General features: G+C 71.5%; 52 protein-coding genes and 1 pseudogene (2 of these 53 cut by a window edge). 32 read left to right on the top strand and 21 right to left on the bottom strand.

Translation table 11 applies throughout. The features are described from left to right. The 4 genes from AB0C73_RS04330 to AB0C73_RS04315 form a co-directional block, all read left to right on the top strand. Positions 1-780, top strand: partial view of a family 2 encapsulin nanocompartment cargo protein polyprenyl transferase gene (locus AB0C73_RS04330; RefSeq protein ID WP_362524723.1) — the 3' portion only. Its footprint begins 273 nt before the window's first position; 780 of the gene's 1,053 nt are visible here — the last part of the coding sequence; its start codon lies beyond the left edge, outside the window; the stop codon is at positions 778-780. A 125-nt stretch (positions 781-905) separates the two neighbouring features. After that, positions 906-1,490, top strand: a complete 585-nt coding sequence (locus AB0C73_RS04325; RefSeq protein ID WP_362524383.1) for a dihydrofolate reductase family protein — start codon at positions 906-908, stop codon at positions 1,488-1,490. A gap of 41 nt (positions 1,491-1,531) precedes the next feature. Continuing rightward, entirely contained in the window at positions 1,532-1,861 is a 330-nt protein-coding gene (locus tag AB0C73_RS04320) for a hypothetical protein (protein ID WP_362524380.1), read from the top strand. A 43-nt stretch (positions 1,862-1,904) separates the two neighbouring features. Then, on the top strand, positions 1,905-2,324 hold the full coding sequence (locus AB0C73_RS04315) for a DUF6304 family protein (protein ID WP_362524377.1): 420 nt from the start codon (positions 1,905-1,907) through the stop codon (positions 2,322-2,324). A 129-nt stretch (positions 2,325-2,453) separates the two neighbouring features. Here AB0C73_RS04315 and snpA read toward each other — a convergent pair whose 3' ends face one another. Further along, positions 2,454-3,095, bottom strand: coding sequence for a snapalysin (snpA, locus tag AB0C73_RS04310; RefSeq protein ID WP_362524374.1), 642 nt, complete (start codon positions 3,093-3,095; stop codon positions 2,454-2,456). A 178-nt stretch (positions 3,096-3,273) separates the two neighbouring features. Here snpA and AB0C73_RS04305 point away from each other — a divergent pair, with 178 nt between their 5' ends. Next, positions 3,274-4,233, top strand: coding sequence for a LysR family transcriptional regulator (locus tag AB0C73_RS04305; protein WP_362524372.1), 960 nt, complete (start codon positions 3,274-3,276; stop codon positions 4,231-4,233). 358 nt (positions 4,234-4,591) lie between these two features. Here the strand turns inward: AB0C73_RS04305 and AB0C73_RS04300 are convergent, their stop codons facing one another. Next, the gene (locus AB0C73_RS04300; RefSeq protein WP_362524369.1) at positions 4,592-4,975 is read right to left on the bottom strand and encodes a Scr1 family TA system antitoxin-like transcriptional regulator; all 384 of its coding nucleotides are present in this window, start codon (positions 4,973-4,975) and stop codon (positions 4,592-4,594) included. Between the two features lie 161 nt (positions 4,976-5,136). Between AB0C73_RS04300 and AB0C73_RS04295 the strand changes: the two genes are divergently transcribed. After that, positions 5,137-5,466, top strand: coding sequence for a hypothetical protein (locus tag AB0C73_RS04295; protein WP_362524720.1), 330 nt, complete (start codon positions 5,137-5,139; stop codon positions 5,464-5,466). 513 nt (positions 5,467-5,979) lie between these two features. Here the strand turns inward: AB0C73_RS04295 and sodN are convergent. After that, the gene (gene sodN / locus AB0C73_RS04290; RefSeq protein WP_265866548.1) at positions 5,980-6,375 is read right to left on the bottom strand and encodes a superoxide dismutase, Ni; all 396 of its coding nucleotides are present in this window, start codon (positions 6,373-6,375) and stop codon (positions 5,980-5,982) included. 142 nt (positions 6,376-6,517) lie between these two features. Between sodN and sodX the strand changes: the two genes are divergently transcribed. Beyond that, on the top strand, positions 6,518-6,955 hold the full coding sequence (gene sodX / locus AB0C73_RS04285; protein ID WP_362524366.1) for a nickel-type superoxide dismutase maturation protease: 438 nt from the start codon (positions 6,518-6,520) through the stop codon (positions 6,953-6,955). Here the strand turns inward: sodX and AB0C73_RS04280 are convergent. Beyond that, on the bottom strand, positions 6,856-7,506 hold the full coding sequence (locus AB0C73_RS04280; protein ID WP_362524363.1) for a CGNR zinc finger domain-containing protein: 651 nt from the start codon (positions 7,504-7,506) through the stop codon (positions 6,856-6,858). The two genes, sodX and AB0C73_RS04280, sit on opposite strands and share 100 nt — an antisense overlap. A gap of 245 nt (positions 7,507-7,751) precedes the next feature. Between AB0C73_RS04280 and AB0C73_RS04275 the strand changes: the two genes are divergently transcribed. The 3 genes from AB0C73_RS04275 to AB0C73_RS04265 all read left to right on the top strand — a co-directional run bounded on the left by AB0C73_RS04275 (position 7,752) and on the right by AB0C73_RS04265 (position 10,610). Then, positions 7,752-8,132 (top strand): class I SAM-dependent methyltransferase, encoded by a 381-nt coding sequence (locus AB0C73_RS04275; RefSeq protein WP_362524718.1) that lies wholly within the window; start codon positions 7,752-7,754, stop codon positions 8,130-8,132. Continuing rightward, entirely contained in the window at positions 8,101-9,681 is a 1,581-nt protein-coding gene (locus AB0C73_RS04270) for a recombinase family protein (RefSeq protein ID WP_362524361.1), read from the top strand. The genes AB0C73_RS04275 and AB0C73_RS04270 overlap by 32 nt, the downstream gene beginning before the upstream one ends. Positions 9,682-10,040: 359 nt before the next feature. Next, positions 10,041-10,610, top strand: coding sequence for an HNH endonuclease signature motif containing protein (locus AB0C73_RS04265; RefSeq protein WP_362524360.1), 570 nt, complete (start codon positions 10,041-10,043; stop codon positions 10,608-10,610). A gap of 231 nt (positions 10,611-10,841) precedes the next feature. Here AB0C73_RS04265 and AB0C73_RS04260 read toward each other — a convergent pair whose 3' ends face one another. Further along, positions 10,842-11,426, bottom strand: coding sequence for a hypothetical protein (locus AB0C73_RS04260; protein WP_362524358.1), 585 nt, complete (start codon positions 11,424-11,426; stop codon positions 10,842-10,844). Positions 11,427-11,585: 159 nt separating this feature from the next. Next, complete coding sequence (locus tag AB0C73_RS04255) at positions 11,586-11,726, bottom strand: hypothetical protein (RefSeq protein ID WP_362524356.1); 141 nt, start codon at positions 11,724-11,726, stop codon at positions 11,586-11,588. A gap of 689 nt (positions 11,727-12,415) precedes the next feature. Between AB0C73_RS04255 and AB0C73_RS04250 the strand changes: the two genes are divergently transcribed. The 8 genes and pseudogenes from AB0C73_RS04250 to AB0C73_RS04215 all read left to right on the top strand — a co-directional run. Continuing rightward, entirely contained in the window at positions 12,416-12,913 is a 498-nt protein-coding gene (locus AB0C73_RS04250) for a phage terminase small subunit P27 family (protein WP_362524353.1), read from the top strand. Between the two features lie 41 nt (positions 12,914-12,954). Continuing rightward, entirely contained in the window at positions 12,955-13,890 is a 936-nt protein-coding gene (locus AB0C73_RS04245) for a major capsid protein (RefSeq protein ID WP_362524351.1), read from the top strand. A gap of 191 nt (positions 13,891-14,081) precedes the next feature. Then, a complete protein-coding gene (locus tag AB0C73_RS04240; protein WP_362524350.1) occupies positions 14,082-14,348 on the top strand; it encodes a hypothetical protein in 267 nt (88 codons plus the stop codon). Beyond that, on the top strand, positions 14,329-14,847 hold the full coding sequence (locus tag AB0C73_RS04235) for a DUF6879 family protein (protein WP_362524347.1): 519 nt from the start codon (positions 14,329-14,331) through the stop codon (positions 14,845-14,847). Before AB0C73_RS04240 ends, AB0C73_RS04235 begins: the two co-directional genes overlap by 20 nt. A gap of 10 nt (positions 14,848-14,857) precedes the next feature. After that, complete coding sequence (locus tag AB0C73_RS04230) at positions 14,858-15,706, top strand: helix-turn-helix transcriptional regulator (RefSeq protein ID WP_362524345.1); 849 nt, start codon at positions 14,858-14,860, stop codon at positions 15,704-15,706. 94 nt (positions 15,707-15,800) lie between these two features. Beyond that, positions 15,801-15,998, top strand: coding sequence for a hypothetical protein (locus tag AB0C73_RS04225; protein WP_362524342.1), 198 nt, complete (start codon positions 15,801-15,803; stop codon positions 15,996-15,998). A 479-nt stretch (positions 15,999-16,477) separates the two neighbouring features. Beyond that, positions 16,478-16,687 (top strand): DUF397 domain-containing protein, encoded by a 210-nt coding sequence (locus AB0C73_RS04220; RefSeq protein WP_362524339.1) that lies wholly within the window; start codon positions 16,478-16,480, stop codon positions 16,685-16,687. A gap of 295 nt (positions 16,688-16,982) precedes the next feature. After that, positions 16,983-17,387: pseudogene (locus AB0C73_RS04215) on the top strand (SAM-dependent methyltransferase); the annotation flags it as partial. Positions 17,388-17,468: 81 nt separating this feature from the next. On the opposite strand, the gene AB0C73_RS04210 reads toward AB0C73_RS04215, so the two are convergent. Genes AB0C73_RS04210 through AB0C73_RS04200 form a run of 3 tightly spaced genes read right to left on the bottom strand, consistent with a single transcriptional unit; the run spans position 17,469 to position 20,187 of the window. Further along, positions 17,469-18,236, bottom strand: a complete 768-nt coding sequence (locus AB0C73_RS04210) for an amino acid ABC transporter ATP-binding protein (protein WP_362524337.1) — start codon at positions 18,234-18,236, stop codon at positions 17,469-17,471. Next, on the bottom strand, positions 18,233-19,186 hold the full coding sequence (locus AB0C73_RS04205) for an amino acid ABC transporter permease (protein ID WP_362524334.1): 954 nt from the start codon (positions 19,184-19,186) through the stop codon (positions 18,233-18,235). Before AB0C73_RS04205 ends, AB0C73_RS04210 begins: the two co-directional genes overlap by 4 nt. Before the next feature lie 29 nt (positions 19,187-19,215). Then, positions 19,216-20,187 (bottom strand): ABC transporter substrate-binding protein, encoded by a 972-nt coding sequence (locus AB0C73_RS04200; RefSeq protein ID WP_362524331.1) that lies wholly within the window; start codon positions 20,185-20,187, stop codon positions 19,216-19,218. Between the two features lie 548 nt (positions 20,188-20,735). Between AB0C73_RS04200 and AB0C73_RS04195 the strand changes: the two genes are divergently transcribed. From AB0C73_RS04195 to AB0C73_RS04185, 3 genes are all read left to right on the top strand, one after another. Continuing rightward, complete coding sequence (locus AB0C73_RS04195) at positions 20,736-21,947, top strand: NADP-dependent malic enzyme (protein ID WP_362524329.1); 1,212 nt, start codon at positions 20,736-20,738, stop codon at positions 21,945-21,947. A 271-nt stretch (positions 21,948-22,218) separates the two neighbouring features. Beyond that, positions 22,219-23,184 carry a zinc-binding dehydrogenase gene (locus AB0C73_RS04190; protein WP_362524327.1) on the top strand — a complete coding sequence of 322 codons (966 nt, stop codon included), beginning with the start codon at positions 22,219-22,221 and terminating at the stop codon, positions 23,182-23,184. 123 nt (positions 23,185-23,307) lie between these two features. Then, complete coding sequence (locus AB0C73_RS04185; RefSeq protein WP_362524325.1) at positions 23,308-24,696, top strand: cellulase family glycosylhydrolase; 1,389 nt, start codon at positions 23,308-23,310, stop codon at positions 24,694-24,696. Between the two features lie 208 nt (positions 24,697-24,904). Here AB0C73_RS04185 and AB0C73_RS04180 read toward each other — a convergent pair whose 3' ends face one another. Both AB0C73_RS04180 and AB0C73_RS04175 read right to left on the bottom strand, forming a co-directional pair. Then, complete coding sequence (locus tag AB0C73_RS04180) at positions 24,905-25,795, bottom strand: helix-turn-helix transcriptional regulator (RefSeq protein WP_362524322.1); 891 nt, start codon at positions 25,793-25,795, stop codon at positions 24,905-24,907. Between the two features lies 1 nt (position 25,796). Then, positions 25,797-26,681 (bottom strand): DUF4097 family beta strand repeat-containing protein, encoded by an 885-nt coding sequence (locus AB0C73_RS04175; RefSeq protein WP_362524320.1) that lies wholly within the window; start codon positions 26,679-26,681, stop codon positions 25,797-25,799. 214 nt (positions 26,682-26,895) lie between these two features. On the opposite strand from AB0C73_RS04175, the gene AB0C73_RS04170 reads away from it, so the two are divergent. Further along, positions 26,896-27,729, top strand: a complete 834-nt coding sequence (locus tag AB0C73_RS04170) for a hypothetical protein (RefSeq protein ID WP_362524317.1) — start codon at positions 26,896-26,898, stop codon at positions 27,727-27,729. Between the two features lie 98 nt (positions 27,730-27,827). Here the strand turns inward: AB0C73_RS04170 and AB0C73_RS04165 are convergent, their stop codons facing one another. Continuing rightward, positions 27,828-28,010 (bottom strand): DUF6104 family protein, encoded by a 183-nt coding sequence (locus AB0C73_RS04165; protein ID WP_362524315.1) that lies wholly within the window; start codon positions 28,008-28,010, stop codon positions 27,828-27,830. Positions 28,011-28,115: 105 nt separating this feature from the next. Here AB0C73_RS04165 and AB0C73_RS04160 point away from each other — a divergent pair, with 105 nt between their 5' ends. From AB0C73_RS04160 to fxsT, 7 genes are all read left to right on the top strand, one after another. Beyond that, a complete protein-coding gene (locus AB0C73_RS04160) occupies positions 28,116-28,721 on the top strand; it encodes a CU044_2847 family protein (RefSeq protein WP_362524313.1) in 606 nt (201 codons plus the stop codon). Further along, on the top strand, positions 28,718-30,904 hold the full coding sequence (locus tag AB0C73_RS04155; RefSeq protein ID WP_362524311.1) for a trypsin-like peptidase domain-containing protein: 2,187 nt from the start codon (positions 28,718-28,720) through the stop codon (positions 30,902-30,904). The genes AB0C73_RS04160 and AB0C73_RS04155 overlap by 4 nt, the downstream gene beginning before the upstream one ends. Positions 30,905-31,748: 844 nt before the next feature. After that, entirely contained in the window at positions 31,749-32,774 is a 1,026-nt protein-coding gene (locus AB0C73_RS04150) for a MoxR family ATPase (RefSeq protein WP_362524309.1), read from the top strand. A gap of 7 nt (positions 32,775-32,781) precedes the next feature. Beyond that, positions 32,782-36,045, top strand: coding sequence for an SAV_2336 N-terminal domain-related protein (locus AB0C73_RS04145; protein ID WP_362524307.1), 3,264 nt, complete (start codon positions 32,782-32,784; stop codon positions 36,043-36,045). Between the two features lie 471 nt (positions 36,046-36,516). Then, positions 36,517-36,711, top strand: a complete 195-nt coding sequence (locus AB0C73_RS04140) for a hypothetical protein (RefSeq protein ID WP_362524305.1) — start codon at positions 36,517-36,519, stop codon at positions 36,709-36,711. 69 nt (positions 36,712-36,780) lie between these two features. Further along, the gene (locus AB0C73_RS04135; RefSeq protein ID WP_362524303.1) at positions 36,781-38,064 is read left to right on the top strand and encodes an HEXXH motif-containing putative peptide modification protein; all 1,284 of its coding nucleotides are present in this window, start codon (positions 36,781-36,783) and stop codon (positions 38,062-38,064) included. Between the two features lie 77 nt (positions 38,065-38,141). After that, a complete protein-coding gene (fxsT, locus tag AB0C73_RS04130; protein WP_362524300.1) occupies positions 38,142-41,141 on the top strand; it encodes an FxSxx-COOH system tetratricopeptide repeat protein in 3,000 nt (999 codons plus the stop codon). A gap of 101 nt (positions 41,142-41,242) precedes the next feature. On the opposite strand, the gene AB0C73_RS04125 is transcribed toward fxsT, so the two are convergent. The 5 genes from AB0C73_RS04125 to AB0C73_RS04105 form a co-directional block, all read right to left on the bottom strand. Continuing rightward, entirely contained in the window at positions 41,243-45,046 is a 3,804-nt protein-coding gene (locus AB0C73_RS04125) for a multifunctional oxoglutarate decarboxylase/oxoglutarate dehydrogenase thiamine pyrophosphate-binding subunit/dihydrolipoyllysine-residue succinyltransferase subunit (protein WP_362524298.1), read from the bottom strand. A 346-nt stretch (positions 45,047-45,392) separates the two neighbouring features. Further along, positions 45,393-46,445, bottom strand: a complete 1,053-nt coding sequence (locus AB0C73_RS04120) for an ATP-binding protein (protein WP_362524716.1) — start codon at positions 46,443-46,445, stop codon at positions 45,393-45,395. A gap of 179 nt (positions 46,446-46,624) precedes the next feature. Continuing rightward, a complete protein-coding gene (locus tag AB0C73_RS04115) occupies positions 46,625-47,359 on the bottom strand; it encodes a response regulator transcription factor (RefSeq protein WP_362524296.1) in 735 nt (244 codons plus the stop codon). Positions 47,360-47,431: 72 nt separating this feature from the next. Then, a complete protein-coding gene (locus tag AB0C73_RS04110; RefSeq protein WP_362524294.1) occupies positions 47,432-48,124 on the bottom strand; it encodes a spermidine synthase in 693 nt (230 codons plus the stop codon). A gap of 75 nt (positions 48,125-48,199) precedes the next feature. Next, positions 48,200-48,691 (bottom strand): hypothetical protein, encoded by a 492-nt coding sequence (locus AB0C73_RS04105; protein ID WP_362524291.1) that lies wholly within the window; start codon positions 48,689-48,691, stop codon positions 48,200-48,202. A 140-nt stretch (positions 48,692-48,831) separates the two neighbouring features. Here AB0C73_RS04105 and lon point away from each other — a divergent pair, with 140 nt between their 5' ends. Continuing rightward, on the top strand, positions 48,832-51,249 hold the full coding sequence (gene lon, locus AB0C73_RS04100; protein WP_362524289.1) for an endopeptidase La: 2,418 nt from the start codon (positions 48,832-48,834) through the stop codon (positions 51,247-51,249). A gap of 51 nt (positions 51,250-51,300) precedes the next feature. On the opposite strand, the gene AB0C73_RS04095 is transcribed toward lon, so the two are convergent. Together AB0C73_RS04095 and AB0C73_RS04090 are read right to left on the bottom strand one after the other, a co-directional pair. After that, the gene (locus tag AB0C73_RS04095) at positions 51,301-52,452 is read right to left on the bottom strand and encodes a glutamate--cysteine ligase (protein WP_362524287.1); all 1,152 of its coding nucleotides are present in this window, start codon (positions 52,450-52,452) and stop codon (positions 51,301-51,303) included. Between the two features lie 120 nt (positions 52,453-52,572). Beyond that, positions 52,573-53,814 carry an MFS transporter gene (locus tag AB0C73_RS04090; protein WP_362524285.1) on the bottom strand — a complete coding sequence of 414 codons (1,242 nt, stop codon included), beginning with the start codon at positions 53,812-53,814 and terminating at the stop codon, positions 52,573-52,575. Positions 53,815-53,950: 136 nt separating this feature from the next. On the opposite strand from AB0C73_RS04090, the gene AB0C73_RS04085 reads away from it, so the two are divergent. Beyond that, positions 53,951-54,784: a helix-turn-helix transcriptional regulator gene (locus AB0C73_RS04085; protein WP_362524282.1), complete on the top strand. Its 834-nt coding sequence runs from the start codon at positions 53,951-53,953 to the stop codon at positions 54,782-54,784. After that, a complete protein-coding gene (locus tag AB0C73_RS04080; RefSeq protein ID WP_362524280.1) occupies positions 54,766-55,035 on the top strand; it encodes a DUF397 domain-containing protein in 270 nt (89 codons plus the stop codon). The genes AB0C73_RS04085 and AB0C73_RS04080 overlap by 19 nt, the downstream gene beginning before the upstream one ends. A 3-nt stretch (positions 55,036-55,038) precedes the next feature. Here the strand turns inward: AB0C73_RS04080 and AB0C73_RS04075 are convergent, their stop codons facing one another. Both AB0C73_RS04075 and AB0C73_RS04070 read right to left on the bottom strand, forming a co-directional pair. Next, positions 55,039-55,905: a lytic polysaccharide monooxygenase gene (locus tag AB0C73_RS04075; RefSeq protein ID WP_362524279.1), complete on the bottom strand. Its 867-nt coding sequence runs from the start codon at positions 55,903-55,905 to the stop codon at positions 55,039-55,041. Positions 55,906-56,105: 200 nt separating this feature from the next. Further along, positions 56,106-56,433: the end of a lysozyme gene (locus tag AB0C73_RS04070; RefSeq protein ID WP_362524277.1), read on the bottom strand. Its footprint extends 530 nt past the window's final position; only the last 328 of its 858 coding nucleotides appear in the window; its start codon lies off the right edge, out of view; the stop codon is at positions 56,106-56,108.

Below are 56,433 nucleotides of genomic sequence, written 5' to 3'. Positions count from 1 at the left end.
GCGGCGGTGGAGCTGGCGCACAACTTCACCCTGCTCCACGACGACATCGTCGACGAGGACCCGACCCGCCGTCACCGGCCCACCGCCTGGAAGGTGTTCGGCATCCCGGACGCGCTGCTCGCCGGCGACGCCATGAACGCGCTCGCGCTGCGGCTGCTCGCCGAGGACCCGCACCCCGCCGCCGGGGCGGCCGCGGCCCGGCTCGCCGCCTGTGTCATCGAGCTGTGCGCGGGCCAGCAGGCGGACTGCGCCTTCGAGCAGCGCGGCCCCCGCGAAGTGTCGCTCGACGAGGTGGTGGCGATGGCCACCGCCAAGACCGGGGCGCTGCTCGGCTGCGCCTGCGCGCTGGGCGCGCTGTACGCGGGGGCGGACGAGGGGGCGGTCGCGGCCCTGGACGCGTTCGGGCGGGAGGCGGGCCTCGCCTTCCAGCTGATCGACGACCTGATCGGGATCTGGGGCGACCCGGGGCGTACGGGCAAGCCGGCCGGCGCCGATCTCGTCGCCCGCAAGAAGTCGCTGCCCGTGGTGGCCGCGCTCGCCTCCGGGACCCCGGCGGGCGAGGAGTTGGCCGAGCTCTACGCCCGCCCCGTCCTCGACGCCGAGGCGGCGCGCGCCGCGGCGGACGCCGTCGAGCGGGCCGGCGGCCGGGACTGGGCGCAGAGTCAGGCGGCCGAGCGGATGGCCGGCGCGGTCGAGCAACTCTCGCGGGCGGTCCCGGACTTGTCGGCGGCGGGGGATCTGCTGGCACTCGCGGAGTTCGTGACGCGCCGCAGTCGCTGACTCCTCGACTCCTCGACTCCTCCGGAAGCGCCGCCGATAAGGGCTTGCGTAACCACTACGCACGGAGCACTATGGGCGCAGTGGTTACGGCCACCGGTCATGCCTCCTACGGAAAGAGACCCGGCTTGCGCAAGCTCACGTACTACGTCGCCTGCTCCCTCGACGGCTTCATCGGCGACCCGCACGGCGACGCCTCGTCCATGTTCCGGTTCATGGACGAGGAGTACGCCTCCTGGATGAACAGCGAGTTCCCGGAGACCGTGCCCACCGCCTTCCGGGAGGCCTCCGGCCTCACCGGCGTGCCCAACAAGCGGTTCGACACGGTGATCCAGGGCATGGGCTCGTACCGCCTCGGCCTGGAGGCCGGGATGCCCAGCCCGTACGCACACCTCCGGGAGATCGTCGCGACCCGCTCCCTCACCGAGTCGCCCGACCCCAACGTCGAACTCTTCGCCGGCGACCTCGCCGCCCGGGTCCGCGAACTCAAGGCCGAGGACAGCCCGCTGGGCATCTGGCTCTGCGGCGGCGGACAGGTCGCCGGACAGCTCGTGGACGAGGTCGACGAGCTGGTCGTCAAGTCCTACCCGCAGATCTACGGCTCCGGAATGCCGATGTTCGGCTCGGACTTCGCCGCCCACGACTACGTGCTCCAGGACGTACGGAGCTTCACCAACGGCGTCGTCGTGCGCACCTACACCAGGAAGCGGTGACCCGGCGGGCGCCGCCGCCCCGCCCGGCCTAGGCTGGAGCCATGGTGGGCGAGACGCCGCACACCACACGGGACCCCGTCGCCGAGCACCCGTGCCCGGCCTGCGGGAGACCCCGCGAGGTGCTGGCCGAACGGCACAAGGTCCTCGGGGCCTGGGTGCCGGAATGGGCCGTGCAGCCGTGCCGTAACCCGGAGTGCGAGCTGTACGAGCCGGAGGGCGGCGGCGCGGCGGCGGGACCCTCCTCCGCGCAACGCCCGGCCCCCGACCCGGACCCGGCCCCCGGCTCCGCCCCGGACCCCGGTGCGGAAGCCACTACCACGCACGTGACCGGCAAGAACGGCGAGACCGGGAGAAGTCCGGCCCCTGGGTGACCGGCCGCGCGCCGGAGCCGGTCATACCGCTACAGTCCGCCGCATGTCATCGGAGTCGACGGAAGTCTGGACCGGCTGGTACCGGGACCGCCGTGGTGCGGAAGCGATCGTCATCACGGCCGCCGGGAGCCATGTGGCCACCCGGATCAGGGGAATCGAGTACACGGGCGCGAGCTTCGCCGCGCTCAGCGCCGCGGACGAGGGCGGGCAGGCCCTCACCGGGTGCGTCCTGGAGTGGGATCTGCCACTCCCCGTCGTCACGGACGGCACCACCCAGCAGGCCACGCTCAGCTGCCTGCTGACCCTCGGCGAGCGGGCCGACCTCAGCCTGACGCTGCACTACGGCGGCGCGGCGTTCGAGTCGGGCATCGCGGGCGGGGACTTCGAGGAGGCACTGGCCCGGCTGCGCCGCCAGCTGCCACCGGGCACGGAGTTCGGCCGGGGACTGCTGCAGGCGGCCTGACCGAGGCGGTACGCAGAGGGCTGGGGCTCGTACGCGGAGGGCGGAGGGCCGCCCGAGGAGGGCGGGGGCAACGAGGGCGCCCCCGCCCTTCAGGCAGTTTCCCGCCCTTCAGGTCGTTCGTTCCGGCCCTCAGCCCAGCTTGAACGCCGAGGCGAGCCCGTAGCGCCACAGTTGGTCGACGCGGGAGCGCTCCTGGGAGTTCGGGGTGGCGTTCTGACAGGACGTGCCGGGCCCGCCGCCGGACATCAGCTCGCTGCACGGGCCGCTGTAGTGGTCGGGGAGCCCGAGCACGTGCCCGGTCTCGTGGGCGGTGACGCGGGTGGAGTTGTACTGCTGGTTCTGCCGGTAGTCGAGGAATATGTAGCCGTTGCCGTGTCCGTCGGTGCTCGCGTACGAGCCGCGGGAGTCGTTCCCCTCGTAGTACGCGAAGTCGGGGTTGGAGCCCTCGACCAGGCGTACGTTGACGACGGAGCTGTTCCAGATCTGCGCGGAACGGGAGATCTGGCTGCGGAAACTGGGTGCGTTGGCGGTGCTGTAGACCACGGTGACGGCGGTGGCACCAGGCGCGGCGGCCCGCTTCTTCGCGACCGACTTCACGACGGCGTCGAAGAACGCCTGGTTGGCCCGGGCCTCCTGGGCCGAACCGGAGTAACCCGCGTGTGCGGCCCGGTCGGTGGGTGCGGCGGAGGCCGGGGCGGCGCCGAGGGAGAGGGTGAGACCGGCACCGAGGGCGGCGGTGAGTAAGGACGTGAGGATCTTCGGGTGTCGCATGGGGGCTCCTCCTGTGGGGTTGGAGGAGAGTGTGGGGGACCGGGGTGCGGGCGGGGAATGATGTCATCCGCCGATAACTCGGTGATATCGCCGGGGAGTTGACACACTCGTACCGGGGTGTACAGGGGTGCTCGGCGCGGCCTGGTGCGCGCCCCGGAGCCGCCCTAACCTCGGACCCATGGAGCTGGAGGTGAGGCACCTGCGGGCGCTCTGCGCCATCGCGGACACCGGCAGCCTGCACAAGGCCGCCCGCCGGCTCGGCGTCAGTCAGCCCTCGCTGACCACCCAGCTGCGGCGCATCGAGAACGCGCTCGGCGCCGAACTCTTCACCCGCGGCCGCACCGGCTGCCTGCCCACGCCGCTCGGCCGTTCCGTGATCGGCCGGGCGCGACCGCTGGTCGACGGCATGACCGCGCTCGTCAGCGAGACCCGCGCGGCGGCCGCGGCGGGGGCCGCCGACGGCCCGGTGCTGCGCGTCGGTTCGACCGCGAGCCGCGCCCTGCCGGGCTGGCTGCGCCGCCTCCGGCAGGCCCTGCCCGGCACCGACATCGCCCTACGGGTGGACGTCTCTGCGCACACGCTGCTGCGCACGGTCGCGGACGGACACCTCGACCTGGCCTTCGTCCACGAGGTCGAGGGCTGCCCGTTACGGGTGCCGGACGGGCTGCGGGGCCGCGTCCTGGTGGAGCGCGAGCCGCAGTTCGTCTCCATGGCCGGCGACCACCCGGCGGCCGCGCACGAGGTCGTCGACCTCACCGATCTCGCCCACGACCGCTGGACGGTGGACCCGGCCGTCGACGGCGAATGGGACGGCCTGCGCCGCGTCCTCCGCGCGGCCGGCCTCGACCCGCCACTGCTGCACGCCGACTACCACACCGCCGCCTCGCTCATCGTCCTCGGCGAGGCCGTCGCCCCCTGCCAGCCCACCTCGGGCCCCCGCGAGGACATGGCCATCCGCCCCCTCCGCGGCGACCCCCTCGCCGTCCGCCTCCTCCTCTTCGCCGCCCCCGGCGTCCCCCTCGACCCCCCGTACGCCGCCCTCACCGCCGCCTACCGCGAAGCCGCCCTCCGCGCCGCCCCGTACCGCCGCTGGCTCCGCGCGGGAGGAACGGCGGGGCCGTGCCTGATGTCGGCCTGAGCGCACCCGCGGAAGGCCCCGCCACCGAATGATCCCGACCGGTTCCCCGACCCGCGCTCTCGCCATCCACAACCCGGCATATAACGGTTGTCATCGCCGTAGGCGGGCTGGATGAGCTCTTGGCGTGCCGCGGAGAGCAGCGACGCGGCGGGTCACCACCCGGCAGTGAAGTGCCGGCGAGAACGACACGACGCCTCAGTCAGCGACGGCCAGGAGCTGTACCAGGTCAACCCAGTTCCCCTCATCGGCCTGGGTGTGGACGGCGCGGACCCTCCATCGGCCGGGGGACAGCGAAACCTCTGCCTGTGCAGGCGACACCCCCAGAGGCCGGTGCTTCGCCGCGGATGCGGTGGTGCGCCTACTCCTGAGGCGGAGTCTTGGTCCAGAAGGCGTGGGCCTTCCTCAAGAGCTCCCCGGCGGCGTCGCCGTACGATGCCGCAGCGCTCAGCGCAGCGAAGGCTTTGTCGTAGAGGTCGAGTTCGCTCTGTTCCGTGATGTCCACGGAGGAGGAGACGAGTTCGACATGGGCCCGGTCGCCCTCGCCGTAGATATTGAATGCGTGGACGGGGAACAGATCCACCGGTGCGGTGGAGGGAAGGATCCCGAGGGTGAGAGAGGCCAGGCCGAGCTCTCGCAGGAGGCGCTCGATCTGTTCCCGTATGACGTCGGGTCCACCGATGTTCGTGTAGAGAGCCTGCTCCCCGAGGACGACGTCGTATTGGTGCTCGCCGTCGTACAGCACTTCCCTGCCGCTGCATGCGCAACGCGGAGGCGGGCGCCTTGTTGCCCGATCCGGTGGTGGTCCGCCTGGGGCGAGTGCGATCGCGTCCCATGGGCTGTCTCAGCTGATCTCCCCCGGCGGAGTCCAGGCGTTAGGCTCCGCTCGAACGGAATTCGGGGGTGATGATGATGGAACCGTGGCCTGAGGGGACCGCCGCTGACCCGGAGGCTGCCCGGGAGCGTTATGGCTCCGATATGCGGGCGGAGCGCCAGGCTCTGCGAGACGTGATCAGGGCCGACCTGCCTGGCGCGCACCTCGGCTTCGGAATCGTCATCGTGGCGAGTGCAGTTGTGGGCCTGTTCGCGGGGCCCGTCACTGGAGTCCTCGTGGCTGGATCGTTTGCCGCTCTGTTCCTCGGCGCTCTGGCTGTCATGCTCCTTCGCGGCATCCGGGGGCTGGACGCAGGTCGCCGCGCCTATCTCTTCACCTTCGGCTGGGCGAACTGGGTCTAGGAAAGACACAAGTCCACCGGCATCGGTTTGGACGGCCCGGGGAATCGTCTCGGGCCACCTGCAGTGTCTGCCCGCCGGCGTGGTGGCGCCTACACGAGGGCGGCGGCAGCGGCCCTTGTAGTCGGCGGTCTGGGTCGGGGCGAGGTAGTGGCTGACGCGGATCTTCCAGGCCCGCGCCGATCGATCGCTCTGCCGAGTCCGACGCTGCCGGGCACCGCGCCGGCGACGTCGCCGACCTTGATGCGGGGCGTGGAGGGCACCTGCTCGCACACCTCCGGGAAGATGGAACTTGCCATCGCCCAGGGGCTCCAGAAGCTGTGGGGGGCAGGGCGCCGAGGAGACGGTGGGGGAGAACTGGGCACATCGCCGCTCTGGGGGATCGGCTCCCATCTCGTCTCCCATTCGTCTCCCATTGGATCTTGAAAAGTCGAACGGCCCGCTCCGGAGTTACCGGGCGGGCCGTTCTGTCTGCCCTCTGACCTGCGATGCAGGATCGAGCGGAGAGAGGCCGGATCAGGCCTTCTTCGTCTCCCAGAAGATGCGGTCGATCTCGGCGATGAGCTCCAGCGCCTTCTCGCCCGTCTTCGGGTCCGTCGAGGCCTTCGCCGCCGACAGGGCCTTCAGGGTGTCGTTCACGAGCTGGTTGAGCTCGGGGTACTTCTCGAAGTGCGGGGCCTTGAAGTAGTCGCTCCACAGGACCGAGACGTGGTGCTTGGCCAGCTCCGCGCGCTGCTCCTTGATGACGACGGCGCGGGCGCGGAAGTGGGGGTCCTCGTTCGCCTGGTACTTCTCCTGGACGGCCTTGACGGACTCGGCCTCGATGCGGGCCTGGGCCGGGTCGTACACGCCGCAGGGGAGGTCGCAGTGGGCGCTGACCTTGACCTTGGGGGCAAACAGGCGGGAGAGCATGCTGCTGTCCTTCCTCGTGATCGTCTTCTCAGGTGGGACATTACTCGGTGAGAAGCGCGTTTTCGCGAGCGCCCCCTGGTGCTTAGGACAAAAGTCCAGGGTCACCATGGGACTCGTGGACGATGGGACCAGGAGGTGCCGGATGGTGGAATCGGGGCATGCGCCGGGGCGGGAGCCCGGGGCCCCGTTCGGGATCGCCGAGGTGACGGGGGTGTCGATGGTGCCCACGCTGCTCCACGGCGATCAGCTGTTCGTGCACTACGGGGCGCGGCTGCGGCCCGGGAACGTGGCCGTTCTGCGGCACCCGCTCCAGCAGGACCTGCTCATCGTGAAGCGGCTTGCCGAGCGGCGCGACGGCGGCTGGTGGGTGCTCGGGGACAACCCGGAGGCCGAGGGCGACAGCCGGGTGTTCGGAGTCGTACCGCCGCATCTGGTGCTCGGGCGGGTGCGGGTGCGCTACCGGCCCGTCACCCCCGGGCGTCAGCGGTCGGCCGGCGTGGTGCTCTCCTGGCTCTTCTCCGCCGTCAGGCCCGTGCGCTCGGCCTCCAGGGCCTCCCGGGCCTCCAGAGCCGCCTCCTGACGCTTGCGGGCGCGGTAGGCCGCCACGTTGGCGCGGGTCGCGCAGCGGTCCGAGCAGTAGCGGCGGGAGCGGTTGGTCGAGGTGTCCAGGTACGCGTTGCGGCACGGTGCCGCCTGGCACAGGCCGAGGCGGTCCGCGCCGAACTCGGTCAGATGGAAGGCCAGGCCCATCGCGGCGATCGCCGCGTATCCCGCGGTCGCGTTCGACGGGTGATCGGCCAGGTGCATGTGCCACCGCGGCCGGCCCTCCTCGTCGAGGTAGTCGTGGCCGGAGATCTGCGGGCTGACCGGGAACTCCAGGAGGAGGGAGTTGAGGAGGTCCACGGCTCCGGTGTGGTCGCCCTCGTCGGCCGCGGTGAAGACCGCGCGCAGCCGGGCCCGTACCGAACGGAAGCGGGTCACGTCGGCGTCCGTCACCCGCCGGGCCATCTGGGAGGCCGCGCCGAAGAGGTCCCGGACCGCCTCGACCGAGGTGAGGGAGTCCTTGTTGCGGGCCGGCTCCTCGGTGTTGACCAGACGTACGGCGTAGTCCGAGTAATAGGCCAGTTCCACTTGTAGTCCTTACTCCGGCGGGCTAGGGTCGGGGCGGGGAAGGGTAAGCGACGCCTTCCCTCCGAGGGTATTACGAGTCATGCGAAGAGGGTGGAGGCAGACCCATGACGGACGCCACGAACGCCACGAACGCCACGAACGCTTCGGACACCACAGGCGCTTCGGACGCCACGGGTGCGAACACCACGACCGGGACCGACTGGGCGGCCTGGCAGCGCAGCTGGGACCGTCAGCAGGAGTGGTACATGCCCGACCGCGAGGAACGCTTCCGCGTGATGCTCGACATGGTCGAGGCGCTCGTGGGACCGGAGCCCCGTGTGCTCGACCTCGCCTGCGGTACGGGGAGTATCACGAGCCGGCTGCTCCAGCGGTTCCCCGGGGCGACCAGCACCGGCGTCGACCTCGACCCGGCCCTCCTCGCCATCGCCGAGGGCACCTTCGCCGGCGACGCCCGCGTCACCTTCGTGACCGCCGACCTCAAGGACCCCGCCTGGACCGAGGCGCTGCCGTACGACTCGTACGACGCCGTCCTCACCGGGAACGCCCGCAAAACGCACATGCGTGCGGAAGCGGAGTTCGCGCAAGATGGATCGCATGATCACGACGGAGTACGACGGGTGCGGTAAGTGCCTGGTGGGGGTTCGTCGCCTCTCCCGCAAGACCGATTCGACCAACAGCCCGGAAAGGCAGCTCGGCCAGGTGCTCAGCGCCGTGGAAGCGGTCGGCGGGCACGTCATCGCGTGGGCGGACGACTGGGAGGTGTCGGGTGCGACCGATCCCGTGACGCGTCCGAAGCTCGGCCCCTGGCTCCGGGACGAGATGGGTCCGTACGACGGCATCGCCGGCTCGGCGGTCGACCGGATCGGGCGTAACCAGCGGGACGTATTGAACACGGCGTACATGGTCCACGAGTCGGGCCGCTTGTTGATCACCTACGGCCACGATGGGCCGTGGAACCTGGACGACCCTGCCGACGAGATGCGGCTCTCCATGGAGTCCTTCGGCGCGCAGATGGAGCTGCGCGCCATCCAGAAGCGCAACCGGGACGAGACGAAGCGGGCGCGGAGCGCCGGACAGCCGAAGCAGAAGAACCGGTACGGGTACCAGTTCGTGCGGATCATCCCCACGGGCAAGGTCGATCACGTCGAGTTGGACCCCGTGGCCTCGCTCATCCTGCGAGACGTGGCGGAGCGCATCCTTGCCGACGAGACAGGCACGGTGACCGTGCACACCGAGGCCGCGCGCCTGAACCGCGCGGGTGTGCTGTCACCCGCCGACCACCGATCGGTGATGTACGGGCGCAAGCCCAAGGGGACCTTGTGGAACGCGAAGGCTCTCAAGCGGATGCTCACCAGCGAAGCGTCATTGGGCTACCTCATGCACGACGAGCGTCCCGTGATCGGCCCGGACGGGCATGCCGTGCGAATTGCTGACCCGCTGTGGGACCACGCCACCCGTGACGCGCTGATCCAGAAGACCGCCGCGAAGAGGACTGGGACCCGCGCGCCGAAGGGGGTGCGTCTGCTCTCGGGAATCGCGTTCTGTGGCGGGTGCGGCCAACGGCTCTATGCGATGGGGCGCACGGGACAGAACCCGGCGTACGTCTGCACAGCGCGCTTGCGCGGCATCCCGTCATCCGCCGGGTGCAAGCCCGCCCCCACCATGTCCGTCCCCATGCTGGACGAGCATGTGGGGACGTGGTTCCTGGCTGAGTACGGGGACCACCAGGTGATGCGCAAGGAGTTCGATCCCGGCACCGGCTACGCCGCGCGCATTGCCGAGATCGAAGCGGACCGTACGCGGCTCCGTGGAGACCGTCAGGCGGGTCTGTACGAGTCGGAGAGCGACACCGAGTGGTACCGCACCGAGTACGCCCGCATGACTCGGGAGATCGAAGAGTTGCAGGGACTCCCCGAGCGCCCGGCAGGAATGCGGTGGATGCCGCTTGGTCGGACGATCGCGGACGACTGGAAGACCGCCCCGGACGACGCTGCCCGCAGGGAGATCCTGAACGAATACGACGTGCGGGTGACGCTGCACCCGCGAGGAGCCAAGCACCGTGTACGTGTGACCGGGCTCGACCCGGAACAGCGGGCGGACGCGCAGAGGGCGGCGCGAGACGACGCGGAGACGGCCGCGTTGGCCGCGCTGGAAGATGCCCACGCTGACGACTGATACGCAGTCCTGACACAGACTGGCCCCGGTAGTCCCTCGTGGACCGCCGGGGCTTTGCTGTGCCCGCAGCGGGGCCGACCAGCGGGCGGAGCATGACGGTATGACGGTTAGAGGGTGTTTTTCGTATGCACAAGAAAAAAATATAGAGAAAACCGAACCGTGCATCCGAACGTCATCCCGTCATGCTCGATCGGCGCAGGAATCTACTGGCCTCCACAACACAGTGAGGGGCGGGAGGGCCCGACTCGCAACCGGGCAGGTGGCGCAGGAATCTGTTGCTCCCCATAGGTACTGAGCGGCTGAACGGTACGCCATCCGGTCGTGCCCAGAATCGGGAATGCCATGGTCCCTACAGGGCTATGAGGGATGAGACAGGTCGCGCAAGCACATCGACACAGACGCGGGCGACCTTCCGTCCCCACTACTTTCGGACCGGGAAGAGAGGCGTCAGAGGGGCGCGGGAATCCGTCCGTCCCTACTACTTCCGGAAGGAGGATCTAGGCGGACGAGCGCCTGGCTCTCATACCAGCTCTCCCACCTGGTCTCACCGAGCATGGGAATTCGCTGTCCCTTACTACACAGGGGGCGCCATGCGCTGTATCGACTGCACGGAGCCGGCGACGCACCGCCGACGCTGCAAGACCCATCACGGGGCGTACGAGCGGCGCCCGACCGTCCGGACCCGGCGAGCCCGGGGCCGACGACGAGCGGCCCGGAACGATGCTGCGGCACGGCTCCGCCGGGTCATCGAGCGGAAGGGGACCGCGTGGTGTGACTGGTGCCTGAACGACTTCCCCACGGCAGACGTGGACGTGGACCATGTGCGGCCCCTCTCGATGGGAGGGACCGACACGGACGGCAACGTTCAAGTGCTGTGCCGGGGGTGTCACCAGCTCAAGACGAGCACGGAGTTTGGGACCGGCGCTTAGCGATTTTGGCGGTCACGTTCGGTGCGTGCTTGCCGCCGCGTGGCGCGGTCGCGCTGCCACCTTTCGATAACGGCTCGACGGTCCCGGCTGTTCTGGGGCCACACATGACGTACGAGCCGGATACTGGCGAGGAGTATGGCGAGGGGCAGCAAGGCCCACCAAGGGGCGCTCTCCAACAGGTTCAACATGATCTTTTGAGCCTTCCGACCTGAGCTTAGGTCGGCGGGCTGTCTAGGCAGCGAGTACGGCGCTCCCCTGCGCGCTGCTGTGACGCCCGCCCCGGTAAGTAGCCACGGGGAAGACGGTGTTCGGTCCTCGGGGTGTGATCTTTGGTGCTGCGTCGATGGGGTCCGGCTTCCACGCGGGAACGTCGTCGGCTGCTACGCGGCCGAGCAAGCGCGATAGAAGCAGGATCAAGACCCGTACGAGGAACCGCAGCAGGCAGACGAAGAAGGCTGCCAGCGCGGAGAGGAAGTTCCGTGCAGCGGTGCGCCGTTCTTCCGCCGTGGACGCTGACCGCAGTTCTTCGGCGGCAGCCCTGACGCGCGTGCGCGCATCGGCTGGTTCAGCTTGACCGGTCTCGGAAAGGTCGAGGACTGCGGCGGCCGTACGCAGATCACGCAAGGTGAGGTCAGCACTGGCGGTCCAGTCCCACCGTTGAAGACGGCCCGCTCGCTGCAACACATGGCCCAAGCGTTGCCCAAGGTCGAGACTCTGCGAGTACGAGCTAATCGGCATCACCAGGAGTGGCGGTGCATCCAAGCGAACGGTAGCGGCCCAATCGAAACGCTCCGCATCGGGCTCATGCCCCTTCATTGCACCTCCCTTTGAGCGAGTAGTGCGTTCGCTGCGAGTCTAGCTGGCACGACTGACAAGCCAGGTTCGAGCAAAGTTGGCCGATGTCCCAACCACCCCGCCCACGCGCTCGGTATCGGGCTTCACCCGAGCGGAGCACGAGCAGGCCCCTCACGACCGCTACCGCTGTGCCCACCACGTTCCTGCTGCCCCGCCGGCGGTGGTGACCAGGGCGACGAGCCATCCGGGGATGCGCTGCACGGTCAGGTGGAAGCCGCCCCAACGAACCTCTACCTGTGGGGGCTTTGCGTTCTCTGTCACTTGGGTCATGCCCCTGGTGTGCCCCGCCGGTACCCACTCGAAAAATTGGCATAAGCGTGACCTAACCCACGGTGCAGGCGCACCAGGGGCGCACGTCACCCCGCCCGTGGCCCCCGGCGGGCTACCCCTCGGACAGTTGTCATCGGCAGCGAACAAACCCCACCCAACGGGAGGTGATCCGTCATACCTCGAAGACCCCGCCCCCCGTGCTCGGTACCCGGGTGCCCCGAACTGACTGGCCGTGATGGCCGCTGTGCCGCTCACGAGCGTGAGGCGACCGCACTACGGGAGACACCAGGGACGAGCGCGTACGGGCGACGGTGGCCGAACATCCGGCGCCGCTACCTCTACGCACATCCGTGGTGCGTGCTGTGCACGAAGCCGGCGACGGTGGCCGACCACTTCCCGGAGTCGCGCCGTGCGTTGCTCGCACGTGGCGTGTCCGATCCGGATGCGTGGTCGCGGCTGCGTCCGCTGTGCACGTCGTGCCACAACCGCGAGACCGCACGCCACCAGCCGGGCGGATGGGCTGCCGAGCGTGTCCGTCCTCGCTTGCCCGAGCCCCCGACCAGGGGGTGACCCCCTCCCCGAGCCCTGGAAGCACGGCAGGGAGGCAAAAAACTCGCGCCGGGGCAGGGGCCGTTTTTGGGAGGCCCGGAATTTGGTCACCGCAACAGAATCGAGGACTCATGGCCGATAGATATCGACCCAAGCCTGCCATGCAGCGGGCGCGTGAGGGAAACCCGTCAAAGTCCAGGATCAAAGAGGGTGTTGTAGTACCCCGTGCGATCCTCGTAGAGCCGAACTGGGTCGAGGTTTTCAAGTCCTCGCCCGATCCTGTCGTCAATGAAGCAAACATCCGTTGCCGGGAAGTGGCAGCGGCAGAATGGCGGCGAGTGGTCCCCGTCTTGGGAGTCGCCGCAGGAATCGGCGAAGTAGACCACGCCACGGTGAAGGATCTCTGTGTCTGCGTGGCCCGTATCGACCAGGCCGAGCGTGACCTGTCGGAACGCGGGCTCATGGTCACGGCAGAGCGCGGCACCGTGAAGAACGGAGCGGCCACGATCGCCGCCCAGTACCGCACACAACTGGCCCGGTACATCCGGGAACTCGGACTCTCCCCAAGTTCCCGCACCGCTATCACGGCGCCAGAAACTTCGGACGAAGACTCCGATATTTGGGACTGAGCTGTCCCGCCGAATAGATCTACAACCTAGAAGGAATCAAAATGGCACTTACCCTTGCTGAATCCGCGAAGTTCGCGACCGACAACCTCCAGCGCGGAGTGGTGGAGACTTTCATCCAGGAGTCTCCGATTCTCGACCGACTCCCTCTCATCCAGTTCGAGGGAACGGGATACCGCTACAACGAAGAGGCCACCCTGCCGGGGGTTTCCTTCCGCGCGATCAACGAGGCGTACCCGGAGAGTGTCGGGGCCGTAAACTCCTGCTTTGAAAGCCTCGCCATCCTCGGAGGTGACTCCGATGTGGACAAGTTCATCGTGAAGACGCGTAGCAGCATGAACGAGCAGCGGGCCATCCAGGAGACGCTTAAGATCAAGGCCGCGTCTATTCATTTCTCGGATCAGTTCTTCAATGGCGACACCGCTATAAACCCTCTGGGGTTCGACGGTCTGCGCAAGCGACTCATTGGGCGACAGGTTCTTGACGCGAAGGGTGTGGGCCCGGTCGCCAACGGCTACGACTTCTTTGATGCACTTGACGCGCTTACCGCTGAGGTCCGAGGCATCAACGGCCAGAACGGCGCGCTGTACATGAATGGCGCGATCCTCGCGAAGATCCGTTCCGGATTCCGCCGGCTCGGTGGTGCAGAGCTGCTGACCACCGAAATCCACGGCAAGGAAGCGACGATGTGGAACGGCATTCCGATGCTCGACCCGGGCCAGAAGCTGGACGGTACCGACGTGCTCCCGCTCGCGACTGGTGCGGACGGCAAGGAGACCGGTGACATCTACGCCGTCCGCTTTGGTTCCTCCGAGGCGGACGCCGGCGTGACCGGTCTGACCAACGGCGGAATCCAGGCGACTGATCTCGGGGAGGCGCACGACAAGCCGGTGTACCGGACCCGTATCGAGTTCTACTGCGGAATCGCGCTGTTCGGCGGCAAGGCTGCCGCGCGTCTGATCGGAGTCAAGAACGGCTGACGCACACACAACATGAGCCCCGCACTCGCCATCCCTCTCGGGGTAGCGGGTGCGGGGCTTCCGTGCGTCCCGGGCTCGGACCGCGACCTGAGGTCCGCGTCCGACCTGTCTCGATGCGCCCTTGACGATGGTCACGCGTCAGGGTGAGGCTCGTGCACGCCTGTGCAACCGACTCGCTAGGAGAGTGCCCAATGGCCCTAAAGTTCCTGGGGATTTGGCCCAACACCCCCGATGATGGCTCGCCCACGATCTGGCTGGACGACACGACCGGTGACCTCATCATCCAGTCGTGGAAGGCGGACGACGAGACGATCCGGCAGGCGCAGGAAGTCGGCTCGGTGCCGGGTCACTCGACGGATGTTCCGGAGCACGAGACCGTGATCCGGCTCCCTGCGAACATGCTTCAGTTCATCCCCCGTCCGGACAGTGAGGGCAACGGTGGCAACAGCGGTACGTGAATGCCTTGCTAAGGCGCAGCGCTCGGCGATGCACCTTGAGATGCGGGACAGTTACATGCGGGATGACCCGGAGTTCATCCGCTGGCAGGAAGGGCACCGGTACGACCCTGCTGACCGCGAGTCGTGGTGGCGCTCGTGGCTGGACGTGGTAGCCGAGACGACGAGCCGCGGTGTCGTCATGCGCCGTCTGCGGGTGGTTTCCGAGCCGCTGAGCGACTACGTCCGGTACGAGTACGACGGCACCTTTACGAACGTGGCAGCCGGCGAGGACGTCCGTTGGCTGCCTCGCTCGCGAGCGCGGGATCTGCTGCTCCCCGCGTTGGACGGCTGGGTCATGGACGAGGAAACCGTGATTCTCCACCACTTCAGCGGCGAGGGTCAGTGGACCGGTCCGCGCATGGAAGTCGTGCACGACCCGGCATTGGCCGCGCAGTACGCCAGCGCGTATGAGGCAGCATGGGAGCGCGCGATTCCTCACGCGGAGTACCGGCCCGTCTGATCACGCACCCATGGCTGTCTCTGCATCTTCCAGTGCCCAGCAGGCCCGGCAGGCTCTCGCGAAACGTCTTGCGGATCTCTGCCGGGATGCCGGGCTTACCGGTCTCGACCTAGCCGAACGCTGCGGATGGAGCCGGTCTAAGTCGTCCCGGATCATGAACGCCAAGACGCCCCCGTCTGCGGACGACATTCGGGCCTGGTGTCAGGCCTGCGGCGCCGAGGATCAGGCCGAGGACCTGATTGCCTCGCTGCGCACGGCCGAGGGCATGTGGGTCAACTGGCGCCGCATGGAGCGGATCGGACTCAAGCAGGCACAGGAAGCACGCCTGCCGCTGTACCAGCGAACCCGCCGCTTCCGGTCCTACTCGTCATGGCTCGTGCCCGGAATGATCCAAACGCAGCCGTACACCACGGCAGCGCTCCAAGCGATCCAGCGGCGGCGCGGCCTGGTGGACGACGTGGCCGACGCCGTGGCAGCCCGCATGGAACGTCAGCGGGTGCTGTACGAGGGTGAGCGACGGTTCGCATTCCTCGTGGAAGAGTCCGTTCTGCGGGCCGGGATCGGCGGTACCGAGGTCATGTCCGGTCAACTCGGCCACCTGATCTCGATTGCCTCACTTCCCAACGTCAGCTTGGGAGTTGTACCCATGCGGCCGGACCGGGAGCGCTGGCCGGCTGAGGGGTTCTGGATCTACGACACGGCACAGGTCAACGTCGAATTGATCTCGGGCTACCTCACGATCACGCAGCCCAGCGAAGTAGCCATGTACGCGGAGACGTTCGCCGAACTGGCAGCACTGGCCGTCTACGGGGCCACCGCTCGTACGCTGATCACATCGGCGCTGGATGCCCTCGGATAACTCGCGTGCAACCCCGTGCAATCGCCTGTGAGTTGGGGTTCCGCTCTCCCTAGCTTGGTCGTCACACGGACGACTGCGAAGGGGTGGGCAGGGCATGACCGAGCCGACGAGATACCACACCGAACCCGTTGTGCTTCCGGACCGCTCCGCCGAGACGGAGCCGACCCCTGCAACCGGGTGCGCGGGGTGCCGCGAGCTGGACAACGTCCGAACGCGTGCCCGCGCTGGTGGCGACTGGACGACGGTCTCTGACTGCAATGTCCTGATGCGGAAGCACCCCGAGGGGCACTAGGTGACGACGGCCCCGGAGAAGCCGCAGAGGGCCCGTAGGCGGCCCCGGCGGAAGCGGACGGCCGAACCCTCGGAACCTCCCGTGTCGGCCCGCCCAGCGTCCTACTGCGGCCTCTGTGCCGGGTGGCGTGCAATCTGGTGCGACGGCTGCTGTGGATTCGCCGGCTGCGAACTGTGCCGCTGGACGTACAGGCGGCCGTGCCCGGTCTGTGTCGGTGGCGACGCCGAGCGCATCCCATGGTGAGCCGGTACGCCTGGCGGTTTGCCGCGCTCTCGCTGTGGGGGTTCCTGGGGTACGTCCTCGCAGCGGCTCGCTAGGTTTCCCGCCCCTCCCGTGACCGCGTCGGCGCGGCGTGGTGGGAGCGGGAGAGCAGACGCCGTTCCGGTCGCTCAGCTACAGGAAGGGCGGGCGGCCGGGACGGTCAGCAAGACGGTGCGGGGACCGATTCCCCGAGACGCGAGGGAAGGGAAGTCAGCACCATGAGCGCAGTTCCCGAGTTCGAGTTCCGCACGTCCAGCGCGTGCCAGTACAACAACAACGACCCGCGCTGTGTCGAGGTCGCCACGAACGTGCCCGGCATGGTGGCTGTCCGCAGCTCCGTCACGGGCCACGCGGTCGAGTTCACGGCCGAGGAATGGACCGACTTCCTGGCCGGTGCGAAGGTGGGAGAGTTCGACTTGTCGGCCTAGGGAGACGCCGTGCATGAGTGCCCCCGCTGCGGCAGCGATGCGGTACCCGACCCGGAGCATGAACGGGTGATCCGCTGCCTGTCGTGCTGGCACGTGTGGGTGCTGCCGGCTGAGCGTCCCTGCCCCGGCTACCGGCCGGTGCTCATGCCCTCACTCCGTGCGCTGCACGAGTCCCGGCACCTACGCCGCTGAACCATGATCGGCCCCGTCCGTGCGCTACCCCCGTGGTGCATGGGCGGGGTTTCCGTGTTCCCGCACTCGCTCTCTGGGTAGAGTGTGTGTTTAGAGGGTGTTCCTGACCGCCACCGCCCTCCACTGGCTGCACAGCGAACCCCTCGCCGCGCTGTACGGGCAGCTCGCCGGCCTCGTCCGTGACGGCGGCGTCCTCATGAACGCCGACCACATGATCGACCCGACCACGCCCCGTATCAACGCCGCCGAGCGCGCCCAGCGGCACGCGCGCATGGATGCCGAAAAGGCCGCCGGCGTCCTCGACTGGGCCGACTGGTGGGCGCTCGCCGCCAAGGACCCGGTGCTCGCCGGGCCCACCGCCCGCCGCTTCGAGATCTACGGTGAGCACGCCGACGGCGACATGCCCGCGCCCCTCTGGCACGCCGACACCCTCCGCGCCGCCGGCTTCGCCGAGGCCCGCGCCGTCTGGGCCTCGCCCTCCGACACCCTCCTCCTCGCCGTGAAGTAGGGCGAGGAGGGCAAAGGGGCGGTACGGGTCTCCCGTACCGCCCCTTCCCGTCGCCTGCTACGGCCTTACGGCCTTACGGCCCTACAGCACCTTCGACAGGAACGCCTTCGTCCGGTCGTGCTGCGGGTTCGTCAGGACCTCCCGCGGGTGGCCCGACTCCACCACCACACCGCCGTCCATGAAGACCAGCGAGTCGCCGACCTCCCGCGCGAAGCCCATCTCGTGCGTGACGACGATCATCGTCATGCCCGACTCGGCCAGGTCCCGCATGACGTCGAGGACGTCACCCACGAGCTCCGGGTCGAGCGCCGAGGTCGGCTCGTCGAAGAGCATCAGCTTCGGCTCCATCGCCAGCGCACGGGCGATGGCGACACGCTGCTGCTGGCCGCCGGAGAGCTGCGACGGGTAGTTGCCCATCTTGTCCCGCAGGCCGACCCGGTCGAGCAGCCGCTCGGCGCGCTCGCGCGCCACGGCCTTGGCCTCGCCCTTCACCTGCACCGGCGCCTCCATGACATTGGCCAGGGCCGTCATGTGCGGGAACAGGTTGAAGCGCTGGAACACCATGCCGATGTCACGGCGCTGGACCGCGACCTCGCTGTCCTTCAGCTCGTAGAGCTTGTCGCCCTTCTGGCGGTAGCCCACCAGCTCGCCGTCGACCGAGAGCCGGCCGCCGTCGATGCGCTCCAGGTGGTTGATGCAGCGCAGGAAGGTGGACTTGCCGGAGCCGGAGGGGCCGACGAGGCAGAAGACCTCGCCGTTCTGGACCTCCAGGTCGATGCCGCGGAGGATGTGCGCCGCGCCGTAGGACTTGTGGACGCCTTCGGCCTTGACCATGGGCTGACCGGTCATGCCGTTGCCTCCGGGGAACGCTTGAAGGTGAGGATGTTCTTCTTGACCCGCTGCCACGGGGTGGGCGGCAGGCTGCGCAGCGAGCCGCGGGCGAAGCGGCGCTCCAGGTAGTACTGGCCGACGCTGAACACGCTGGTCAGCGCGAGGTACCAGATCGAGGCCACGAACAGCATCTCCATCACGGCGCCGGCCGTGGTGCCGATGTTGGAGGAGGCCCGCAGGAGCTCGGTGTACTGCACGGCCGAGACCAGCGACGAGGTCTTCAACATGTTGATGAACTCGTTGCCCGTCGGCGGCACGATGACCCGCATGGCCTGCGGCAGTACGACCCGCCACATGGTCTTCGTCTGCGACATGCCGAGCGCGTGCGACGCCTCGGTCTGGCCCTCGTCGACCGACTGGATGCCGGCCCGGACGATCTCCGCCATGTAGGCGCCCTCGTTGAGGCCGAGGCCGAGCAGCGCCACCATGAACGGCGTCATGACGTCCACGGTCTCGTTCTTGTAGATCGGCCCGAGGTTGATGTACTGGAAGATCAGCGACAGGTTGAACCACACCAGCAGCTGCACGTACACCGGGGTGCCGCGGAAGAACCAGATGTACAGCCACGCGACCGCGCCGGTGACCGGGTTCTTCGACAGGCGCATCACCGCGAAGAGGATGCCGAGCACGAGGCCCAGCGCCATCGAGGCGACGCTGATGATCACGGTGTTGCCGAGACCGTCGATCACCGACGGGTCGAACAGCTTGTCCCACACCGTGTCCCAGATGATGTTGCCCTGGGAGAACGCGTAGATCAGCCACCCGAGGAGCGCGACCACCACGACGGCGCTGACCCAGCGCCCGTAGTGGCGCACCGGGATGGCCTTGATCGCCTCGTACGGGACACCCGAGGGGCCGGAGCCGGCCGGACGCGCGTCCTCCGGCTCCTTGGAGATCTTGTCAGTCATGACGACTGCCCTTCAGTGGAACGAGGAGGTCACTTGCCGGCGTTGATGGTGGCCGACTGGACGGCGCTGCCCTCGACGTTCCACTTCTTCAGGACTTCAGCGTACGAGCCGTCCTTGATGATCGCGTCCAGCGCGTCCTTGACGGCGTCACGCAGCTGCGTCTTCTCCTTGGCGACGCCGATGCCGAAGAGGCCGACGTCGCTCTGGCTGCCCACGACCTCGAAGTCGTTGCCGCCGCCCGAGGTCTTCGCGATGTACGCGGCGACCGGGTAGTCGTTCAGGTCGGCCACGGCGCCGCCGGCCTTGACGCGGGTCTGCGCCTCGGCGTCGGTGTCGAAGGCCTGGATCGTCAGCTTGTTGCTGCCGCACTTGGTGGCCTGCGCCTTGAAGGTGTCCTCGTAGATCGTGCCGCGCTGCACGGCCACGGTCTTGCCGCAGAGGTCGTCGAGGGAGTTGATGCCCTGCGGGTTGCCCTTCTTGACCAGCAGGGAGACGCCGGAGCTGAAGTAGTCGACGAAGTCGATGCCCTTGCCGATCTTCTTGCCGTTGTCGTCCAGGCCCTCCTGGCGCTTCTTGTTGTCCGTCATCGCGGACATGATCAGGTCCTGGCGGCCGGTGTAGATCGAGGTGATGAGGCCGTCGAAGGTGCCCGAGGTGAACTCGAACTTCACGCCGAGCTGCTTGCTCAGCGCCTGGGCGATGTCGGGGTCGATGCCGACGATCTTGCCGCCCTCGGTGTACTCCATCGGAGCGTACGAGGCGTCCGTGCCGACCTTGATGACGCCGGACTTCTGGATGTCGGCCGGGAGCTTGGCGAAGAGGGGGGCCTTCGAGGCCGCGGGGGCGGAGGAGCCGCCCGTCTGGGTGCCGCCGCCGCTGTTGGTCTGGTCGCCACAGGCGGTCAGCAGCATCGAGCCGGCGACCGCGATGGCGGCGACCGCGGCAAGACGGGACGTGCGGGTCTTGGCAGCGGTCGTACGGCGCGTGGAGCGTGCGGTCATGGTCGGGTTCCTCCGGCAGGTGAGGGAGTTGCCTTAGGCCGCGCACGCAGCTTCGAGTGCCGCGACCTCGTGTGATTACGGCATCTTGCCATTCGGACCGCCGCAATCCGACGGCCAAGGATGTCAAAATCGGATAACGGGTCGTGGCCGGATCGCGATGACCAGTCCCCCCAAGGCGAAACCTTCTGCGGGGAGGTGCCCATGGGACCGCAAATTCTTCTGTTCATCTCGCCATTCGGACGACATGAAGGCGGCTATTCGGGTGCTTGAAGCATCTTTCCGGACATCGAGTGACGAGTCATTCTCTATCCGTGCTCCGTCGGGGGCCGGTAGCACTCGGTATGAGTCACGTCACCGAGGGGCAATCGACTCGTCTCCGGACCCGTCCGTCCGGTAAGAAGGATCCTTACACCCCTCATCCGGGGCTCAGGGCGCGTTGTGCGGCGCGCCCGCGCGGCTGCCAGACAAGGCGGCCGCGGGACCCACGCCACCCCTCCTCAACCGGGAGTGGCCACCCTCAAATGAAGAAGACTTAAGGGGTCAACCCAATGGCAGCGGAGATCGTCAATCCTCGCAGCGAGACCGGTACGGAAGGGGCCACCGAGGAGCCCTTCGACCCGGCGTTCGCGCTGCACCGCGGCGGCAAGATGGCCATTTCGGCCACGGTGCCGCTGCGTGACAAGGACGACCTGTCCCTCGCGTACACGCCCGGCGTCGCCAAGGTGTGCACGGCAATCGCGGAGCAGCCCGAGCTGGTCAACGACTACACCTGGAAGTCCCAGGTCGTCGCGGTCGTGACCGACGGCACGGCGGTGCTCGGCCTCGGCGACATCGGCCCGGAGGCCTCCCTCCCGGTCATGGAGGGGAAGGCCATCCTCTTCAAGCAGTTCGGCGGCGTGGACGCGGTCCCGATCGCGCTCGCCACCACCGACGCCGACGAGATCGTCGAGACCGTCGTCCGGCTCGCCCCGTCCTTCGGCGGCGTGAACCTGGAGGACATCTCGGCGCCCCGGTGCTTCGAGATCGAGCGCAAGCTCCAGGAGCGCCTGGACATCCCGGTCTTCCACGACGACCAGCACGGTACGGCGATCGTGTCGCTGGCCGCTCTGCGCAACGCGGCCAAGCTGACCGGCCGGACCCTGGGCGACCTGCGCGCGGTCATCTCCGGCGCCGGTGCGGCCGGTGTGGCCATCGCGAAGTTCCTGCTGTCGGCGGGCATCGGCGACGTCGCCGTGGCCGACCGCAAGGGCATCGTGAGCAGCGACCGGACCGACCTCACGGACGTCAAGCGCGAGATCGCCGGGCTCACCAACAAGGCGGGCCTCTCCGGCTCCCTGGCCCACGCCCTGGCCGGTGCGGACGTCTTCATCGGCGTCTCCGGCGGCACGGTCCCCGAGGAGGCCGTCGCGGCCATGGCGCCGAACTCCTTCGTGTTCGCCATGGCCAACCCGAACCCCGAGGTGCACCCGGACGTCGCGCGGAAGTACGCGGCGGTCGTGGCCACCGGCCGTTCGGACTACCCCAACCAGATCAACAACGTCCTCGCGTTCCCCGGCATCTTCGCCGGCGCGCTCCAGGTCCGGGCCACCCGGATCACCGAGGGCATGAAGATCGCCGCGGCCGACGCCATCGCCGGCGTGGTCGGTGACGACCTGTCCGCTGACTGCGTGATCCCGTCGCCGTTCGACGAGCGGGTCGCCCCGGCCGTCGCGTCCGCGGTCGCCGCCGCGGCCCGCGCGGAGGGCGTCGCCCGCCGCTGACGCGACGCGAGACGACGGAGAGCCCCGCCCGGGGCCGGTGAGAACCGGACCCGGGCGGGGCTCTGTGCGGTACGGGCGGGGGAGCGGCGGTACGGGCAGGGGTACGGCGCTGAGGGGTGCGGGCCCGGCGGGCGGAGCGGGGCCAGGCATGCGCGGGCCCGGCGGATGCAGGGCGGGGCGGGTGCCCGGGGTTGCCCGGGGCCGGTGAGGGACGCGCGTCACAGCGGTGCGTGGTTACGCGATCACCGGGTCCGCGCCTAGGGTCGGGGCCATGTTCGCTGCCTATGCCGCCCGAATCGACCGCGACCAGCCGCTGAACGGCCTCGAACTGGGCGAACGCCCCGAGCCCGAGGTGCGGCCCGGATGGACCACCGTCACCGTCAAGGCCGCCTCCCTCAACCATCACGACCTGTGGTCGCTGCGCGGGGTCGGACTGCCCGAGGAGCGGCTGCCGATGATCCTCGGCTGCGACGCCGCGGGCATCGACGAGCACGGCAACGAGGTCGTGCTGCACTCCGTCATCGGCCAGACCGGACACGGCGTCGGCCCCGACGAGCCGCGCTCCATCCTCACCGAGCGCTACCAGGGCACTTTCGCCGAGCGGGTCACCGTACCCAGCTGGAACGTGCTGCCCAAGCCCAAGGAGCTCTCCTTCGAGGAGGCCGCCTGTCTGCCGACCGCCTGGCTCACCGCGTACCGGATGCTCTTCACCAACGCCGGGGTGCGGCCCGGCGACTCGGTCCTCGTGCAGGGCGCGGGCGGCGGTGTCGCGACCGCCGCGATCGCCCTCGGCAAGGCGGCCGGGCTGCGCGTCTACGCCACCAGCCGCGACGAGGCCAAGCGCAAGCGGGCCGTCGAGCTCGGCGCCGTCGAGGCCTTCGAGCCGGGCGCGCGGCTGCCGAAGCGGGTCGACGCGGTCATCGAGACCGTCGGCGCCGCCACCTGGTCCCACTCCGTCAAGTCCCTGCGCCCCGGCGGCACCCTGGTCATCTCCGGCGCCACCAGCGGCGACCGCCCCTCGCACGCCGAGCTCACCCGGATCTTCTTCCTGGAGCTGAAGGTGGTCGGCTCCACCATGGGCACCAAGGACGAGCTGGAGGACCTGCTGTCCTTCTGCGCGGCCACGGGCGTGCGGCCGGTCATCGACGAGGTGCTGCCGCTGGACCGGGCCCGCGAGGGCTTCGCGAGGATGGAGTCCGGCGAGCACTTCGGCAAGATCGTCCTGACGAACTCCTGAAGGCCTTTCAGGACTTCCTGAAGTCCTTCCGACCGAACCCTTGAACCAGGACGCTTGTCCTGATGGGATCTCCGGCACCGCGAAAAGGTGAACAACGCTCACATCGCCTGCCGGAGGTCCCCCTTGTTGCGTACCACCCTCGCGGCGGGCGCCCTCGCCGCCGCGCTCCTCGTCCCGACCGCCGCCCCCGTCCCCGCCCGCGCCGACACGGGTGGCACGGGCGACGCGATCCCCGCCCTCACCGACGCCAGGGGCCGCACCCTCACCCTGCGCGGCTGGAACCTCGCGGACAAGTCCCACCGGGGCGACCAGGCCCTCTCCGGGATCACCGAGAAGCACTTCCGCGACATGCGCGCCCAGGGCTTCGGCTTCGCCCGGCTGCTCGTCTTCTGGGACGACCTGGAGCCCACGCCCGGCCGGTACAGCCAGGACTACCTGCGCAAGATCGAACGCGTCCTCGACTGGGCCGAGAAGTACGACGTGAAGGTCGTCCTCGACGCCCACCAGGACGTGTTCGGGCCCGCGTTCGGCTCCCGGGGCATTCCGGAGTGGGCGACCAGGACCGACGGGCTGCCCTTCACCCCGCACCCCGACGACTGGTTCTCCCAGTACTTCGAGCCCGCCGTCCAACGCGCCTTCACCCACCTCTACGAGGACGCCGACCTCCAGCGCGCCCAGGCCCGGATGTGGCGGGTGCTCGCCGAACGCTTCCGCGACCACCCCGCCGTCCTCGGCTACGACCCGATCAACGAGCCCATGGGAGAGATGCGCGAGGGCGAGGACCTGCCCACCGCCGCCCGCCGTATCGAGCGCGAGCAGCTCACCCCGATGTACAACCGCCTCGCGGACGCGATCCGCGCGGCCGACCGGGACGGCTGGGTCTTCGTCGAACCGACCCCGATCGTCGGCGAGGGCGTCCCCACCGGCCTCGGCCGGATCGACGACCCGAAGATCGTGTACGCCCCGCACTTCTACAACACCGGCATGGAGGCGGGCGCCGACTACGACCCCTCGGCCGGCTGGATCGAGAGCTACGAGGCCGCCGTCACCCAGTACCCCAAGGAGTACAAGGTCCCCGTGGTGGTGGGGGAGTGGGGCCCGCTCAACAACTCCCTGCCGAACATGAACCGCTTCTACCGCGAGGCCATGGCCTCGCTCGGCCGCTACGGCTCCGGCTGGGCGGGCTGGGAGTGGTGCTACGGCGGTGGCTACTGCGCCGTGGACGGCGACGGCTCCTTCCGTACGAACAAGGAGCTGACCGCCGAGCCCTACGCGGAGGCCGTCGCCGGCACCGTCCGGGCGTCCTCCTACGACTCCGCGGCCGGTGTCTACCGCCTGGAGTACGACGCCGGCCGCCGGGGCTCCCGCGTCACCGAACTCTCCCTGCCCCCGGGCGCGTGGCAGGTCGCGACCCGGGGGAGGGCGATCGTGCTCCGCCCGTCCCTGGGCAGGGCCCTCGTTCTCGCCACCCCGGGCGCCCACGTGACGGTCACGGTGACGGCCTCCCGGTGACCGCCACCGGCCGGGGCTGAGCGAAGGACGAGGCGGGGCCGGCAGCCGGCGGCCCTGGGCGGCGCCAGCGGGGGCCGGGGCGGTGAGGGACAGAGGGGCAGACCCCGGGCCGCGGCGGCCGGGGGTCGGCCCCGCCGCCCGGGCCGGCGGATGCCCCGGACGCGGTTCGCCGCCGGCCGCTTGCCGCGCAGGGCTCGCGGCCTACGGCCTACGGCCTGCTGCGGTCCGGGGACAGCAGCGACAGGATGCTGTCCGCCGCCGTCGCCAGGTGGCGGCGGGCCTCGGTGAGCTGGTCGCGGCTCACCCCGTGGTCCCGGGCGGCGTCGCGGACGTCGTCACGGAAGCGGTCGAGCAGCCGGTCGAGCTCGCGGGCCGGTTCGGCCGCGCCGTCGATGTCCCTGGCCCAGTCGGAGACGGCCTGCCCGGGCGCGCCCGGGCGCTCGGCGCCCTGCCCGTGGCCCGTGCCCGTCACCAGGCTGCCCAGCTGCACGGTGATGTCGGAGATGCCCTCCCAGACGCCCTTCGGCCAGTCCCCGCCCTTCAGCCGCTCCTGGAACTGCTCCTGGAGCTCCTTGGCGATCCGCTGGTACTCCTTCGCCTGCCGCTTGGCCGACTGGGCCTCGGCACGGGCCTGGCGGGTCTGCTCCTTCAGCTCCTGCCTGGCCTTGCGCAGCTCCTCACGGGCGTCGAAGGAGGCCGAGGTCGTGGTCGAGCGGGACGCGGTCGCGGCCGCCCGCATCTCGCTGCGCAGCTTCCCGGCCGCGCCACGCACGTCGTCGCGGATCTCCGCGGCGAGTTCGGAGACCGACTCGCGGATCTCCTCCTCCAGATCGGCCAGTTCGCCCCCGCGTCCGGCCAGCTCGGCCCGGCCGACATCGGTGATCGAGTAGACCTTGCGGCCGCCCTCGGTGGCGTGGGTGACCAGTCCCTCCGCCTCCAGCTTGGCGAGCCGCGGGTAGACCGTGCCCGCCGAGGGCGCGTACAGGCCCTGGAAGCGCTCCTCCAGGAGCCTGATCACCTCGTACCCGTGGCGGGGGGCCTCGTCGAGCAGCTTGAGGAGATAGAGCCGGAGCCGGCCGTGGGCGAAGACGGGCGCCATGTCAGAGGACCTTTCCGGACGTGGGGGAGGGGGAGGCGGCCGTGCCGTCGCCGTCCGGCTCGGGCTCCGGCTCGGGGCGGCGGAGCAGGGCGATGGAGCCGGAGACCGTGGTCGCCTTCAGCGCGCCCTGGCCGGCGCCCAGCGTGCCAGTGATCGACCGGGTGCCCCACGTGCCGCCGACCCGCAGGTCGTCGAACGCGCTCGACACCGAGCCGCTGGTGGTGGTCGCCTCGACCCGCGCGTCCGCCGGGTGCGGCAGCCGGATCGCGATCTCGCCGGAGACGCTGGCCAGCCGGATGTCGGCGGGCGGCCCGTCGAGGCCGGCCGCCGGGTCGAGATCGATGACCATGTCCCCGCTGACCGTCTCGGCCTTCACGGCCGACCCGGCGCCGTCGATCACCGTGACGTCGCCGGTCACCGAGTTGACCTGGAGGGCGCCGGTGACGGACTGCGCCTCCAGGTTCCCGGAGACGGTCTCGGCGCGGACCGGGCCGCCGAGGCCGACGAGCGTCGTGTCGCCCGTGACACCGCGGACCGCCGTGCGCCCCTTGACGCCGGAGATCACCGTCTCGGCGGCGATCGCCCCGACCTCGACCTCGGTGCCGGCGGGCACGGCGACGGAGACCACGACCCGGCGCCGGTGGCCCTTGGGGTCGAGCCACTTGAGGAGGCCCTTCCAGTGCAGGTCCTCGTAGGTCACGGTCAGCGTGGAGCCCTCCTGCGAGACGATCAGCGGCGGGCCCTCGATCTCCGAGATCTCCAGGCGCGCGGAACTCTCGTCCGTGCCCACCACGTTCACCACTCCGTTGACCACCCGGACCTGGAGCCGCCGCACGGGGTCGGTCAGCGGGATCTTCCGAGGCTCGGTGACGGACCACTCTGTCATGGTGCTGACCTCCCGTTTCGCGTGCGTCACGACATCGAGACGACGTCGAGTCGACGCAACATATCGCGTCTTCCGATAGACACGATATATCGCGGTACGGTCAAGTCAACCCCGACTCTCCCCTGACAGGGTCGGGTGAGGGGTGGAGCCCGGCTCGGGCCGGGGGCGAGGGCATTACGCACCCAAAGCGGACAATTGGCCTACGTTGGTGGGCATGACTGCGACATCGGGATCCCGCTCCGCCGGAGCGCTGCTGCTCTGCCGCGCCGAGCCCCCGGCGGTCCGCCCGCCGGCCCAGCTGCTCCGCGAACAGCTCCTCCTCGCACCCGCGGGACCCGACTGGAGCGTGCTCGTCCCGGAGGGGAAGCCCTGGCTCGACGAGGGCGAACCCGTCGAACGGGTCGTCACCGGCTGGGCCACCGCCCTCGCCGTCGGCGCCGCCTGGCCGGTTCTCGCCCTGTGGTGGGACGCGGACCGCGCCGGATTCACCCTGGCCGCCGGCTTCCGCCGCACCGTCGGCTACACCTGGCTCGCGGACGGCACCCCGGTCGGCGAGGACGAGGCCATGCGCACCTTCGCCGCCCGGCTCGCGCTCGACCCCGTGCTCGACGTCCAGGCCCTGGAACCCCTGACCCGGCCCGACCCGGACGCCGACGCCCACGCCCGGCTCGTCGGGCTCACCGCGGTCCTCGCCCGCACCGGACTCGCCCTGCCCACGGGCCTCGCGCCCGGCGAGAACCCCGACCGGCTGCGCTCCGTGGCCCGCGCCCAGGGCGCCGAACCCCTCGAATGGTCCGGCTGGCGGGACGCCGTACGCGCCGAACTCGACGCCGTCGAGGACAGCCGCCTGGGCCCGTATCTGCTCGGACCGCGCGCCCGCGTGCTCGGTGCCGTCCAGCTCGCGGCCGGGCTGCCGCTGCTCGCCTGGGGCATCCGCCGCCGCAGCGGCGGCTGGGCGACGGCCGGCGCGCTGCTCGTCGCCCACGGGGCGCTCGGCCTCGCCTACGAGCGCCTGTGCGACCGCCTGCGGGAGGCGCCGAAACCGTAACCGCGCGGAAGCCCCGTACCCCGTACCGGGAGCCCCCGTACCCCGTACCCCGTACCCCGTATGGAGACTGCCGCTATCCATCCGTCCGGCGGGCTCGCCTACTCGTCGTCGTCCTCGTCGTCGAGCCGGGCCAGCCAGGTCGCGAGGCGCTCGACCGGCACCTCGAAGTCGGGGTTGAGGTCGACGAACGTGCGCAGCTGCTCGGCGAGCTCACCGAAGGTGACCTCCTCCTCGCCGCGCCGCTTCTCCAGTTCCTCGATGCCACGGTCGGTGAAGTACATGCGATCAGAATAGGCCGTGGTCCGCGGAGCCGACCGCGTCCCCTGTTCCTCTCACGTCCCACGGACTAGCCTCTTTCATCATCGTTTCGGGGAGCGGGGGCCGCTGTGACGGATGGAATCGCTCGGATTCGGCTGGACGACGGCACGCCCGTGTGGGCCCGGGTCAGCGCGGCGGAGGAACTCCGCCGGGGCGGCGGGTTCCAGGACACCGGGCTCGGGGACCGGGTGGTCTCCATGGCCGGCGGTCTGACCGACGTGGTGCGCGGGGTGGTCGGCTCGCTGCGGGCCGGACTCGACCCGCAGGGCTCGGTCGAGGTCGCGGTCAGCTTCGGCATCGAACTCTCGGCGCAGGCGGGCAAGGTGATCGGCGTGCTCGCCGACGGCGGCGGCAAGGCCTCCGTCAACGTCTCCCTGACCTGGACCGAGCCGGGCCGCCCGGCCGACGAGGGTGCCGCGCCGCCCGCCGGCTCCGTCGCGAGGACCCCGGCCGAGGACGTTTCCGTCGGTGCCTCTGTCGGTGCTCCCGGTGGCACACCCGGTGGCAGTCCCACCGGCACCGCGCCCGCGGCCGGTACGCCTGCCGCCGTGCCGCCCATGGCCGGCGCGCCCGCCGCCGTACCGCCCATGCCGCCCGAGCCCCCGGCCGTACCCGCCCCGCCGACCGTCCCCGCACCCGCCGTCTCCCCGGAGCGCGGCCCTGGCGCCGTATGAGCGCCTTCGACGCTCTCGTGCGCCCCGCCCTCGTGCGCATCGCCGCTCCCGGCGACGGGTATGACCCGCACGGCGACCCGTTCTGGGGCACCGGATTCTTCATCGCCCCCGGCTGGGTGCTGACCTGTGCCCACGTCGTGGCCAAGGGGGGTAGCGCGGTGTGGAGGAGGGAGCCGGCCGTCGGCATCACCTGGGACGGCGGACGCACCACCGGGCAGGTCGTGCTCGCCAAGCCGCGCCCCGCCAAGCCCGACGACGAGCTGCCCTTCTGGGAGTTCCCCGACCTCGCCCTCGTCCGTGTGGAGGGCGCCGAGGGCGCCGCCTGCGTACGGCTCAGCGAGCGCCCGGCGACCGTCGGCACCCAGGTCAGCCTGCACGGCTGGGCCCGGCAGACCGGTGAGGTGAAGGTGCGGAGCGTACGCGCCGAGGTCAACGGCTCGGAGGGCGGCGCACTGCTGCTCACCGGCGGCCTGCCCGTCGAGGGCTGCTCCGGCGGCCCCGTCGTCGACCTCGGCCGGGTCGCCGTCATCGGCGTCAACAAGGGCCGCGGCGACAACGAGGGCGCCGCCGTCCCGCTCACCTCGCTGCGCGAGCTGTACGACGTGCCCGGCGGCCAGGTGCTGCACGAGGTGCTGCGCGCCCACGACCGTCACCACTTCGCCAGGAACAGCCTGTTCGGCGCGGTCGGCACCAACTGGACGGCCGCCCAGATGCGGGTGTGGAACGCCACCGCGCGCGGGGTCAGCCCGTCCCGTCGCACCCATCTGTACGGCCTGTTCGCCGAACTCCCGTCGCCCACCGGCCCCGGCGAGGTGATGGCCCTCGTCGACGCGGTCAAGCGCCGGGTCCTGCACCCCGACTACCAGGCCGTCCTGGAGACCGACGCCCGCACGTGGCGCGACGGTGTGGGCCTGCTGCACGAACTGCACGCCACCGAGCAGGAGCAGGGCCGTGGCAGCACCGACCTCGGACTCGACGCGGTGCTGCTGTACGCGGCGCAGGTGGCCCGGCATGTCGCGGAGCGGTACGGCTCCGAGGCGGCGGGAGGGGCCGGGGCCGGGGTCGGGGTCGGGAGCAGGGGCGCCGGGGTCGGCGATCCTGGGACCGGCGATCCCCGGGCCGCCGGTGCCGGGATGACCGCTGCCGGGATCGACGCGGCGGTCCGCAGCCTCATGGACTGGATCGCCGGCGAGTCCGGCGACGTCCACGCCGCCGTACGCGAGGACATCGCCGCGCTGCTCGCCCCCGCGCCGTCCGAACCGGACGGCCCCGGCGGCCCGCCCGCACCCGCGCGTGCGGCCCGCGCCGATGTCCGGATCGAGATCGACGCCGTCCCGTACAGCAGCCCGCGCCGCTATGGCTGGCGCGTCATGCTGCTCTTCGACGGGCGCACGGTCAGCCCGCTGAAGAGCGACGACGCCGGCGTCAGCCGCGACAGGCTCCGCGAGGCCCTGCGCGCTCCGATCGCCGACGCACTGCGCCGTGGTGACAGCGGCGACCACCTCGCCGCCGTGGAAGTGGCGCTGCCGCGCGAGCTGTTCGACGAACCTCTCGACACCTGGCGCCTCTCGGCCGAGGAGGAGCCCTTCGGCGAGCGCTCCCTGCCGCTCGGGCAGCGCCGCGCGGTGCTGCTGCGCGACCGCAACCGCAGCCGGTTTCCGCCGTCCCCGGAGTGGCGCCGGCGCTGGCGCGGCAGCGAGGGCGGCCCGCTGCGGGCCGTGCCGCTGCGCGCGGAGGTGCTTACTGCGGGCGCGGAGGCGCACGCGCCGCACGTCCGCAAGGAGAGCCGGATGACGGCGTACGAACGCCTCGACGCGGTCCCCGACGGCAGCGTCCCGGTCTACTGCGGGCCCGTCGGCGGCGGCGCCGGCCAGCGCGCCATGGAGGCCGCCCTCGCCGCCGGGCACCCCATCGCCCTCTGGCGCCGCACCGTCCGCGACCACGCCGACTGCGGCGAGTTCCACCACCGCGCCGGCGAACTCCTCGCGGCCACCACCGGCGCCGACGCACTCCACCGCCCCGTCCGCATCCTCCGCATGCGCGCGGGCGACACCGAGGCCGACCCGGCGGAGCGCGCCGAACACGCCTGGGCCGAGGACCTCGCGGTCCTCTACGACCCCCCGGACCGCCCACCCTTCGAGCCCCCACTGGAGGGCCCGCCGCTGCTGGGGGAGGGCGAGTGAGGCCGCGGGGTGGACGTGGGCGCCCCGCCCCCGGCGGGCGGGACAGCCGGGCCGCGAGCCGTACGCGCCCGGCCGCCGCCGCGCCGGGCAGCCGGGTCGCAGGCCGACTCCGACCGGCTGCCGTCGGGCGCCGCACCCGGGCCGTGGGCGGTGCTCGACCGGCCGCCACCGGGCCGGGCAGCTGTGCCGCCAGCTGCACGCATCCCGCTGCTGCCGGGCGCCGCCGCCGGGCCGCGGGCCGTGCCCGACCGGCCGCCACCGGGTTTCACACCCGGGCCGTCGGGCCACGCACCCGCGCCGCCGCCGGGTCCTGCCCCAGGGCCGCAGGCCGCATGACGCCGGCCTGCGGCGGCTGTATCCAACTGGCCCTCGGCGGGGCGGGTTCGACGGGTGACGGGTCTGACGTTCGCGTCGCGAGCCGTACGCGCCCGGCCGCTGCCGCGCCGGGCAGCCGGGTCGAAGGCCGACCCCGACCGGCCGCCGCCGGGTCCCGCACCGGGTCGCGGGCCGTGCCCGACCGGCTGCCGTCGGGTTCCGCACCCGGACCGCCGGGGCCACGCACCCGCGCCGCGGGCCGTGGCCCGGGAGGCGTCGCCGGGGCGGCGCGCCGCGTGCCCGGCTGCCTTGCGCGCTGCCGTACGCGCCCCGGCGGCGCCGTTTCGGGGCGTCGTGACTCCGCCCGTACGGGATCGGGCTCCGGGCCCTCGCATCAATCCGGTCGTCGACGGGCAGGTTCGGCCGGGGGAGGGGGCGACGGGGCCGGATTGTCCGGCGACGGAGGGGACTTGGGGGCGGTACGGTCGACGGGGGTCGGTACAGCCATCACAGCCAGGAGGGGTCAGGCGTGAACGATTGGCGGATCTACCGTGGGGCCGGCCATCCGCATGACGAGATTCACCGGCTGCCCCCGCCGCCGCCCTGGCGGGACTTCTCCGCGGGCGGGGTCGACGACACGCTGGCCGGTTCCGACCGGCGGCTCGGGGTGCGGCGGCGGCTGGTGCAGAACCATCACCCCCGGCCCGCCGAGACCGACGCCGTCAACGCCGCGCTGTATCTGCGCAGGCCGCTGCTCGTCACCGGCAACCCCGGGACCGGCAAGTCCACGCTCGCCCACGCCGTCGCCCATGAGCTGGGTCTGGGCCGGGTGCTTCGCTGGCCGATCGTCTCCCGTTCGACGCTGCAGGACGGCCTCTACCGCTACGACGCCATCGGCCGGCTCCAGGACGTGCAGCTGGAACGGGCCCGGGCGGACGCCCGCGCGGACGCCGGGGCGGGCGGCGGCGCCGCGAGTGCGGCCGGGATCGGCTCGTATCTGCGGCTCGGCCCGCTCGGCACCGCGCTGCTGCCCTCCGAGCTGCCCCGCGTGCTGCTCATCGACGAACTCGACAAGAGCGACCTCGACCTGCCCAACGACCTCCTGAACGCCCTGGAGGAGGGCGAGTTCGCCATCCCGGAGCTGGAGCGGCTCGCCGACCGCGAGCCGGTCGTGGAGGTGCTGACCGACGACGGGCGCAAGGTGCCCGTGCGGGGCGGGCGGGTCCGCTGCACCACGTTCCCGTTCATCGTGCTCACCTCCAACGGCGAACGGGACTTCCCCGCCGCCCTGTTGCGCCGCTGCATCCGCCTGGAGCTGGAGGCACCCGGCGAGGAGCAGCTCAACGCCATGATCGAGGCGCATCTCGGGGCGGACGCCGCGGCCGCCGAACCCGGACTCGTGGCCCGGTTCCTCGACCGGGAGCCGGGCGAGGTCATCGCCACCGACCAGCTGCTCAACGCCCTCTATCTGACCCAGCACGCCCCCCGCGCCGAGCGGGTGACCCGGGACCGCATCGCGGACATGCTCATGCAGCCGCTCGATCAGCCGAGGTGATGGCCGGATGCGCCGGATGCATCTGGAGGAGCTCACCCGCAGACTCCGGGCCGGCGGGCAGGATCCGACGGCCGAGGAGATCGCGGACGCCGTGTGGCTCGCCCAGTGGCTGCCGCGCACCGACCCGGCGGGCCGGGCCGGGGACCCGCCGCCAGGTCCGCCGGGTGCCGGCACCCCGGTGGAGGGGCGAGATCCGGCCACCGGTGCCACCGGCACACCCGCCACCGACGCCCCACCGGACCCGGACGCCCCGGACGCCGCACAGGCCACACACGCACCGGCGGCACCGCCGGGCCGGCCCGCCGAGACCGTCGACCTGCTGATGCCCGGGTCGGGCGGCGAGGGCGGCGGACTCGCCACGCGCGCGCGTGGCGGCGGCGCCGCACTGCCCGTCCGGGCCCCCGGCGCCAACGCCCTTCCCGGCCTCCTCGGTCTGCAGAAGGCGCTCCGGCCACTGCGCCACTACGCCGCCCATCTGCCCGCCCGCCCCGGCGGTGAACGCCTCGACGAGGAGGCCACCGCCGAGCGCAGCGCCGCCTCCGGCATCCTCACCCCCGTCCTTCGCCCCGCCGCCGGCCTGCGCCCCGACATCCAGCTGCTCATGGACACCGGGCCCGCCATGGTCGTCTGGACCCGGATGGTCGAGGAACTGCGCCAGGCCTGCCAGCAGTCCGGCGCCTTCCGCGACGTGCAGGTGCACCGGCTGCACGACACCGGCGAGGGCCTGCCGCTCGTCACCACCACCAGCGGCCCCGACGGCCGGCCCCGGCTGCGGCCCGGAGACCAGCTCCACGACCCCACCGGGCGCCGCCTCACCCTCGTCGTCACCGACTGCGTCGGCCCGCTCTGGCAGCGCGGCGCCGCCCAGAAGCTCATCCACCAGTGGCCCCGGCACTCCCCGCTCGCCCTCGTCCAGCCGCTGCCGCCCCGGCTGTGGCCGCGCACCGCGCTCCCCGTCGAACCCGGCACCCTGGAGCGGCCCAGCGGCCCCGGCGGGCACGTCCGCTTCGAACCCGACGAGCCGGACTGGGAGCCCGCCGCCGCCGGCCTGCGGGCCGTGCCGGTGCTCACGCCCACGCCCGAGGCCTTCGCCTCCTGGGCCCGGCTGCTCACCGGGCACGGCGGGGGAGCGGTACGCGGCTGGGCGGCGCGCATCGGCCCCGTACCCGCCGGACCCGTGTCCGAACGATACGGATCCGCACCCGGACCCGTGCCGTACGGATCCGCTCAGTCCTCCCGGGCCCCGCGGTCCGGCACCGGCGTCAGGGCGGCCGCCGGCGCCCGGCGCGGCGACGAGGAACTCCTACGCGCCTTCCGCGCCGGGGCCTCCCCCGGGGCGGTCCGGCTCGCCGTGCACCTCGCCGCCGCCCCGCTCGCGCTGCCCGTCATGCAGCTCGTGCAGCGCGCCATGCTTCCCGACACCGGCCCCATGGAGCTCGCCGAGGTGCTGCTCAGCGGCCTCCTGCGGCGGCTGCCCGACCCGACCCCGTACCCCTGCTTCAGCTATCCGCCGGCCGTGCAGGACCTTCTCCTCGGCTCGCTCGACCGGGGCGCCGCCGCGCTCGTGCTCAAGCACTGCTCCGAGTTCGTCGAGCGTCACTTCGGCCAGGGCATGCGGAACTTCCCCGCCCTCGCCGCCGCCCGGCTCGCCGGACAGGGCGCCGAGGAGGACCCGGCCGGCGGTACCGCCGCGGTCGCCGTCCCCCGGGAGGACGAGGAGCAGCCGGCCGGCGCCGCCTCCGAGCTCTTCGCCCGCATCCCCGCGCGCGTGCTGCGCTTCTACCACCCCGACCTCGTCACCCCCGAACCCCTCGCCGCCGCCCGCCGTCTGCTCGACCAGTGGCGCGGCCAGTCCGACCCCTCGCTGCTCGCCTCCGCCCGCGAGCTCGTCGAGACCGCGCTCGGACAGGGCCTCGGCGCCGAGGGACCGCCCGCCCGCCCCGAGGACGTCGCCGGGGCCCGGCTGGTGCTCGGGCAGGTGCTGTACGCACAGGCCGGCACCGCGGCCGTACGGGACCGGGGGCAGCGCCGGGAACTGCTCGACCGGGCCCTGACCGAGCTCGTACGTGCCGGGGAGCTCGCCGCGCCCGGCGGCCAGGACTGGGCCGAGGCCCGGCTCGAACAGGCCGCCGCCCACCACGCGCTGTGGCGGCACACGGGCGAGGCCGGCCGGCTCGACGCGGCCCTCGCCCCGCTCGCGGGGGACCCGGCCGGCTGGCCCGAGAGCCACCGGCACGCGCTGCTCGTACGACGCGGGCGGCTGCGTCTCGCGCGCGGCGAAGGCGCCGAGGCGGCCACCGAGTTCACCGCGGCCCTCGCCCTCTCGCCCGCGGGCGCGGGTGCCTCCGGCGGCCCGGTCGTGCTCGACCTGCTCGACCTGGCCGACGCGCTGCACCTCGCCGTCGCCCCGCCCGAGAGCGTCGCCGACGCGCTCGACCGGGCCGAACCGCTGCTCGGCGACTCCCTCGCGCTCCGGCTGCGCTGGACCACCGCGCGGGCGCGCCTGTACGAGACCACCGGCGACGGCCCGGCCGCCGACGAGGCCTACGAGCGCGCCACCCTGCTCACCCCGGCCGAGGGCGAACAGCGCGGCCGGCTCCTGCTCACCTGGGGCGAGTCCCTGCTGCGCCGGGCCGCCGCCGCGACCGGCACCGCGCCCGTCGACCGTGCCGAGTCGGTGCTTCGCGAGGCCCTCACCTGCCTGCCCGCGACGGCGGGCGTCCGCTCCCGGGCCGTCGTCCTCATCGGCAGCGTCCTGGCGCTCCGCTACGACCGCGCGGGCTTCCTGCCCGACCTCTTCGAGAGCCGTCACCTCCTCGACCAGGCCGTCCGCGCCACCCGCGACCCGGCCGCCCGGGCCGAGGTCTGGCTCCAACTGGCCTGGGTCCGGCTCCGGCTGAGCGAGACGACCCACGACGGGCAGCTGCCCACCGCCCTGACCGCCTACCAGCGCGCGGCGGAGGACAGCCGCACGGCCCACGGCGACACCCCCGGCACGCTCACGCTCGCGCGGGCGCTGCACGGGCAGGGGGCGGTGCTCGCGCTGATGGACCGGCTGTCGGCCGCCGTGACCGCGCTGCGCGCCGCCACCGGGCAGTGGAACCGTCTCGACGCGGGCATGCGGGAGCTCGACTGGGCGGACGTGGAGCGCACCCGCGGCCTGCTCGCGACCCTGACGGCGAGCCCCCGCCCGCAGCCGGCCCGGCTCTCCGCGCAGGAGCGGAAGCTCCTCGCGCCACCGTGGTGGCCCTGGCGGGAAGCGGAGGCGTAGACCGCCGGGACGGAATCGGAACGGCTGGATAACGGGGGCGCGCATGGGCGCAGTTGAGTCGAACGGGTTTCTGGGTTTGCGAGGTCGGGAAGAACCGCTCCGCCGCTACGCCTGTGGGGGACGAGGTCGTGTCGTGTGGATCAGGCCGGATCAGCGAGCGGCGTTCGGTGCCTGGGGTCTCCCCAGGCCCACCAGGGCCGAGGCCTGGGGCCTCCCCAGGCCTGCCGGAGCCGAGGGCTGGGGCCTCCCCAGGCCCGCCAGGGCCGAGGGGACGGATCGCAAGGCGGAAGAGGGGGACGACGCGGTGGGGGCACCTCCCGGGCGAAGCCCAGGGGGACGTCGGCGACCGATGACGACGCGGCGAGGCTTCCCGCAGGCCCTGGCGGGCCTGGGGAGGCCCCATGTGCCGGGCGGCGGGAGCCCGGCAGGATCCGCACGACACGGCCTGGGGCCGGTGAGGAGGAGTCGAGGGTGTTGGAGCACACGCAGTGGCGGACCGGCGCCGGCCGGGATGCCGGAACGCCTCCGCCCCCGCCCGATCTCGCCACCGTCGACCTGCACACCCTTCGGGTCGTGGACCATCCCGCTCTGGTGGCCGAGGCCGAGCGGGTGCTCGGCCGGCCGCTCGACCTCGGCGAGTCCTGGGTCAGTGAGGGCAACCCCTGACACCTCGCGCCGCCACCGGCGCTTTTCGGCCGGATTTCCGCACCGGCCGCCCGCCGGCGGAGCGGGCGCGTGCTGACGACCGGCCTCCTCACCGAGGCCCAGTTCGCCGAACTGGCCAGGACGGGCCCGGCCGTCCCGGGCATGGCGACGCTCCGGGCCGGGCTGCGCGGGCACCGGTCGCTGTTGCTCAAGGCGCTGCTCATCCGCGTCCAGCGCGAGCGGGACGTGGTGGACCCGGCCGTGTTACGCCGCTTCGAGAACGCCTGGGAGCTGCTCGAACGGGCCGAGCGCGCCCGGCCGGTGACGGCACGGGAGGTGCTCGACTACCCCACCACCGGAGCGTGGCTCGCCGCCGCCCTCGGCGCCGCCGCCGGCGCCGAGCTGGAGCACCGCCTGGAGCGGCTGGAATCCATAGCCGTCACCGCGGCGCTGCGGGCCGGCTGCACGTTCGACCTCAGTGCCGTCGCCCCCCAGGGGACCCTGTCCCTGACCGGTGTCGGGCGCGGCAGCGTCGGCGCGGAGCGGGTACGGATCAGGGCCCGCGCCCGGGTGGTGCGCATCGTCCCCGACGACGCCCGCACGGCCCGGGGAGGGCTGGTCCTCGCCCGCCCGGGGCGCGGCAGGCTCACCGGACTCGGCCCCGGCTGGGCGGCCCTGCGCCCCTTGCCCGGCACCACGGCCCTGCTGGACGACCTGGATCCGTACCGGGTACCGCCCGGCGGTGTGGGCGCCCCGCCCCGGGCCGCCGCCGACCGCACCGCCATCGACTCCGAGGCCTGGCACGAGCGCTGGCGCGTCGCCCACCGGCTGCTGAACCGGATCGACCCGGCGCGTTCCGCCGAAGTGCGCCGCGCCGTGCGGACCGTCGTCCCGCTCAGCCTCGACGGCCCGCTCACCGTGCCGATGAGCGCGACCCTGCGGGCCGCCCCCGGCGCCGTGCTCGCCTCGCTGCCCGCCAGCCCGCGGGCGATGGCCGAGACCCTCGTACACGAGGTGCACCACAGCAAACTCGCCGCCCTGAACGAACTCGTGCCCCTGCACCGGCGGGAGAGGTCCGCCCTGCACCGGGTCGGCTGGCGCTCGGACCCCCGGCCCATCGCCGGGGTCTACCAGGGTGTGTACGCCCACCTCGCCCTCACCGACCTGTGGCGACGCGCGGTCGCCGCGGACGGCGCGCCGAGGGCGTGGCGTACGCGCGCGGAACAGCGGTTCGAGCGCTTCCACGTTCAGGTGGGCGCGGCGTTGGAGATCCTGCTTGAATCCGATGAACTGACCATCGCAGGACGGGAGTTCGCCCGACACATGCAGAGGCATCATGCGAGCCTCGGCAGGGTGCGCGGACCCCTTGGGTGACACTGTGCCACAGAGATGTGACACACCGTGGCACATGAGTCGCATGCATGAGTCGCATGAGTGATGAGGGAGCAACGATGGCGGAGCAAGGGCGGTCCGGCGCCGCGACCGGACCGGAACACGTCCTGGTGGTCTTCCCGGGCTATCACCGCCCCTGGGCCACCTGGATCGCACAGCGGCTCGACCTCCAGGGCATCCGGAGCACCCTGCAGCGCTGGGACCCGCCGCGCGAGGTGCCCCTGGAGGACTCCCTGGGCGACCTGCTGCTCGCCCGCGGACAGGTCCTCCTCGTCCTGAACGACTGGTTCTTCGAACTCGGCCCCCGCCCCGCCGGCGAGTGGAACGACGTGCTGCGCGGCTTCGTCGCGTCCCAGGCCGACCGGTTCGCCGCCGTCAACCTCACCAACCGGCCGCTGCTGCCCGCCACCGCCGTCCTCGAACCCGTCAGTCTCTGGGGGGTCGGCGAGGAGGACGCCGAGGCCCGGCTGTTCAGCCGGCTCGGCATCGGGCCGCGCCGTTCGGCCGCCCGCCGCGTCCCGCCGGGCTCGCTCGTCCGCTACCCCGACACGCCCCCCGAGATCTGGGGCGAGGTCCCGCGCCGCAACCCCCGGTTCACCGGACGCGACGACCTGCTGACGGAGCTGCAGGAACGTCTCATGGACGCCGAGCGCGGCAACGCCGCCTGCACCCTGCTCGGCATGTCCGGCATCGGCAAGACCCAGATCGCCGCCGAGTACGCCCACCGCTTCAGCCCCGACTACGACGTGGTCTGGTGGGTCAGCTCCGACGACCGCAACGTGCAGCGCGACCGCTTCGGCGAACTCGCCGCCTCCCTCGGCCTCGCCACCGGCAACGAGCCCGGCGAACGCATCCGCGCCGTCCGTGAGGCCCTGCGCCGCGGCGACCCGCAGTCCAAGTGGCTGGTGATCTTCGACGGCTGGGACGACACCGACGGCGCCGAGATCATGCTCCCGCACGGCCCGGGCCACGTCCTGATCACCTCGCGCAACCGGGCCTGGGGGGAGCACACCGACATCGTCCAGGTGCCCAGCTTCGACCGGGCCGAGTCCACCGGCTATCTGATGCGGCGCGCCCCGCACATCTCCGCCGCCGAGGCCGACGAGGTCGCCGCCGAGTTCGGGGACGTACCCCTGCCGCTCGTCCAGGCCGCCGCCTGGCTCGGCGAGTCCCGCATGGAGGTTCCCGAGTACCTGCGCATGGTGCGGGAGGGCCGGCTCTCCACCGTCGACGAGGCCGCCGCCTCCCACGGCTACCCGCACGCCTCCCTCACCTCCTGGGCCATACTGATCAACCGGCTCCGCCGCACCCAGCCACAGGCCGTCGAGATCCTCAGCCTGTGCGCCTCCTTCGCCCCCGGACGCATCCCCCTCGGTGTCATCCGCGCCTACCCGCAGGCCGAACTCCCCGAGGACCTGCGCTGGATGACCACCGACCTGCCCACCTGGAGCCGGGCCCTGGACACCCTGGTCAACTACTCGGTGCTCACCCGCGAGATGCGCGGTCCGACCACCGAGACCGGTCCGCACCAGGAGTCCGTGCACATGCACCGGCTCGTCCACGACATCGTCGCCCGGCTCACCGACGGCCCCCACCGCGACGCCCACCGCAAGGCCGTCCGCACCCTGCTCGCCGAGGCCGACCCCGGCAACCCCATGGACAGCCGCCACTGGCCCCGCTACGCCGAGCTGCTGCCCCATCTGGAACCCTCGGGCGCACTCACCAGCCGCAACCCGCGCATCCAGAACGCCGTCCTCAACTGCCTGCGCTACTGCTACCGCAGCGGCGAGTTCAAGGCCGGGGCCAGGCTGGCCGAGAAGATCCGGGCCAGCTGGAGCGGGTTCATGGACCCGCTGGCCCAGCCGATGCTGGACCTGACCACCCAGGAGGGCAACGTCCTGCGCGCCAGCGGCCGGTTCCGCGAGGCCCACCAGCTGGACCACGCCCTGCGTCTGCGGCTCGGCGAGGCCAGCCCGGCCAACGACCTCGGCATCATGCTCTGCGAGGGCGCCATCGCCAGCGACCTGCGCCACCTCGGACAGTACGCCGACGCCGAGACCCTCCAGCGAGAGGTCCTCGACGAGGCCCGGCGCATGCTCGGCGACACCGACTTCGTCAGCCTCGTCGCCCGCTTCAACCTGGGCCTCGGACTCCGGCTCCTCGGCCGCTACCAGGAGGCGTACGACCTCGACATCGAGACCCTGGCCACCCGTGAGACCGTGCTGCGCACACGGCACGCCAACACCCTCAACTCCGGCATCGCCTGCGCCCAGGACCTGCGGCTCCTCGGCCGCTACCGGGACGCCCTGGCCCGCCAGGAGTCCAATCTGCGCATGCACGTCCAGGTGCTCGGGCCGCTGCACCCGCAGACCCTCAAGGCACGTGCCCAGCTCACCCTGTGCCGGCGCCGCGAGGGCGGCTTCCAGCAGGACATCGGCGCCATGATGGCCACCACGCTCGACCAGCTGGAACAGGTCCACGGCCGCGGCCACTACGTGACGCTGGCCTTCATCAACGACTTCGGCAACTTCCTGCGCGAGCACGGCGACCTGTCCAAGGCCAAGGAGCTCATCACCGAGGCCGAGGCCGGCTACCGCGCCCTCCTCGGCCCCGCCCACCCCTTCTCCACCGGCATGCTCTGCAGCACCGGGCTCGTCATGCAGGCGTCCGGAGAGCGCGCCGACGCCCTCGCCATGCTGGAGGCGGCCCTCGCCGGGCTCACCGCGTCCCTCGGCCCCGACCACCCCTGGGTCCTCGGCTGCGCGCTCAACGCGGGCGCCGCACGCAACTTCAACGGCAGGGTCGCCGACGCCGCCGAGCTCAGCCGCGACACCCTGCGCCGGGCCCGGCACACCCTCGGCAACGACCACCCGCTCACCCTGTCCTGCCAGATCGCGCTCGCCACCGATCTGCGCGGCCTGCGGGAGACCGAGGAGGCGGGCAAGCTGGAGGAGGACGCGCTGCTCACCCTCACCCGCACGCTGGGCGCGCAGCACCCGCACACCCTGTCGGCCCGTCAGCGCATCCGGCCCTACTGGGACTTCGAGGCGTACTTCTAGACGTACTTCTAGGCCCGCAGCCCCTCGCCGAACGCCGGAGGCCCGGCACCCCCCTCGGGGTGCCGGGCCTCCGTACGTACAGCCGCTCCGTACGCCTGGGATCAGGCGTCGAAGACCTCCGCGACCAGCTGCGCCTGCTCCGCCTGGTGGCGCTTGGCCGAGCCGACCGCCGGGGAGGAGGAGTGCGGGCGGGAGATCCGGCGCAGGCGCTCGCCCGCCGGGATGTCCGCGCCGACCGCCAGGTCCAGGTGGTCGATCAGGTTGAGCGCGATGAACGGCCAGGCACCCTGGTTCGCCGGCTCCTCCTGGGCCCACAGGTACTTCTCGGCGTTCGGGTACTTGGCGATCTCGGCCTGCAGCTCGGCACCCGCCAGCGGGTACAGACGCTCCAGACGGATGATCGCCGTGTCCGTGGCGCCGCGCTTCTGACGCTCGGCCTCCAGGTCGTAGTAGACCTTGCCGGCGCAGAAGACGACCTTGCGGACGTCCGCCGCGTTCACGGAGTCGTCGCCGATCACCGGGCGGAAGCCGCCGGTGGTGAACTCCTCCACCTTCGACGCCGCGGCCTTCAGACGCAGCATCGACTTCGGGGTGAAGACGATGAGCGGCTTGTGGTGCGGGTTGTGGACCTGCCAACGCAGCAGGTGGAAGTAGTTCGACGGCAGCGTCGGCATGGCGACCGTCATGTTGTCCTGGGCGCACATCTGGAGGAAGCGCTCCGGGCGGGCGGACGAGTGGTCCGGGCCCTGGCCCTCGTAGCCGTGCGGCAGGAGCAGGGTGACGCCGGAGGTCTGGCCCCACTTCTGCTCGGCCGAGGAGATGAACTCGTCGACGACGGTCTGCGCGCCGTTGACGAAGTCACCGAACTGGGCCTCCCAGACCACCAGGGAGTCCGGGCGGGCCAGGGAGTAGCCGTACTCGAAGCCCATCGCCGCGTACTCGCTGAGCATCGAGTCGTAGACGTTGAAGTGGGCCTGCTCGTCGCTCAGGTAGAGCAGCGGGGTGTAGTCCTCGCCGGTCTCCTGGTCCACGAGCACCGCGTGGCGCTGGCCGAAGGTGCCGCGGCGGGAGTCCTGGCCGGAGAGGCGGACCGGAGTGCCCTCCATCAGCAGGGAGCCGATGGCGAGGGTCTCGCCGAAGCCCCAGTCGATGGTGCCGTCGTCGATCGAGGCCGCGCGGCGCTGCAGCTGCGGCATCAGACGCGGGTGGACGGTGACCTGGTCCGGGATGTTGACCTGCGACTCGGCGATCCGCTTCACGACCTCCTGGGAGACCGCGGTGGTGACGGCGACCGGGAACTGCGGCTTGGCGTCCGGGACCTGCGCCGGGGCCGGGGCCGCGGTGGCCTCGCGGACCTCCGCGAAGACCTTCTCCAGCTGGCCCTGGAAGTCCTGGAGCGCCTGCTCCGCCTCTTCCAGGGTGATGTCGCCACGGCCGATCAGCGACTCGGTGTACAGCTTGCGCACCGAGCGCTTCTTGTCGATCAGGGTGTACATCTGCGGGTTGGTGAACTGCGGGTTGTCGCCCTCGTTGTGACCGCGGCGGCGGTAGCAGATGAGGTCGATCACGACGTCCTTGTTGAACGTCTGGCGGAACTCGAAGGCGAGCCGCGCCACGCGGACGCAGGCCTCCGGGTCGTCGCCGTTCACGTGGAAGATCGGCGCCTCGATCATGCGGGCGACGTCCGTCGCGTACATGGAGGAACGCGAGGCCTCCGGGGCGGCGGTGAAGCCGACCTGGTTGTTGATGACGATGTGGACCGTGCCGCCCGTGCGGTAGCCGCGCAGCTGCGACATGTTGAGGGTCTCGGCCACGACGCCCTGGCCCGCGAAGGCCGCGTCACCGTGCAGGGCGACCGGCAGGACGGTGAAGTCCGTGCCGCCCTTGTTGATGACGTCCTGCTTGGCGCGGGAGACACCCTCCAGGACCGGGTCGACCGCCTCCAGGTGGGAGGGATTGGCGACCAGGGAGACCTTGATCTGCTCGCCGTCGAGACCGGTGAAGGTGCCCTGGGCGCCCAGGTGGTACTTCACGTCGCCGGAGCCGTGCATCGACTTCGGGTCGAGGTTGCCCTCGAACTCGCGGAAGATCTGCGCGTACGACTTGCCGACGATGTTCGCGAGGACGTTCAGGCGCCCGCGGTGGGCCATGCCGATGACGACCTCGTCGAGGCGGGACTCGGCCGCCGAGTCGATGACCGCGTCGAGCAGCGGGATGACCGACTCGCCGCCCTCGAGCGAGAAGCGCTTCTGGCCGACGTACTTGGTCTGCAGGAAGGTCTCGAAGGCCTCCGCGGCGTTCAGCCGGCGCAGGATGCGCAGCTGCTCCTCGCGCTCCACGCGGGCGTGCGGGCGCTCCACGCGGTCCTGGATCCACTTGCGCTGCTTCGGGTCCTGGATGTGCATGAACTCGATGCCGGTGGTGCGGCAGTACGAGTCGCGGAGCACGCCGAGGATGTCGCGGAGCTTCATCATCGACTTGCCGGCGAAGCCGCCGACCGCGAACTCGCGCTCCAGGTCCCACAGGGTGAGGCCGTGCTCGGTGATGTCCAGGTCGGGGTGCTTGCGCTGCTTGTACTCCAGCGGGTCGGTGTCGGCCATGACGTGGCCGCGGACCCGGTAGGAGTGGATCAGCTCGAAGACGCGCGCCGCCTTGGTGACGTCGTCGTCGTGCGAGGCGTCGATGTCCCGGAACCAGCGGACCGGCTCGTAGGGGATGCGCAGCGACTTGAAGACGTCGTCGTAGAAGCCCTCCTCGCCGAGGAGGAGGTTGGCGACGATGCGCAGGAACTCGCCGGAGGCGGCGCCCTGGATGACCCGGTGGTCGTACGTCGAGGTCAGGGTCATGACCTTGGAGATGCCCAGCTTGTTCAGGGTGTCCTGGGAGGTGCCCTGGAACTCGGCCGGGTAGTCCATCGAGCCGACGCCCATGATGACCGACTGTCCGGGCATCAGACGCGGCACGGAGTGGACGGTGCCGAGGCCGCCGGGGTTGGTCAGGGAGACCGTGACGCCGGAGAAGTCGTCCATCGTCAGCTTGCCGACACGGGCGCGCTTGACGATGTCCTCGTAGGCCTGCCAGAACTCGAAGAAGTTCAGAGTCTCGGCCTTCTTGATGCCGGCGACGACGAGCTGGCGGTCGCCGTTCGGCTTCACCAGGTCGATCGCCAGACCGAAGTTCACGTGCTCAGGCTTGACCAGGGTCGGCTTGCCGTCCTTCTCCGCGAAGGAGTAGTTCATCGACGGCATGGCCTTGATCGCCTGCACCATCGCGTAGCCGATCAGGTGCGTGAAGGAGATCTTCCCGCCCCGGGCGCGCTTGAGGTGGTTGTTGATGACGATCCGGTTGTCGAAGAGCAGCTTCACCGGGACGGCGCGGACGGACGTGGCCGTCGGCATCTCCAGCGAGAGGTTCATGTTCTTCGCGACGGCGGCGGCCGGGCCGCGGAGCGTGATCAGCTCGGGGCCGGCGGGCGCCGCGGTGGCCGCGGTGGCCGGGGCGGCGGCCGCGGGCTTCGCCGGGGCCGCGGCGGCGGGGGCGGCCTTCACGGGAGCCGGGGCGGCGGCCGCGGGCTTCGCCGGGGCGGGGGCCGGAGCCGGGGTGGCCGGTGCGGGCACGGCGGCCGGAGCGGCGGGCGCGGCAGGTGCGGCCTGTGCGGGGCTCACCTGCGGCGCGGCGGGCGCGCTCGGAGTGGTGGCGGCCGGCGCGGGGGTCTCCGCACCACCCGGCTTGTAGTCGGCGAAGAAGTCCCACCAGGCACGATCGACCGAATTCGGGTCCTGGAGGTACTGCTGGTAGATCTCGTCGACGAGCCACTCATTGGCACCGAAGGCGGCGGCGGGGGACTTCCCCTGCCCGTCCTGATCGGTCGGGGAGCTCGGGGTACTGGGGGACTGAGACGACACGGCGGCAACCGCCCTCTTCCGCTTCACAAGGTGATGGACAGCGGAAATAAAGGCTACGCCTCCCTGGCCGGGAGGTGCAGGCCGGGCACTCCAACGTCGCGCAAGTCACACTTGACGGGGTGTTTCGCCGCTGTGAATGGCGGGAAACAAGCGGGGTTCCGCTCTTGCGAGGGTACGGAGAACCGCGGCTGCGGCCCGCTGGACCGCACCCTTGACCGGGCTCCGCGCGATTCCCGTACGAGACACGTACGCACGACGTACGCATCTCGTACGCACCGTGTGCGAATCCCGTACGGGAACTCGTACACGTACACGCAGAACCTCGGCTTCCGGTTCGAACCCTACGTCAATCGCGTGGAGGAAGGCTCCCCGGAAGAGTGAGCCTGATGCGGCAGCCGCGTGACGATTCGGCCACGCCGATGTGGCCACCGTGCAGATCCACCGCCCAGCGCGCGATCGCCAGGCCCAGACCGGTGCCGCCGTCGCTGCCCGGGCCCTGCTGGGCCGGGACCGTGCCGCGGTTGAAGCGCTCGAAGACCTTGTGCCGCTCGGCCTCCGGGATGCCGGGGCCCTCGTCCTCGACCTCCAGGACCAGCGAGCCGGGGCACAGCCCGCGCCGGGCCCGTACGGTCACCCGCCCGTGCGGCGGGGAGTGCTTCACGGCGTTGTCGATGAGGTTGGCCATCACCTGGTGCAGCCGCTCCGCGTCCGCGTGCGCGGTCAGCTCGGGCGGGGTGACGTCCAGGCGCAGATGCACGTCGGTGCGCCGGTGCAGCCCGGAGGTGGAGGACAGGCCGCGCTGGGAGGCGGCCAGATTCGCCTCGCGCAGCACGCCCGACAGATACGGCCACACCTCGAACCGGGTGCGCCGGAGCGTGACGACACCGTTGTCCAGCCGTGACAGGTCGAGCAGCGTCTCCACGAGCCGGCCGAGCCGCTCGGTCTGCTTCAGGGCCGTCCGCATGGTCTCCGGGTCGGCCTCGGAGACGCCGTCCACGACGTTCTCCAGGAGCGCCCGCAGCGCGGCGATCGGGGTGCGCAGCTCGTGCGAGACATTGGCGACCAACTCCTTGCGGTGCCGCTCCACGGCCTCCAGGTCGTCCGCCATGCGGTTGATCGTGGAGGCCAGGTCGCCCAGCTCGTCGCGGCGGTCCGCGCCCCGCACCCGGCGGCTGAAGTCGCCGCGTGAGATCGAGCCCGCGACGTGGTTCATCTCGTCGAGCGGAGCGGTCAGGGACTGCGCCACGAACTGGGTGATCAGCAGGGTCGCGATCATCGCGAAGATCGTGATGTAGCGGAACTCGGTCGAGGTGCGGATCGCCACCAGGGCGAGGCCCGAGGTCAGCAGGACCGCGCCGACCACCAGGGCGCCCAGCTTGGTCTTGATCGAGATCGCTATCCGGTGCCGCCGCGGCCCGCCCGGGCTCTGCGGCCCGCCCGGGCGCTGCCCGCTGCCGCGCAGGCCGGGTGGTCCGCCCCGGGCGCCGGGCACGCCGCGCAGGTTCGGTGCTCCGCCGCGCAGGCCCGGTGGTCCGCCGCGTGCGCCTGGTCCGTCCGGCCTCCTGGGCCCCCGCCGTCTCACGGCGCCGGGGTCTCCAGGGCGTATCCGACGCCATGCACCGTACGGATCCGCTCGGCGCCGATCTTCCGGCGCAGCGCCTTGATGTGGCTGTCCACGGTCCGGGTGCCGGAGGCGTCCGCCCAGTCCCACACCTCGGCGAGCAGCTGCTCGCGGGAGAGCACCGCGCGCGGGGTGTTCGCCAGGCAGACGAGCAGGTCGAACTCGGTGGGCGTCAGATGCACGTCGTCGGCCCGCACCCGGACCCGGCGCTGCGCGTGGTCGATCTCCAGCTCGCCGAGCCGCAGGATCCCGCTGCGCGGGGTCACCGCCGCGAGCGCGGCCCGTTCGACCCGGCGGAGCAGCACATGCACCCGGGCGGCCAGTTCGCGCATCGAGAACGGCTTCGTCATGTAGTCGTCGGCGCCGACGCCGAGGCCCACCAGCATGTCCGTCTCGTCGTCGCGCGCGGTGAGCATCAGGACCGGGACGGGGCGCTGGGCCTGCACCCGGCGGCACACCTCCAGGCCGTCGAAGCCGGGCAGCATCACGTCGAGCACCATCAGGTCCGGCTGCCACGCCTCGGCGGCGTCCACGGCGGCCGGGCCGTCGGTCGCGGTCTGCACCAGGAAGCCCTCGGCCCGCAGCCGGGCGGAGATCGCCTCCACGATCGTGGCGTCGTCCTCGACGACGAGAACTCTGCGCTGGGCTCCCGGAGTCGTCGCACCGTGGTTCGTGGTGTGTGTCTGCTCCATTGCCCCGCCTCGCGTCGCCAACATCGGTGCAGCAGCCTAGAGGCAGCGGCGGCGTCAAGGCTACGCAGGAGATCAGGCGGGACGGACGGCGAGGTGCACCACGTCGGGGACGCCCCGGGCAACGGGGATCTCTTCGGTCCGTACCCCGCTGAATCCGGCATTCCACAACGACCCTTCGAAATCGGCGGAGGGCTGGGCCGACCACACCGCGAGGATTCCGCCCGGGTTCAGACGGGTCGCGCAGGCCGCCAAACCCTCGGCGGAATAAAGGGATTCGTTGTCCTCGGTGACCGTCCAGTCCGGCCCGTTGTCGATGTCCAGGCAGAGCGCGTCATAGGTGTCGGAGGAGGTGCGGACGTACTCGACGAGGTCCGTGTGCAGGATCACGGTGCGCGGATCGGCGAGCGCCGCACCGGACACGGCGTCGAGCGGGCCCCGCCGGTGCCAGTCGATGATGGCCTCCTCGCGCTCGGCGACGGCGATGTGTCCCCAGCGGGGGTCGGCGGTGGCGTGCGCGAGCGAGAAACCGACGCCGAGCCCGCCGATCAGCACGGCGGCGCCCTGCCGCCGCTCCCCGGGCAGCGCGTCCATCGCCGCGTCGACGAGCAGCCGTTCCGAACGTCCGTCCGAGGTGTCCATCAGGAACGTGCCGTTGGCGATGATCTCGTAGTGGGCGCGGTCCCCGGCGTGCTCGCCGTCCCGCTGGCGCAGGACGACCTCTCCGTACGGGCCCTCGCGGCGGTCGAGGGTGACGGGCGTTGCCATGCTTGCTCACTTCCTGGCTCGGTGCGTACGCGTGCGTGTGCGTGGCTACGGCGTGCGTGGTTACGGCGTGCGTGGTTACGGCGCGGTCGGCGGGCCGCCGTCCGGGAGGGCGTCGAAGACCCGCTGGAGCGCGGGCGGGCGGTCCTCGCCGTCGCGGGTGAGGACGAGGCGGTGCGCGTACGTGACGGCGTACTCGAATCCGTCGGCGACGGGCCGGCCGGTGGGGCGGTCGGGGACCTGCGCGTAGGCCGGGTCCTCCAGGGCGGCGCGGAGCGCGGCGACGCCGTCGGGGGTCATCCGGCCGGTGGTCGGCTCGCCGGTGCCCTTGCGGAGGGTGTACGAGCCGTCGTAGTGGACCACCAGCTTGTTGCGGACGCCCGCGAAGCCGCCGCTGACGGCGACCTCGACCAGGACGTCCTGGGGCGCGGGCTGCTCGTCCCGGCCCGCGGTGCTGCTGCTGGTTGTGCCCGCGCTGTCGGGGGGTGCCGCCGGGGCCTGGCCGCAGCCGGTGACGAGGACGACCGCGGCGAGGGCGGCCGCGGCTCCGAACCGCTTCACATGCTCCATGGACCGAGCATGCCCGTACGGCGGGGGCGGGGCAGGCGGAGCGACGAAGTGATCGCTCAGAGCGAACGGGGGTGGGGAACATTCGGGGGCGCAGGTGCATTGAGTCCACATAGCTCAACTTGACTGCCGAAGGGGAGATCATGGCTTCTGAGTCCATGGCGTCCGCGCCGATCGCTCTGCCTGTGCTGCCGCTCGACGACGAGGTCGTGCTGCCCGGAATGGTGGTGCCGCTCGACCTGTCCGACGCCGATGTACGGGCCGCGGTCGAGGCCGCACAGGCCGCCGCGCGCGGCACCACGGGCAAGCCGCGGGTGCTGCTGGTGCCCCGGGTGGACGGGACGTACGCCGCGACCGGTGTGCTCGGCACCGTCGAGCAGGTCGGACGCCTGTCCGACGGCGACCCCGGCGCGCTGATCCGCGCCCGTGGCCGCGTCCGTATCGGCGCCGGGACCACTGGCCCCGGCGGCGCGCTGTGGGTCGAGGGCGCCCTCGTCGAGGAGTTTCTGCCCGAGCCCCTGCCCGGCTCCGTGACCGAACTGGTCAAGGAGTACAAGGCGCTGGCCACCAGCTGGCTGCGCAAGCGCGGCGCCTGGCAGGTCGTCGACCGCGTCCAGCAGATCGAGGGCGTCGGCGCCCTCGCCGACAACTCGGGCTACTCGCCCTTCCTCACCGTCGAGCAGAAGCTCGCGCTCCTGGAGACCGCCGACCCGGTCGCCCGCCTCAAGCTCGCCACCGCGCAGCTGCGCGAGCACCTGGCCGAGCAGGACGTGGCCGAGACCATCGCCAAGGACGTCCAGGAGGGCGTCGACAAGCAGCAGCGCGAGTTCCTGCTGCGCCGTCAGCTCGAAGCCGTCCGCAAGGAGCTGCGCGAGCTCAACGGTGAGAACGCCGACGCGGCCGACGAGTCCGACGACTACCGTGCCCGCGTCGAGGCCGCCGACCTGCCGGAGAAGGTCCGCGAGGCGGCCCTCAAGGAGGTCGAGAAGCTGGAGCGGTCCAGCGACCAGTCCCCGGAGGGCTCCTGGATCCGCACCTGGCTCGACACGGTGCTCGAACTGCCGTGGAACGAGCGGACCGAGGACCAGTACGACATCCAGGGCGCCAAGGCGATCCTGGACGCCGAGCACGCGGGCCTGGAGGACGTGAAGGAGCGCATCACCGAGTACCTGGCGGTCCGCAAGCGGCGGGCCGAGCGCGGCCTGGGCGTCGTGGGCGGGCGGCGCGGCGGCGCGGTGCTCGCGCTCGTCGGCCCGCCCGGTGTCGGCAAGACCTCGCTCGGCGAGTCCGTCGCGCACGCGATGGGCCGGAAGTTCGTCCGGGTCGCCCTCGGCGGCGTCCGGGACGAGGCGGAGATCCGCGGCCACCGGCGTACGTACGTCGGGGCGCTGCCCGGCCGGATCGTGCGGGCGATCAAGGAGGCCGGGTCCATGAACCCGGTGGTCCTGCTCGACGAGATCGACAAGGTCGGCTCCGACTACCGGGGCGACCCGGCGGCGGCCCTGCTCGAAGTCCTGGACCCGGCGCAGAACCACACCTTCCGCGACCACTACCTGGAGGTCGAGCTCGACCTGAGCGACGTGGTGTTCCTGGCCACGGCGAACGTCCTGGAGGCCATCCCGGAGGCCCTGCTCGACCGCATGGAGCTGGTCCGCCTCGACGGCTACACCGAGGACGAGAAGGTCGTCATCGCCCGTGACCACCTGCTGCCCCGGCAGCTGGAGCGGGCCGGACTGGCCGAGGGCGAGGTCGTCCTGGAGGAGTCGGCGCTGCGCAAGCTGGCCGGCGAGTACACCCGGGAGGCGGGCGTCCGCACCCTGGAGCGCTCGATCGCCCGGCTGCTTCGCAAGGTGGCCGCCCAGCACGAGCTGGGCGAGCGGGAACTGCCGGCCACCCTCGGCGAGGGCGACCTGCGCGGTCTGATCGGACGGCCCCACCACGTGCCCGAGTCCGCCCAGGACCCGGCCGAGCGCCGCACGTCGGTGCCCGGTGTCGCCACCGGACTCGCCGTGACCGGCGCGGGCGGTGACGTGCTCTTCGTGGAGGCGTCGCTCGCCGACCCGGAGACGGGAGCGGCCGGTCTGACCCTCACCGGTCAGCTGGGCGACGTGATGAAGGAGTCCGCGCAGATCGCGCTCTCCTTCCTCCGCTCGCACGGCGCGGAGCTGGAGCTGCCCGTCACCGGTCTCAAGGACCGCGGCGTGCACATCCACTTCCCGGCGGGCGCGGTCCCGAAGGACGGCCCGAGCGCGGGCATCACGATGACGACGGCCCTCGCCTCGCTGCTCAGCGGCCGGCTTGTCCGCACGGACGTCGCGATGACCGGCGAGGTCTCCCTCACCGGCCGGGTCCTCCCGATCGGCGGCCTGAAGCAGAAGCTCCTCGCCGCCCACCGCGCGGGCATCACGACCGTCGTGATCCCCAAGCGCAACGAGGCGGACCTGGACGACGTCCCCGCCGAGATCCTGGAGAAGCTGGAGGTCCACCCGGTCACGGACGTCCGCCAGGTCCTGGAGATCGCCCTGGCCCCGGCGGAGGTGCTGGTGAGCGCGGCGGCGTGACGGCTCGTCCGGTGGGGCGCCCTCCCGTGCGGAGGGCGCCCCACCGCCTTCTCACGCGGGGGCGGTACGGCGCACGGCGTCGGCGACGACCGAGGACAGGTCCGGGGCGTCACCGTGCGCGGCCCGCTGAAGATCGGCCCCGGTGCCCCGGGAGAGCAGCAGCTCGGTGCCGCGCAGGGCCCGGTCCAGGTCGCCGGTGGCCCGCAGGGCCGGGGCGACATGGTCGAGCAGGGCCTCCATCACGGCGCCCGCCGGGGCCGGCTGCCAGGTCAGCGGGTGCAGCAGCTCGCCCCGCAGCCCGTATCTGCTGGCCCGCCAGGCCGCCAGGCGCAGAACAGCGGTCGGGACGGGATCGGCGTCCTGTCCCGCCCACCAGGACCGGGCCGCGGTCTCCACCAGGGCACGGACGAGGACGGCCAGGAGCACCCCGTCCTCGACGTGCTGGCAGACGTCGCCGACCCGCACCTCCACCGTCGGGTAGCGACGGGACAGCCGGGCGTCGAAGTAGACCATGTGCTCATCGAGGAGCACCTCGCTCGCCAGCATCGCCCGGGTGGTCTCCTCGTACGCCTCGACGTCGCCGTACAGCTCACTCGGCCCGCTCATCGGCCAGCGCGACCACAGCTGGTGGCGCCAGCTCGCGTAACCGGTGTCCCGGCCCTGCCAGAACGGCGAGTTGGCACTCAGCGCGAGGAGCGGCGCGAGCCAGGGCCGAAGCCGGTCGAGGACCCCGACGCCCTCCTCCGCGGAGGCGAGGTGGACGTGGACGTGACAGGCGCAGGTGAGCTTGTCGTCGACGACCCGGGCGAACCGGTCCTCGATGCGCCGGTACCGGTCCGCCGGATTGAGCACCGGGTCGAAGCGCACCGGCGCGGTCGCGAGCGCCGCCACCGCCGCCCCCGCCTCCTTGGCGGCGGCCACGACGGCCCCTCTCGCCCGCCGCAGCTGCTCGTCGAGCTCGGCCGAGGTCACGCAGGGGCGCGTGGCGATCTCCACCATCTCGCAGAACAACTCACGCTGCGCCGGCTCGCCCCGTTCCGCCGGCCGCAGGACATCGGCATGCCACGCGGCGATCTCGGTGACGGCACCGGACACCGGTCGGGGGACCCCGGTCTCGGGATCGACGAGGAGCAGTTCCTCCTCCACACCGACCGTGCGCGGCCCTTCTCCGCGGTGGTAGGTCCACGGCTGCTGATCGCGCATGGAAGGCACTCCTTCACGGGCGGCGGGCGGCGGGGCACGGACGGCCGTTCGAACAGAGCTCTTCCGAAGCATCTCCGCGGAAGCATCCGCTCCCACCCGTCCTGGTGCGGATGGCGTGAACTAGACCGCGGCAACGCCCGGCTGCGGGCGGGTGCGGATGCCCCAGCGGGCGAGAGACGGACCGGCAGCACCCAGCGCCGCGAAGAACAACCCCAGCAGAAGCCAGCCTGCCGTGCCGAGGCCGAGCACCACCGTCGTGAGAATCGCGGGGGCGAGAGCCTGGCCCGCGCTGAAGCCGAGGCCGAGGACGCCTTGGTACTGGCCCTGGGCATGGTCGGGGGCGAGACCGAATCCCAGGGCGAAGCCCGCCGAGGACTCCCACACCTCTCCCAGGCTATGGACGAAGATCGCGGCGAGGACCAGTCCCGCCGCCGCCCAGACAGGGGTGTACGCCGCCAGCGCCATCATCGGGCAGCTGACGAGGAAGAGCAGCCCCGCGGTGCGAAAGGCCCGGCCGCCGTCGTGCGGGGTCTCGATACGGGAGCCGATCCTGGTCTGCATCAGCACGCAGAAGGCGGCATTGACAGCGAACAGTGCGGCCACCGTCCAGCGCGGCGCTTCGGTGTGTTCGGAGATCCAGATCGGCAGGAGCAGGGAGACCACCGGGTACTGCAGTCCCATGGCCCCGTAGAGGGCGGTGAACGTCAGGAACGGGCGGTCCGTGAGAGCGAGCCAGCGTCGCTGCTGCGGCGGTGCCGCCAGCACTGGATAACGGGGCAGCAGAAGCAGGAGCAGCGCGCACAGGGCGAAGCTCGCCGCGTTGCCGAGGATCAGCGTGACGTAGGCGCCGCGGGTGCCTGCGGCCAGCGCCAGCCCGGCACCCACCGTTCCGAGAATGACGCCCAGGTTGACGAAGGTGCGCAACTTCGCGCGGAACCTGGCCGGGCGCGCACCCCCGACCCGGACCACCAGAGCGCCCCAGGCCGCCCCACCGACCGCCGCGGCGATCTGGTCGACCGTCGCGATGATCGTGAGCGCGGTCCAGCTCTCGACGAGGACGAGGGCCGCCATCGACACCGCCCGGACCACGAGGGTCAGCATCACGATCACGCGTGCGCCGCGCCGGTCGGCGAGATGGCCCCCAGGTATTCCCGCGCACAAACCGATCACTCCGGCGATGGTGAGCGCGGCGCCGACCTGCACCGCGGGCAGGCCCACGACCAAGGTGAAATAGAGCGCCGACGCCGCGTTGAACAGACCGTTGCCGACCCGGTTGACGAAACTGGCGGCGATCAGCACACGCTCCGGCCTGCTGTCCCCCGCCATCCGACCTATTCGACCTGCTAATCCGCCCTTGATCATGGACGGGAGGCTAGCAGCGGCCACAGAACCCGTTCGGGGGAATCTTCGGCTTCGGTGACTGCGGGTGAGGGGGGATCCGTACAGTCGGTAGTGCTACGGGGGTGGCAACTACGCTGCGGGTTGGGGGAGTTAAACCATGGCCAAAGCTAAACGGCAGGAAGCGTGGGAGTTCTTCGGCGAGCTGCTGAAGGAGCACCGGGAGGCGGCGGGGCTCACGCAGAGCGAGTTGGGTGCGCGGGTGTTCGTCTCGGGGGCGTACATCGGGCTCTTCGAGCAGGGGGTCCGGAAGCCGCAACTGGAGCTGGCGACGATGTTCGACGAGGTGCTGAAGACGGGGCACCTCTTCGAGAAGACGTGGCGGAGGCTGATCAACAAGTCGCCGTATGCGTCGTACTTTCAGGCGGCGGCCGAGCTGGAGGCCGTGGCGACGAAGATCTGTGCCTTCGCCCCCACCGTTGTGCCCGGCCTGCTCCAGACGCCCGCCTACGCGCGCGCTGTCACTCTCGCCAGCAACCCGCTCGCCACCGACGAGTACGTCGAGGACACCGTCAAGGGGCGGATGGATCGGGCCGCGATCCTCAAGGACGAGACGAGGCCGGTGTACTGGGCGATCCTGCACGAGACGGCGCTGCGCATCCCGGTGGGTGGCCCGGCGGTGATGGCCGAGCAGCTGGACCACATCGCGGCGTACGTGCGCGAGCGCAAGGCGCTGGTCCAGGTGCTGCCGTACGCGGCGGGCGCGTACCCCCAGATGGGGAAGATGATTCAGATGATGGAGTTCGAGGACCAGCCTCCAACGGTCTATACGGAGGCGCTGTTTTCGGGGAATCTGCTGGACGATCCGGCGGTGGTGAAGCGCAGTCAGGCGGCCTACGATCTGCTCAGGAGCGCCGCGCTGTCGCCGGAGGCGTCCCTGGCCCTGATCGAATCGGCGGCGGAGGACTACAGACGATGCGCGTCTACGACCTGAACAACGCCCACTGGTTCAAGAGCTCCTACAGCGACGGTCACGGCGGCGAATGCGTCGAGGTCTCGTACGACTTCGCGGACGCCGGTTGGCGCAAGAGCAGCTACAGCGACGGCGACGGCGGCGAATGCGTCGAGGTCCGGGACGACGTTCCCGGCGTCGTCCCGGTTCGTGACAGCAAGGTCCCCGCCGGGCCGGTGCTCGTGGTCGCCGCCCCGGCCTGGGCGTCCTTCGTCGCCGCCCTGAAGGCCTGACGCTCAGCCCTCGTGACGGCGCCGGGCGAGGAGCACGCTGCCCGCGCCGAAGGCGGCCAGTGCGCCGGCGCCCGCCAGGGCGAGGGGGAGCGGGGAGCCGGGGGTCTCGGCCGTGTCGGCGGAGAGGGCCGGGGGCTGTTCGTCGCCGCCGTGGCCCGCGTGGCTGACCGTGGACAGCTGTGCGCCCGCCGTGAGTTCCGCCTCGGTCGGGGCCTGCGCGGCCGTGGCCGCCGCGGTCCCGCCGAAGGTCACGTCCGAGCAGCTGTAGAAGGCCTCGGGGCTGTCGTTGCGCTGCCAGATCATGTAGACGATGTGACGGCCGGTCCGGGAGGGCAGGGTGCCGTTGAAGGCGTAGTAGCCGTCGGTCGAGGTGCGGGTGGTGTTGTAGACGGCGACCGGGGCGCTGTCGAGGTCCGACCACTTCAGCGGCTTCGTCGGGTCGAAGCCCTGCTTGGTGATGTACATCGTCATGGTGCCGGAGTGCGGGGCGGTGACCCGGATCTTGAAGCCGAAGGCGCCGGAGTTCACGGCCGTGGCCGGCCAGTCGGTGCGGGCCCAGTCGAGCGCGCGGTACTTGTCGCGGTTGGCCGAGCAGAGCTTGCCGTCCGGGATGAGGGCCTGGTGGTTGCCGTCGGCGTTGGCGATGTTGACCTCGTTCCAGTCGTAGAGCGGCTGGGTGCCGGAGTCGGCGACGAGGTCCTTGCACACCTGCGAGTCGGGGGACTCCGGCCCCTCGGCGTAACAGGCGGCGATCCGGCTGACCGGGTTGAACACCGCGCCGTGGGCCTGTGCGGCGGTCGGGGTGAGGGAGACGAGTGCGGCGGCGGAGACCGCGGCGAGGGCGGCGGTGGTGCGGCGAGGGGACGGCATGCGGGGGCTCTCTCTCGTGCGTGGGGGAGGACGGGACGAGCAACACACGTGCGGCGCACAGGAGTTGTGGGCTCCCGTTGGCGCCGCCAAGAGGGTCGCATTGGTCCATACCAATAGGCAAGAGGCGTGGCCCGGCAACCGCACCACGGCGGGGCCCCGGGCGTGCCGCTCGCCCGGGGCCCCGCCGCCGTACCGTTCCGTCAGCCGTTCGCGAGGGCCTGCACCCGCGAGAGGTCCCCGTTGAAGTGGTTGTGGTCGCCGACCGTCGGGCCGGTCGAGGTGTACTGCCACATCGTGTAGTACGTCCAGCCGGCCGGCAGGGTGCCGACCTCGGAGGCGTACCGCGCGACCCAGAGCGGGTTGGTGGTGGCGAAGCCGCTGTAGTTGCCGGTGCACTGGGTCCACCAGCTGGTGGCCGTGTAGATCACCGGGTCGCGGCCGGTCCGGTACTTGTAGCGGTTCACGAAGTCGCGGATCCAGGCCACCATCCCCGACTGCGTCTTGCCGTAGCAGGTGGCGCCGTACGGG

Origin of the sequence: Streptomyces sp. NPDC048623, assembly GCF_040650755.1 — a bacterium.
Taxonomy (GTDB): domain Bacteria; phylum Actinomycetota; class Actinomycetes; order Streptomycetales; family Streptomycetaceae; genus Streptomyces.
The sequence above is the reverse complement of the archived record's forward strand: the minus strand, read 5'-3'. Positions and strand labels throughout refer to the sequence as shown.

Bases quoted from the DNA above. Each gene is read 5' to 3' on its own strand.
- AB0C73_RS04270 (WP_362524361.1), top strand. From the start codon at position 8,101: ATGATCACGACGGAGTACGACGGGTGCGGTAAGTGCCTGGTGGGGGTT.
- AB0C73_RS04305 (WP_362524372.1), top strand. From the start codon at position 3,274: ATGGAGCTGGAGGTGAGGCACCTGCGGGCGCTCTGCGCCATCGCGGAC.
- AB0C73_RS04155 (WP_362524311.1), top strand. From the start codon at position 28,718: ATGAGCGCCTTCGACGCTCTCGTGCGCCCCGCCCTCGTGCGCATCGCC.
- AB0C73_RS04230 (WP_362524345.1), top strand. From the start codon at position 14,858: ATGGCTGTCTCTGCATCTTCCAGTGCCCAGCAGGCCCGGCAGGCTCTC.
- snpA (WP_362524374.1), bottom strand. From the start codon at position 3,095: ATGCGACACCCGAAGATCCTCACGTCCTTACTCACCGCCGCCCTCGGT.
- fxsT (WP_362524300.1), top strand. From the start codon at position 38,142: ATGGCGGAGCAAGGGCGGTCCGGCGCCGCGACCGGACCGGAACACGTC.
- AB0C73_RS04085 (WP_362524282.1), top strand. From the start codon at position 53,951: ATGGCCAAAGCTAAACGGCAGGAAGCGTGGGAGTTCTTCGGCGAGCTG.
- AB0C73_RS04220 (WP_362524339.1), top strand. From the start codon at position 16,478: ATGAGCGCAGTTCCCGAGTTCGAGTTCCGCACGTCCAGCGCGTGCCAG.
- AB0C73_RS04110 (WP_362524294.1), bottom strand. From the start codon at position 48,124: ATGGCAACGCCCGTCACCCTCGACCGCCGCGAGGGCCCGTACGGAGAG.
- AB0C73_RS04170 (WP_362524317.1), top strand. From the start codon at position 26,896: ATGACTGCGACATCGGGATCCCGCTCCGCCGGAGCGCTGCTGCTCTGC.
- AB0C73_RS04205 (WP_362524334.1), bottom strand. From the start codon at position 19,186: ATGACTGACAAGATCTCCAAGGAGCCGGAGGACGCGCGTCCGGCCGGC.
- AB0C73_RS04240 (WP_362524350.1), top strand. From the start codon at position 14,082: ATGGCCCTAAAGTTCCTGGGGATTTGGCCCAACACCCCCGATGATGGC.
- AB0C73_RS04315 (WP_362524377.1), top strand. From the start codon at position 1,905: ATGTCATCGGAGTCGACGGAAGTCTGGACCGGCTGGTACCGGGACCGC.
- AB0C73_RS04225 (WP_362524342.1), top strand. From the start codon at position 15,801: ATGACCGAGCCGACGAGATACCACACCGAACCCGTTGTGCTTCCGGAC.
- AB0C73_RS04180 (WP_362524322.1), bottom strand. From the start codon at position 25,795: ATGGCGCCCGTCTTCGCCCACGGCCGGCTCCGGCTCTATCTCCTCAAG.
- sodN (WP_265866548.1), bottom strand. From the start codon at position 6,375: ATGCTCTCCCGCCTGTTTGCCCCCAAGGTCAAGGTCAGCGCCCACTGC.
- AB0C73_RS04275 (WP_362524718.1), top strand. From the start codon at position 7,752: ATGCCCGACCGCGAGGAACGCTTCCGCGTGATGCTCGACATGGTCGAG.
- AB0C73_RS04295 (WP_362524720.1), top strand. From the start codon at position 5,137: ATGATGATGGAACCGTGGCCTGAGGGGACCGCCGCTGACCCGGAGGCT.
- AB0C73_RS04175 (WP_362524320.1), bottom strand. From the start codon at position 26,681: ATGACAGAGTGGTCCGTCACCGAGCCTCGGAAGATCCCGCTGACCGAC.
- AB0C73_RS04145 (WP_362524307.1), top strand. From the start codon at position 32,782: ATGCGCCGGATGCATCTGGAGGAGCTCACCCGCAGACTCCGGGCCGGC.
- AB0C73_RS04210 (WP_362524337.1), bottom strand. From the start codon at position 18,236: ATGACCGGTCAGCCCATGGTCAAGGCCGAAGGCGTCCACAAGTCCTAC.
- AB0C73_RS04265 (WP_362524360.1), top strand. From the start codon at position 10,041: ATGAGGGATGAGACAGGTCGCGCAAGCACATCGACACAGACGCGGGCG.
- AB0C73_RS04200 (WP_362524331.1), bottom strand. From the start codon at position 20,187: ATGACCGCACGCTCCACGCGCCGTACGACCGCTGCCAAGACCCGCACG.
- AB0C73_RS04080 (WP_362524280.1), top strand. From the start codon at position 54,766: ATGCGCGTCTACGACCTGAACAACGCCCACTGGTTCAAGAGCTCCTAC.
- AB0C73_RS04075 (WP_362524279.1), bottom strand. From the start codon at position 55,905: ATGCCGTCCCCTCGCCGCACCACCGCCGCCCTCGCCGCGGTCTCCGCC.
- sodX (WP_362524366.1), top strand. From the start codon at position 6,518: ATGGTGGAATCGGGGCATGCGCCGGGGCGGGAGCCCGGGGCCCCGTTC.
- AB0C73_RS04250 (WP_362524353.1), top strand. From the start codon at position 12,416: ATGGCCGATAGATATCGACCCAAGCCTGCCATGCAGCGGGCGCGTGAG.
- lon (WP_362524289.1), top strand. From the start codon at position 48,832: ATGGCTTCTGAGTCCATGGCGTCCGCGCCGATCGCTCTGCCTGTGCTG.
- AB0C73_RS04245 (WP_362524351.1), top strand. From the start codon at position 12,955: ATGGCACTTACCCTTGCTGAATCCGCGAAGTTCGCGACCGACAACCTC.
- AB0C73_RS04165 (WP_362524315.1), bottom strand. From the start codon at position 28,010: ATGTACTTCACCGACCGTGGCATCGAGGAACTGGAGAAGCGGCGCGGC.
- AB0C73_RS04115 (WP_362524296.1), bottom strand. From the start codon at position 47,359: ATGGAGCAGACACACACCACGAACCACGGTGCGACGACTCCGGGAGCC.
- AB0C73_RS04095 (WP_362524287.1), bottom strand. From the start codon at position 52,452: ATGCGCGATCAGCAGCCGTGGACCTACCACCGCGGAGAAGGGCCGCGC.
- AB0C73_RS04190 (WP_362524327.1), top strand. From the start codon at position 22,219: ATGTTCGCTGCCTATGCCGCCCGAATCGACCGCGACCAGCCGCTGAAC.
- AB0C73_RS04090 (WP_362524285.1), bottom strand. From the start codon at position 53,814: ATGATCAAGGGCGGATTAGCAGGTCGAATAGGTCGGATGGCGGGGGAC.
- AB0C73_RS04105 (WP_362524291.1), bottom strand. From the start codon at position 48,691: ATGGAGCATGTGAAGCGGTTCGGAGCCGCGGCCGCCCTCGCCGCGGTC.
- AB0C73_RS04320 (WP_362524380.1), top strand. From the start codon at position 1,532: ATGGTGGGCGAGACGCCGCACACCACACGGGACCCCGTCGCCGAGCAC.
- AB0C73_RS04260 (WP_362524358.1), bottom strand. From the start codon at position 11,426: ATGAAGGGGCATGAGCCCGATGCGGAGCGTTTCGATTGGGCCGCTACC.
- AB0C73_RS04195 (WP_362524329.1), top strand. From the start codon at position 20,736: ATGGCAGCGGAGATCGTCAATCCTCGCAGCGAGACCGGTACGGAAGGG.